The 57,671-nt window shown below is 72.2% G+C and carries 50 protein-coding genes and 1 pseudogene (2 of these 51 running past the window's edge); 28 read left to right on the forward strand and 23 right to left on the reverse strand.

Features of this window, described 5'->3' with window-relative positions; all coding sequences use genetic code 11:
* Together ADK65_RS33780 and ADK65_RS33785 are read left to right on the forward strand one after the other, a co-directional pair.
* Positions 1–38 carry the 3' portion of a hypothetical protein gene (locus ADK65_RS33780; RefSeq protein WP_053674963.1) on the forward strand. It extends 142 nt beyond the left edge of the window, so only the last 38 of its 180 coding nucleotides appear in the window; its start codon lies beyond the left edge, outside the window; its stop codon occupies positions 36–38.
* Positions 35–970 carry a PDR/VanB family oxidoreductase gene (locus ADK65_RS33785; RefSeq protein WP_053674965.1) on the forward strand — a complete coding sequence of 312 codons (936 nt, stop codon included), beginning with the start codon at positions 35–37 and terminating at the stop codon, positions 968–970. The genes ADK65_RS33780 and ADK65_RS33785 overlap by 4 nt, the downstream gene beginning before the upstream one ends.
* A 27-nt stretch (positions 971–997) precedes the next feature.
* Here the strand turns inward: ADK65_RS33785 and ADK65_RS33790 are convergent, their stop codons facing one another.
* The 7 genes and pseudogenes from ADK65_RS33790 to ADK65_RS33820 all read right to left on the reverse strand — a co-directional run bounded on the left by ADK65_RS33790 (position 998) and on the right by ADK65_RS33820 (position 7,264).
* The gene (locus tag ADK65_RS33790) at positions 998–1,669 is read right to left on the reverse strand and encodes a GntR family transcriptional regulator (protein ID WP_053674967.1); all 672 of its coding nucleotides are present in this window, start codon (positions 1,667–1,669) and stop codon (positions 998–1,000) included.
* Positions 1,670–1,706: 37 nt separating this feature from the next.
* Positions 1,707–2,708, reverse strand: coding sequence for a proline racemase family protein (locus ADK65_RS33795; RefSeq protein ID WP_053674969.1), 1,002 nt, complete (start codon positions 2,706–2,708; stop codon positions 1,707–1,709).
* Positions 2,709–2,714: 6 nt separating this feature from the next.
* Positions 2,715–3,605, reverse strand: coding sequence for a dihydrodipicolinate synthase family protein (locus ADK65_RS33800; protein ID WP_053674971.1), 891 nt, complete (start codon positions 3,603–3,605; stop codon positions 2,715–2,717).
* Positions 3,602–4,966: an NAD(P)/FAD-dependent oxidoreductase gene (locus tag ADK65_RS33805; protein WP_053674973.1), complete on the reverse strand. Its 1,365-nt coding sequence runs from the start codon at positions 4,964–4,966 to the stop codon at positions 3,602–3,604. Before ADK65_RS33805 ends, ADK65_RS33800 begins: the two co-directional genes overlap by 4 nt.
* Before the next feature lie 118 nt (positions 4,967–5,084).
* A pseudogene (locus ADK65_RS33810) lies at positions 5,085–5,381 on the reverse strand ((2Fe-2S)-binding protein); the annotation flags it as partial.
* Positions 5,378–6,532 (reverse strand): NAD(P)/FAD-dependent oxidoreductase, encoded by a 1,155-nt coding sequence (locus tag ADK65_RS33815; protein WP_053674976.1) that lies wholly within the window; start codon positions 6,530–6,532, stop codon positions 5,378–5,380. The gene ADK65_RS33815 and the pseudogene ADK65_RS33810, both read right to left, overlap by 4 nt.
* Before the next feature lie 72 nt (positions 6,533–6,604).
* The gene (locus ADK65_RS33820) at positions 6,605–7,264 is read right to left on the reverse strand and encodes a hypothetical protein (protein WP_053674978.1); all 660 of its coding nucleotides are present in this window, start codon (positions 7,262–7,264) and stop codon (positions 6,605–6,607) included.
* A 238-nt stretch (positions 7,265–7,502) separates the two neighbouring features.
* On the opposite strand from ADK65_RS33820, the gene ADK65_RS33825 reads away from it, so the two are divergent.
* From ADK65_RS33825 to ADK65_RS33835, 3 genes are all read left to right on the forward strand, one after another.
* Complete coding sequence (locus tag ADK65_RS33825) at positions 7,503–8,162, forward strand: helix-turn-helix domain-containing protein (protein WP_053674980.1); 660 nt, start codon at positions 7,503–7,505, stop codon at positions 8,160–8,162.
* 32 nt (positions 8,163–8,194) lie between these two features.
* The gene (locus tag ADK65_RS33830; RefSeq protein WP_053674982.1) at positions 8,195–8,725 is read left to right on the forward strand and encodes a hypothetical protein; all 531 of its coding nucleotides are present in this window, start codon (positions 8,195–8,197) and stop codon (positions 8,723–8,725) included.
* A 177-nt stretch (positions 8,726–8,902) separates the two neighbouring features.
* Positions 8,903–9,127 carry a hypothetical protein gene (locus ADK65_RS33835; RefSeq protein ID WP_053674984.1) on the forward strand — a complete coding sequence of 75 codons (225 nt, stop codon included), beginning with the start codon at positions 8,903–8,905 and terminating at the stop codon, positions 9,125–9,127.
* A 38-nt stretch (positions 9,128–9,165) separates the two neighbouring features.
* On the opposite strand, the gene ADK65_RS33840 is transcribed toward ADK65_RS33835, so the two are convergent.
* Entirely contained in the window at positions 9,166–9,825 is a 660-nt protein-coding gene (locus ADK65_RS33840) for a 4'-phosphopantetheinyl transferase family protein (RefSeq protein ID WP_053675192.1), read from the reverse strand.
* Complete coding sequence (locus ADK65_RS33845) at positions 9,822–10,682, reverse strand: metallophosphoesterase family protein (RefSeq protein ID WP_053674986.1); 861 nt, start codon at positions 10,680–10,682, stop codon at positions 9,822–9,824. The genes ADK65_RS33840 and ADK65_RS33845 overlap by 4 nt, the downstream gene beginning before the upstream one ends.
* 258 nt (positions 10,683–10,940) lie before the next feature.
* Here ADK65_RS33845 and ADK65_RS33850 point away from each other — a divergent pair, with 258 nt between their 5' ends.
* A complete protein-coding gene (locus ADK65_RS33850; RefSeq protein ID WP_053674988.1) occupies positions 10,941–12,077 on the forward strand; it encodes an ATP-grasp domain-containing protein in 1,137 nt (378 codons plus the stop codon).
* Between the two features lie 4 nt (positions 12,078–12,081).
* Here the strand turns inward: ADK65_RS33850 and ADK65_RS33855 are convergent, their stop codons facing one another.
* The 4 genes from ADK65_RS33855 to ADK65_RS33870 form a co-directional block, all read right to left on the reverse strand.
* Positions 12,082–12,600 carry a cupin domain-containing protein gene (locus ADK65_RS33855; RefSeq protein ID WP_053674990.1) on the reverse strand — a complete coding sequence of 173 codons (519 nt, stop codon included), beginning with the start codon at positions 12,598–12,600 and terminating at the stop codon, positions 12,082–12,084.
* Positions 12,601–12,816: 216 nt separating this feature from the next.
* Positions 12,817–15,858, reverse strand: coding sequence for an alpha-mannosidase (locus tag ADK65_RS33860; RefSeq protein WP_053674992.1), 3,042 nt, complete (start codon positions 15,856–15,858; stop codon positions 12,817–12,819).
* 57 nt (positions 15,859–15,915) lie between these two features.
* On the reverse strand, positions 15,916–17,256 hold the full coding sequence (locus tag ADK65_RS33865; RefSeq protein ID WP_053674994.1) for a 6-phospho-beta-glucosidase: 1,341 nt from the start codon (positions 17,254–17,256) through the stop codon (positions 15,916–15,918).
* Entirely contained in the window at positions 17,253–18,017 is a 765-nt protein-coding gene (locus ADK65_RS33870; protein ID WP_053675194.1) for a DeoR/GlpR family DNA-binding transcription regulator, read from the reverse strand. Before ADK65_RS33870 ends, ADK65_RS33865 begins: the two co-directional genes overlap by 4 nt.
* Before the next feature lie 149 nt (positions 18,018–18,166).
* Between ADK65_RS33870 and ADK65_RS33875 the strand changes: the two genes are divergently transcribed.
* From ADK65_RS33875 to ADK65_RS33915, 9 genes are all read left to right on the forward strand, one after another.
* Entirely contained in the window at positions 18,167–19,219 is a 1,053-nt protein-coding gene (locus ADK65_RS33875) for a carbohydrate kinase family protein (protein WP_053674996.1), read from the forward strand.
* Between the two features lie 47 nt (positions 19,220–19,266).
* Positions 19,267–20,544: an extracellular solute-binding protein gene (locus tag ADK65_RS33880; protein ID WP_053674998.1), complete on the forward strand. Its 1,278-nt coding sequence runs from the start codon at positions 19,267–19,269 to the stop codon at positions 20,542–20,544.
* 126 nt (positions 20,545–20,670) lie between these two features.
* Positions 20,671–21,555, forward strand: coding sequence for a carbohydrate ABC transporter permease (locus tag ADK65_RS33885; protein WP_053675197.1), 885 nt, complete (start codon positions 20,671–20,673; stop codon positions 21,553–21,555).
* On the forward strand, positions 21,552–22,400 hold the full coding sequence (locus ADK65_RS33890) for a carbohydrate ABC transporter permease (RefSeq protein WP_053675000.1): 849 nt from the start codon (positions 21,552–21,554) through the stop codon (positions 22,398–22,400). Before ADK65_RS33885 ends, ADK65_RS33890 begins: the two co-directional genes overlap by 4 nt.
* 176 nt (positions 22,401–22,576) lie before the next feature.
* Entirely contained in the window at positions 22,577–23,455 is an 879-nt protein-coding gene (locus ADK65_RS33895) for an alkaline phosphatase family protein (RefSeq protein ID WP_053675199.1), read from the forward strand.
* The gene (locus ADK65_RS33900) at positions 23,452–26,385 is read left to right on the forward strand and encodes a glycoside hydrolase family 2 TIM barrel-domain containing protein (RefSeq protein ID WP_053675002.1); all 2,934 of its coding nucleotides are present in this window, start codon (positions 23,452–23,454) and stop codon (positions 26,383–26,385) included. The genes ADK65_RS33895 and ADK65_RS33900 overlap by 4 nt, the downstream gene beginning before the upstream one ends.
* Before the next feature lie 48 nt (positions 26,386–26,433).
* Positions 26,434–28,269, forward strand: a complete 1,836-nt coding sequence (locus tag ADK65_RS33905; protein WP_053675004.1) for a LamG-like jellyroll fold domain-containing protein — start codon at positions 26,434–26,436, stop codon at positions 28,267–28,269.
* Between the two features lie 22 nt (positions 28,270–28,291).
* Complete coding sequence (locus ADK65_RS33910) at positions 28,292–29,974, forward strand: PHP domain-containing protein (RefSeq protein ID WP_053675200.1); 1,683 nt, start codon at positions 28,292–28,294, stop codon at positions 29,972–29,974.
* A 52-nt stretch (positions 29,975–30,026) separates the two neighbouring features.
* A complete protein-coding gene (locus ADK65_RS33915; RefSeq protein WP_053675202.1) occupies positions 30,027–30,854 on the forward strand; it encodes a PaaX family transcriptional regulator C-terminal domain-containing protein in 828 nt (275 codons plus the stop codon).
* Here ADK65_RS33915 and ADK65_RS33920 read toward each other — a convergent pair.
* From ADK65_RS33920 to ADK65_RS33935, 4 genes are read right to left on the reverse strand one after another with little or no spacing between them, the layout of a single operon-like run.
* Positions 30,845–31,300 carry a MaoC family dehydratase gene (locus ADK65_RS33920; protein WP_053675006.1) on the reverse strand — a complete coding sequence of 152 codons (456 nt, stop codon included), beginning with the start codon at positions 31,298–31,300 and terminating at the stop codon, positions 30,845–30,847. The two genes, ADK65_RS33915 and ADK65_RS33920, sit on opposite strands and share 10 nt — an antisense overlap.
* A complete protein-coding gene (locus tag ADK65_RS33925) occupies positions 31,297–32,811 on the reverse strand; it encodes an acyl-CoA synthetase (RefSeq protein ID WP_053675009.1) in 1,515 nt (504 codons plus the stop codon). The genes ADK65_RS33920 and ADK65_RS33925 overlap by 4 nt, the downstream gene beginning before the upstream one ends.
* 10 nt (positions 32,812–32,821) lie before the next feature.
* Positions 32,822–33,697, reverse strand: coding sequence for an amidohydrolase family protein (locus ADK65_RS33930; protein ID WP_053675204.1), 876 nt, complete (start codon positions 33,695–33,697; stop codon positions 32,822–32,824).
* 11 nt (positions 33,698–33,708) lie between these two features.
* Positions 33,709–34,626, reverse strand: a complete 918-nt coding sequence (locus ADK65_RS33935; RefSeq protein WP_053675011.1) for an SDR family NAD(P)-dependent oxidoreductase — start codon at positions 34,624–34,626, stop codon at positions 33,709–33,711.
* 231 nt (positions 34,627–34,857) lie between these two features.
* Here ADK65_RS33935 and ADK65_RS33940 point away from each other — a divergent pair, with 231 nt between their 5' ends.
* From ADK65_RS33940 to ADK65_RS33955, 4 genes are all read left to right on the forward strand, one after another.
* Complete coding sequence (locus tag ADK65_RS33940; protein WP_053675206.1) at positions 34,858–35,283, forward strand: MarR family winged helix-turn-helix transcriptional regulator; 426 nt, start codon at positions 34,858–34,860, stop codon at positions 35,281–35,283.
* An 80-nt stretch (positions 35,284–35,363) separates the two neighbouring features.
* Positions 35,364–36,710 carry an MFS transporter gene (locus tag ADK65_RS33945; RefSeq protein ID WP_107092445.1) on the forward strand — a complete coding sequence of 449 codons (1,347 nt, stop codon included), beginning with the start codon at positions 35,364–35,366 and terminating at the stop codon, positions 36,708–36,710.
* Entirely contained in the window at positions 36,707–38,083 is a 1,377-nt protein-coding gene (locus ADK65_RS33950; RefSeq protein WP_053675015.1) for an alpha/beta hydrolase family protein, read from the forward strand. The genes ADK65_RS33945 and ADK65_RS33950 overlap by 4 nt, the downstream gene beginning before the upstream one ends.
* On the forward strand, positions 38,080–38,823 hold the full coding sequence (locus tag ADK65_RS33955) for an IclR family transcriptional regulator (RefSeq protein ID WP_053675018.1): 744 nt from the start codon (positions 38,080–38,082) through the stop codon (positions 38,821–38,823). Before ADK65_RS33950 ends, ADK65_RS33955 begins: the two co-directional genes overlap by 4 nt.
* A gap of 39 nt (positions 38,824–38,862) precedes the next feature.
* Here ADK65_RS33955 and ADK65_RS33960 read toward each other — a convergent pair whose 3' ends face one another.
* The 4 genes from ADK65_RS33960 to ADK65_RS33975 all read right to left on the reverse strand — a co-directional run bounded on the left by ADK65_RS33960 (position 38,863) and on the right by ADK65_RS33975 (position 42,843).
* The gene (locus ADK65_RS33960; RefSeq protein WP_053675020.1) at positions 38,863–39,714 is read right to left on the reverse strand and encodes an oxygenase MpaB family protein; all 852 of its coding nucleotides are present in this window, start codon (positions 39,712–39,714) and stop codon (positions 38,863–38,865) included.
* 76 nt (positions 39,715–39,790) lie between these two features.
* Positions 39,791–40,672 (reverse strand): SDR family oxidoreductase, encoded by an 882-nt coding sequence (locus ADK65_RS33965; protein ID WP_053675022.1) that lies wholly within the window; start codon positions 40,670–40,672, stop codon positions 39,791–39,793.
* 49 nt (positions 40,673–40,721) lie between these two features.
* Positions 40,722–42,341 carry a phytoene desaturase family protein gene (locus ADK65_RS33970; RefSeq protein ID WP_053675024.1) on the reverse strand — a complete coding sequence of 540 codons (1,620 nt, stop codon included), beginning with the start codon at positions 42,339–42,341 and terminating at the stop codon, positions 40,722–40,724.
* Complete coding sequence (locus ADK65_RS33975; RefSeq protein WP_053675026.1) at positions 42,334–42,843, reverse strand: SRPBCC family protein; 510 nt, start codon at positions 42,841–42,843, stop codon at positions 42,334–42,336. The genes ADK65_RS33970 and ADK65_RS33975 overlap by 8 nt, the downstream gene beginning before the upstream one ends.
* A gap of 249 nt (positions 42,844–43,092) precedes the next feature.
* Between ADK65_RS33975 and ADK65_RS33980 the strand changes: the two genes are divergently transcribed.
* The gene (locus tag ADK65_RS33980; protein ID WP_053675028.1) at positions 43,093–44,487 is read left to right on the forward strand and encodes a glycoside hydrolase family 16 protein; all 1,395 of its coding nucleotides are present in this window, start codon (positions 43,093–43,095) and stop codon (positions 44,485–44,487) included.
* 51 nt (positions 44,488–44,538) lie between these two features.
* Here the strand turns inward: ADK65_RS33980 and ADK65_RS33985 are convergent, their stop codons facing one another.
* Entirely contained in the window at positions 44,539–45,420 is an 882-nt protein-coding gene (locus ADK65_RS33985) for a helix-turn-helix domain-containing protein (protein WP_107092450.1), read from the reverse strand.
* Positions 45,421–45,586: 166 nt separating this feature from the next.
* Between ADK65_RS33985 and tkt the strand changes: the two genes are divergently transcribed.
* From tkt to ADK65_RS34025, 8 genes are read left to right on the forward strand one after another with little or no spacing between them, the layout of a single operon-like run.
* A complete protein-coding gene (gene tkt, locus ADK65_RS33990; protein ID WP_053675032.1) occupies positions 45,587–47,662 on the forward strand; it encodes a transketolase in 2,076 nt (691 codons plus the stop codon).
* 19 nt (positions 47,663–47,681) lie between these two features.
* Entirely contained in the window at positions 47,682–48,827 is a 1,146-nt protein-coding gene (gene tal / locus ADK65_RS33995; RefSeq protein WP_053675208.1) for a transaldolase, read from the forward strand.
* Positions 48,824–50,497: a glucose-6-phosphate dehydrogenase gene (zwf, locus tag ADK65_RS34000; protein WP_053675034.1), complete on the forward strand. Its 1,674-nt coding sequence runs from the start codon at positions 48,824–48,826 to the stop codon at positions 50,495–50,497. Before tal ends, zwf begins: the two co-directional genes overlap by 4 nt.
* Positions 50,494–51,429 (forward strand): glucose-6-phosphate dehydrogenase assembly protein OpcA, encoded by a 936-nt coding sequence (opcA, locus tag ADK65_RS34005; RefSeq protein ID WP_053675036.1) that lies wholly within the window; start codon positions 50,494–50,496, stop codon positions 51,427–51,429. Before zwf ends, opcA begins: the two co-directional genes overlap by 4 nt.
* Positions 51,422–53,074, forward strand: coding sequence for a glucose-6-phosphate isomerase (gene pgi, locus ADK65_RS34010; RefSeq protein ID WP_053675038.1), 1,653 nt, complete (start codon positions 51,422–51,424; stop codon positions 53,072–53,074). Before opcA ends, pgi begins: the two co-directional genes overlap by 8 nt.
* A gap of 1 nt (position 53,075) precedes the next feature.
* Positions 53,076–53,960 (forward strand): phosphogluconate dehydrogenase (NAD(+)-dependent, decarboxylating), encoded by an 885-nt coding sequence (gnd, locus tag ADK65_RS34015; protein WP_053675039.1) that lies wholly within the window; start codon positions 53,076–53,078, stop codon positions 53,958–53,960.
* A gap of 3 nt (positions 53,961–53,963) precedes the next feature.
* Positions 53,964–54,551, forward strand: a complete 588-nt coding sequence (locus ADK65_RS34020) for a histidine phosphatase family protein (protein ID WP_053675041.1) — start codon at positions 53,964–53,966, stop codon at positions 54,549–54,551.
* 58 nt (positions 54,552–54,609) lie between these two features.
* Positions 54,610–56,076: a hypothetical protein gene (locus ADK65_RS34025; RefSeq protein WP_053675043.1), complete on the forward strand. Its 1,467-nt coding sequence runs from the start codon at positions 54,610–54,612 to the stop codon at positions 56,074–56,076.
* Here the strand turns inward: ADK65_RS34025 and ADK65_RS34030 are convergent.
* A protein-coding gene (locus ADK65_RS34030) for a bifunctional sugar phosphate isomerase/epimerase/4-hydroxyphenylpyruvate dioxygenase family protein (RefSeq protein ID WP_053675045.1) crosses the window boundary here: on the reverse strand, positions 56,063–57,671 show its 3' portion. 197 nt of this gene lie beyond the right edge of the window; 1,609 of the gene's 1,806 nt are visible here — the last part of the coding sequence; its start codon lies beyond the right edge, outside the window; its stop codon occupies positions 56,063–56,065. The two genes, ADK65_RS34025 and ADK65_RS34030, sit on opposite strands and share 14 nt — an antisense overlap.

A 57,671-nucleotide genomic window follows, 5' to 3' on the forward strand; every position in this document is an offset into this window, starting at 1 on the left:
GGCACTTGGTCGACGAGCCACGAGGAAACAGTTCATGAGTGTGTACGAGACCGAACTCGTCGTCGAGCGGAAAGAGTTCGTGGCAGAGGGCGTACTCGTCCTCACCCTGCGCCATCCGCTGGGCGAGCCGCTCCCGGCGTGGGAACCGGGCGCCCACGTCGACGTCCTGCCGGCGCCCGGTCTGGAGCGGCAGTACTCGCTGTGCGGCGATCCGGCGGACCGGTCGGCCTGGCGGATCGCGGTGCTGCGCGAGCGCCCCGGGCGGGGCGGCTCGGCCCATGTGCACGAGCAGTTGGGCGAAGGCGGCAAGGTGCGGGTGCGCGGACCCCGGAACAACTTCCGCCTGGAGCCCGCTCCCCGGTACCGCTTCGTCGCGGGAGGCATCGGCATCACACCGATCCTGCCCATGCTCGCGGCGGCCGAGACGGCGGGCGCCGACTGGACGCTGCTGTACGGCGGGCGCACCCGCGACTCCATGGCCTTCACGGAGGAACTCGGCCGCTACGGCGACCGCGTGACGATCGCACCCGAGGACGAGTCGGGTCTGCTGGACCTGCCGTCCGTGCTGGACGACCTGCCCGAGGGCACCCTCGTCTACTGCTGCGGTCCCGGGCCGCTGCTGGACGCGGTCGAGGCCCGGTGCCCTTCCGGGGTGCTGCGCGTCGAGCGGTTCCGGCCGAAGGAGCAGGAGAGCGGCGGCGGCACGGCGTTCGAGGTGGAGCTCGCGCGGAGCGGGCGGACGCTCACCGTCGCGCCGGACGTGTCCGTGCTCGATGCCGTGCGCGCCGCCGGGGTCGAGGTGCTGTACTCCTGCACGGAGGGCACCTGCGGCACATGTGAGACCGATGTCCTCGACGGCGAGCCGGACCACCGGGACTCGGTGCTGACGGACGACGAGCGCGCGGCCGGCGAGACCATGATGATCTGCGTGTCCCGCTGCCGCGGCAAGCGTCTCGTCCTGGACCTGTGAAGGGCCCGCCCTGTCCGTCCGGGCTGTTCAGGGCGCGGCCCACAGACCCCGGACGTGTCCGAGGTGCCGGGCCATCACGGCGCGTACGCACTCCTCGTCGCGGGCGAGCAGGGCGTCCAGGATCTCAAGGTGCTCCTCGGCCGACGCCTCCAGCCGCCCCTGTTCCACGAGCGCCGTCAGGCCGTAGAGGCGGGAGCGGCGTCTGAGGTCGCGTACGACGTCGACGAGATGGCCGTTGCCGGCGAGCGCCAGCAGGCCCAGGTGGAAGCGCAGGTCGGCCTCGACGTAGGCGATGAGGTCGCCGGCTCGTGCGGAGGCGACGATCTCCTGGGCGACCGGGCGCAGCGCCTCCAGGGCCACGGGGTCGGCCGTGCGGGCCAGGTCCGCCGTGGTGGGGATCTCGATCAGCGCCCGGATGTGGGTGTACTCGTCGAGTTGCCGCTCGGAGACGGCGGTGACCCGGAAGCCCTTGTTGGGGACGGTGTCGACCAGGCCCTCCTTGGCCAGGTCGAGCAGGGCCTCGCGCACCGGGGTGGCGGAGACGCCGAAGCGGGCGGCGAGGCCCGGGGCCGAGTAGACCTCCCCGGGCCGCAGTTCACCGGCGATCAGGGCGGCCCGCAGCGCGTCCGCGACCCGCTCCCGGTGACTGGGCTTCCTGCTGCCCAGCACGGGCAGGGCGGGGGTGTGCTGCGGAGCCATGACGGTCGGGGTTCCTCTCGTGTGCGCTTGCGAGGGCCTACAGGACGAACCCCGCCGGGAACGGGTCCTCGGGGTCCAGCAGGTACTGGGCGGTGCCGGTGATCCAGGCGCGGCCGGTGAAGCTGGGCAGCACGGCGGGGCGGCCGGCGACCTCTGCCGTGCCGAGCAGTCTGCCGGTGAAGCGGGTGCCGATGAAGGACTCGTTCACGAACTCGGTGTGCAGCGGGAGTTCGCCGCGGGCGTGCAGCTGGGCCATGCGGGCGCTGGTGCCGGTGCCGCAGGGCGAGCGGTCGAACCAGCCGGGGTGGATGGCCATGGCGTGCCGGGAGTGCCGGGCGGTCGAGCCCGGGGCGGCCAGGTAGACGTGGTGGAGGCCGCGGATGGAGGGGTCCTCCGGGTGGACGGGCGGGTCCTCGGCGTTGACGGCGGCCATGAGGGACAGGCCCGCGGCGAGGATCTCGTCCTTGCGGGACCGGTCGAAGGGCAGGCCGAACCGCTCCAGCGGCAGGATGGCGTAGAAGTTGCCGCCGAACGCGAGGTCGTAGGTCACCGTCCGGCCGTCGGCGAGGGTGGCCTCGCGGTCGAGACCGACGGCGAAGGAGGGGACGTTGCGGAGGGTGACCGCCTTCGCGGCCCCGTCCTCGACCGCCACCTCGGCGACGACCGGGCCCGCCGGAGTGTCGAGCCGGATCGTGGTGACCGGCTCGACGACCTCGACCATGCCGGTCTCGACCAGCACGGTCGCCACCCCGATCGTGCCGTGCCCGCACATCGGCAGATATCCGGAGACCTCGATGTAGACGACGCCCCAGTCGCAGTCGGGCCGGGTCGGCGGCTGCAGGATGGCGCCGCTCATGGCGGAGTGGCCTCGCGGCTCGTTCATCAGCAACTGCTTGACGTCGTCGCGGTGTTCGCGGAACCACAGCCGTCGTTCGTTCATGGTGGCGCCGGGGATGGTTCCGATGCCGCCGGTGATCACGCGGGTCGGCATGCCCTCGGTGTGCGAGTCGACGGCGTGCAGGACGAGTGTGCTGCGCATGGTGCCTCAGCTCAGTCCGGCCGCGACGGCCTTCTCGGTGGCGGCCCGGACGGCCGCCTCCTGTTCGGGCAGCAGTGGTACCCGCGGCGGGCGGCAGGGGCCGCCGTGGCGGCCGACGAGGTCCATGGACAGCTTGATGGCCTGGACGAACTCCACCCGCGAGTCCCAGCGCAGCAGGGGGTGCAGCTGCCGGTACAGGGGCAGGGCGGACTCCAGGTCGCCGCCGACGGCGGCCCGGTACAGCTCGACCGAGGACCGCGGCAGCGCGTTCGGGTAGCCCGCCACCCAGCCCTTGGCGCCGGCGACGGCCAGCTCCAGAAGAACGTCGTCCGCGCCGATCAACAAGTCCAGCTCGGGGGCGAGTTCGGCGATCCGGTAGGCCCGGCGGACATCACCCGAGAACTCCTTCACGCCCTGGATGTGCCCCTCTCCGTGCAGCCGGGCGAGCAGCTCGGGCACGAGGTCGACCTTGGTGTCGATCGGGTTGTTGTAGGCGACGACCGGCAGGCCCGCCCGGGCGACCTCGGCGTAGTGGGCGAGGACGGCGCGCTCGTCGGCGCGATAGGCGTTCGGGGGCAGCAGCATCACCGCGCGGCAGCCGGCCTCGGCGGCCTGCTCGGCCCAGCGGCGGGACTCGGCGGACCCGTAGGCGGCGACGCCGGGCATCACGCGCTCCCCGCCGATCGCGGCGACGGCCGTCTCGACGACCCGGGCCCGCTCCTCGGGCGTGAGCACCTGGTACTCGCCGAGGGAGCCGTTCGGCACGACACCGTCGCAGCCGTTGTCGACCAGCCAGGCGCAGTGCTCGGCGTACCGGTCGTGGTTCACCGAGAGGTCGTCGTTCAGCGGCAGCGCGGTGGCGACGAGGACGCCGCGCCAGGGGCGGGGTTCGGTCATGAGGGTCCCTCCTGGGAGTGTTGCCGGGCGAGGACGCCGAGCGGCACGGGACGGGCGAAGGGGCGTTTGGCCGGGGTGGGTGCGCAGCCGGCGAGCGCGGCGATCGCGGTGCCGCACATCCGGCCCTGGCACCACCCCATCCCGGCCCGGCTGAGCAGCTTCACGGTGCGTTCGTCGCCCGCTCCGAGGTCCAGGGCCTCGCGCACGGACCCCGCGGTGACCTCCTCGCAGCGGCAGATCACGGTGTCGTCGGTGAGCTGCTCGGTCCAGTGCGCGGGTGGCTGGTAGGCGGAGTCCAGGGCGGCGGCGGATCGTCTGAGCTTCGTACGGGCCCTGAGAGCGGCGGGCGCCGGACCGGGCACGGCTCCTCGCAGGCGGGCGGCGGCGGAACAACCGGCGATGTGCCCCTCGGCGAGGGCGAGGGCTGCACCGCCGATGCCGGTGGCCTCGCCGGCCGCCCACACCCCGGGCACGTCCGTGCGCTGCTCGGGGTCCACGGCCACGGTGAGCCCGTCGAGGCGGCAGCCGAGGCCCTGCGCGAGGTCGGTGTGCGGGAGCATGCCGTGGCCGGCGGCGAGGGTGTCGCAGGGCAGGTGCCGCTCGGTGCCGGGCCGGACACGGCCCTCGGTGTCGAGCGCGGCGACCGTGACACCGGTCAGCCGGTCGTCGCCGTGGGCGCGCACGACGGTGTGCCGGGTGAGGACCGGGACGCGGTGGCGCAGCAGCCGGGCGGCGTGTCCGGCGCCCTCGGGGAGCTTGGCGGCAAGGGCGGGGGCGTGGCGGGCGAGGCGCCCCGGGGCGGCCGACTCGACGAGGGCGGCGACCTCGACGCCGGCTGCGGCGAGCCCGGTCGCCACGGGCAGCAGCAGCGGGCCGGTCCCCGCCACCACGGCTCGGCGCCCGGGCACCACCAGCGCGCCCTTGAGCATGGCCTGGGCTCCCCCGGCCGTGACGACACCCGGCAGGGTCCAGCCCGGGAAGGGCAGCATCTGCTCGTAGCCGCCGGTGGCCAGGAGCACGGCGTGGGCGTGTACCTCGGCGGGTTCCTCCTGGTCCGGCCCCAGCAGGGAGTGCACGGTGAAGCGTTCCGGCGTCCGCTCCACGCACCACACGTGATGTTCCGTCAGGACGCGTACGGCACTGGCGGCGAGTCCGTCCCGCAGCCGCTCCCAGGTCCGCCACCGGTGGTGCAGCGCCTCGGGCCGCGCGGCTGCGAGTTCCGCGGCGGGCTGCCGGTAGAACTGCCCGCCGGGTGCCGAGGCGGCGTCGACGAGCGCGACCCGTACGCCGCGCGCGGAGGCGGCCAGGGCGGCGGCGAGCCCGGCCGGTCCGGCACCGATCACGACGAGATCAGTCCGCACGCCACACCTCCGCTGGCCCCGTTTCGTCGGGCGGGCCGATCACCTTCGCGGGGCTCGTGCCGTCCGGCGGGCCGAGCGCGTCCCCTCGGTGGCCCGCCCGGCTCGGCGTATCCCTCACGTCCCCGTGGCCCGTCCCCTCCTGGGTGCCGAGCGCGTCCCCCGGCTGTACCCGCACCAGGCAGGCGCGTTGGTTGGGGTGTCCGTTGACGGTCACCAGGCAGTCGAAGCAGACGCCGATCCCGCAGAAGACCCCGCGTGGGCGGCCCTCGCCGCGCGTGGTGCGCCAGGACGTGACGCCCGCGGCCCACAGCACGGCGGCGGCCGTCTGCCCGGGCAGGGCCCTGAGCGGACGTCCGTCGAAGGTGACCGTGAAGGCGGGGCCCGGCCCGGCCCCCGCCACCTGTAGTGGGTTCACTCGGCCTCCTCGGTGAAGCGGTCGGGCCGGAACGGTCCGAGATCCAGGTCTGGCGTCCGCCCGGTCAGCACCTGGGCGATCAACTGCCCGGTGCCGGTGGCGAGTCCGATGCCCGCACCCTCGTGCCCGCAGGCGTGGAAGAGCCCGGGCGCCCTCGGGTCGGGGCCGATCGCGGGCAGATGGTCCGGCAGATACGGCCGGAAGCCGGAATAGGTGCGCATCGCCCGGACTTCGGCCAGGAAGGGGAAGAGCCCGGTCGCCCCGGCCGCCAGCGCACGCAGGGCGGGGAGCGACAACGACCGGTCGAAGCCCACCCGTTCACGACTGGCGCCGATGAGAACCGGTCCGGCCCGGGTGCCCTCGACCACGGGGGAGGTCTGCAGTGCCGCCGAGTCGCTGGCGACGTCGGCCACGTAGTCGGCGGCGTACACCTTGTGCCGGATGCGGGGCGGCAGTGGCTCGGTGACCAGGACGAACCCCCGTCGGGGCAACACGGGCAGGGACACTCCCGCGCGAGCCGCCACCTCGCCGCCCCAGGTTCCGGCCGCGTTGACGACCGCGGGAGCGTGGACGTCACCCCGGTCGGTCCGCACGCCGCGCACCGCACCGCCCGGGCCACGCAGGACTCCGGTCACCTCCCGGCCGGTGAGCACCCGGGCCTTCGAGGCGCGCAGCAGGTGCGCCGCCGCGAGGGCGGGCATCACCTGGGCGTCCTGCGGGTAGTGCACGCCGCCCGCGAGGCCAGGGGTCAGGTACGGCTCCAGGTCGGTGAGCCGGTCGGACGGCACCGGGACGGCCGCCACCCCGGCCGCACGCTGCTCCGCCGCAAGTTTCTCCAGCCCGGCCAGGGCCCGGTCCGTGCCGGCGACGACGACACCGCCCTTGGCCTCGTACTCGACGGCCCCGCCCAGCCCCTCCTGCGCCAGGTCCGCCCACAACCGGGCGGACAGCAGCGCCAGCTCGAGCTCGGGCCCGGGTTCCTTGTCCGAGACCAGGAGGTTCCCCTCCCCGGCTCCGGTCGTGCCGCCGGCCACCGGGCCCCGGTCCACCACGACGGCCTCCAGGCCCGCGCGGGCCGCGTACAGGGCGGCGGCGGCGCCGACCGCTCCGGCTCCGACCACCACGACATCGCAGGTCAGCGACTCGCTCACGCCAGTACTATGTCACACACCACACGCTCCGGGAAGGGTGCCGACGCGACACGCGGGCGGGCACCCGGTGGGTCAATCGGCCGCGGGGACGACCCTCAGGTGGGAGGCGGTACGGCGGGTGCGGCGCTCCCGGGACGCGGAGCGGCGGGCCTCGCGCAGGACGAACGTGACCCGGGCACAGCCCAGTTCTTCGAGCGTCCTGGACGTCTCGACGACGACCCGGCACTCCGTGGCGCCCCGGTGCGGGTCCGGGTGCAGCAGCGGCCGTACCGCACCGTCCTGCTCGACGGCGCTCTCCCCGACCGCGCGGATCCAGTGCGGCAGGCCGTGCCGGTAGGCGGCCTCCATGATCGGGTCCTGGGCGATGTCACGGCGGATGGCCTGCAGGCCGTGGTCGGGGCCGTGGCTCTCCACGGTCCGCGCGAAGTGCGCGAGCATCGGCAGGCACCAGCTCGCCTCGTGCTCGCCGAGCACCGCGGGGGCGTCGGGGTGGAAGAGGACGAACCTGAGGAAGTTGTCGTCCGGCATCGCGGTCGGGTGCGGGCCGACCTCACGGAAAAGTGACCGGAAGGCGCCGTTGGTCAGCACCACGTCCCAGCAGTGGTCGACGACGAGCGAGGGGAAGGCGACACCCTCCAGGAGCTCGGCGTAGCCCTCCAGGTAGGCCCGGGCCTCGGGAGTCTCGGGGAGGGGCCGCGGTGCCGGCCGCTGCCCTCCTGCCTGATATGCCATCGGGAGGTCACCCCTCTTGCCTGTGCGGCCTTGACGCGGCGCCCCGATCCTGCTGCCCCGAGCTGAGGCGTGTCAACTATCGTGGCATTCCATGTCTGTTGACGGCTGAAATTGGCCACAGTTGTGGCGAGACCTGGATGTGAGTTCGAACCACCGGCTACGCTCCGGGAAGTTCACGCCGGGGTAGGTCACGGCATCCACTTGTGAGAAGCCTGTGAGATACGTAGGAGATCTGTCGGTGACGGGTGGCTTCGTCGAAGGTCCGGGCGTCACGCCGACGGCCGTGCTGCCGGCCGTCGTCTCCCGTGTCGGCGCGCTCGCCGACCGGCTCGGCGTGCCGCACGCCGAGGTCTTCGACACCGGCCGGCTGTCCGTCGCCTCCGGTGTCCCGGAGCCGGTGGTGAAGTCCCTGCTGTGCGGCAGGCCCGCGGGCGAGCCCGATGTGCAGGCCCGGTTCCTGCAGCGGCTGGACCTGCTGCGCCGGACCCGGCTCAAGCCCAACGGCCGCAAGTACACCCAGCAGGAGATCGCCGACGGCGCCGGCATGTCCCGCCAGCAGGCCGGTGCCCTCATCAACGGCGACCGCCGGCCGACGATGGAGCACTGCGACGCCCTCCAGCGGTTCTTCCGGGTGCACGCCGGGTTCCTGACGGCCGAGGACCCCGAGGCACTCGTCAGCGCCCTCCAGCACACCGAGCAGGATCTGCTGCAGAAGCTCGCCGACCGTGAGCGGCAGGCGGCCGCCGCGCAGGACGACCCGCTGGAGCGGCTGCTGCAGGACCACGGCGTGCGCGGCATCGCCTGGCGTGCCGCGCAACTGCCCACCGACCAGCACCGCGACAAGGTCGCGGAGTGGCTGGACATGCTCCTGGAGAGCGTCAAGCGGCCCGAGTCGTGACCGTGGGGAGAACTGTGGGCATCGGTAAGGAAATGCGTCGTCTGTGCGGCGAGCTGATCGCGGAGCTGACCCTCCCGGCGCCGGCTCCGCCCGAGGAGCTGTACGCCGCCCTGTGCGACGGCATGAGCAGACGCCGCGGCCGCCCCGTGCGCTTTCGCACGGCCGCGTTCCCGCCCGGCACCGCCAGCGGGCTCTGGCTGGACATGGCCGAGCAGGACCTGGTCGTCATCGAGGAACGCACCGCCCCCGATCACCAGTTGGTGATCCTGGGCCATGAGCTGTGGCACATGAAGGCGGGGCACTGCTCCCACCACGTGGAGGGCGCGGCCGTCGCCGCCAGGCTGCTCGAGAACGGGGCCGACCTCCAGGCGACCGTGCTGAAGGTCGCCGCGCGCACCCGTTTCGACCTCGACGACGAGCGGGACGCCGAGAGCTTCGGACTGCTGCTCGCCAGCAAATGCCGTGCGTGGCTGGCCGGTTCCTCCTCGCGGGGGCCGGTGCAGCGGGACCATCTGGCGGGGCGGATCGAGGCGTCGCTGGGATACCGCGGACCGCAGGGCTGACGGGCCGCACCGCGCGGCGCTGTGCTGCGGACCCCCTCCGCCGAGCGGGCGAACCGGAGGGCGGCGGGGCCGGATTGTCAGTGGTGGGCGGCAAGCTGGAGGTGCGCCACCACTGTGCGGGGCGTACGCGCCGCGAGGGCGCGGGACCGACGACGCCGACACGGGGAGAGCCGACCGATGCCCACCGCCGTTCTGACCGATCGTGAACGCACCGCCGTCCAGGCCTATCTGCGGCTGCTGCACACCGTCCGGGCCGCTTTCGACGTGGAGGGCGGGCCGCCGCTCGTCCCGCCCGCGGTGCTCGCCGAGGCGGAGCAGGCCCTGGAGCGGGCCGGACTGACCGGCAACGAGGAGGCGTTCTTCCGGCTCCTGGAGAACTGGTGTCCGGAGCCCGGCCCCTGAGACCAGGAGTGCCAACGGGCGGGTGCCGGGAAGCGGGGTCAGGCGTGCGGTACGGCGATCGCCGTCGCGATCAGGCCCCCTCTCGCCGTCCAGCGGCCGTCGAAATGGCCGAGGCGGCGGTCACCCACCCATGGCCCCGGGACGAGCAGCTCCGCGCGGAAGGTGCCGTCGGCGGCGAGCTCGATGTCGGCCTCCATGAAGTCCAGCCACTTCCGGGTGAGGGGGAACCACGCCTTGAAGACGGACTCCTTCGCGCTGAACAGCAGCCGGTCGAAGTGCACGTCGGGGCGTTCGGCCGCGAGCCGTCGCAGCCGGCCTGCCTCGGCCGGCAGGGAGACGGACGCCAGGACACCTTCGGGCAGCGGGGCGTGGACCTCGGCGTCGATACCGAGCGAGGCCAGGTCGGTGACACGGACCAGTGCGGCGGCGCAGTAGCCCTCGCAGTGGGTCATGCTGCCGGTCAGTCCCGCCGGCCAGCCGGGGGCGCCGCGTTCCCCGGGCAGGATCGGCTGCGGCTCGACTCCGAGCTTCTCCATGGCCCTGCGGGCGCAGGAGCGCACGACGGCGAACTCCCTGCGGCGCTTGTGGACCGCCCGGGTCAGGACGGCCGCCTCCTCGGGGTACAGCGGGGTGTCCGCGCCCTCGTACCCGTACGCCTCCACACCGACCGCCGTCTCCGGCAGCAGTTCCCCGATCACTGCCGGCCGCCCGTCCCCGGCAGGATCCGCCGCAGCCGTCCCGGCGGCCGGGACCGCTTGCGCCACTCGCGTGGATAGCCCACCGACACCTCCTCGAAGCGCACGCCCTCGTGGAAGGTGGTGCGGGGGATGTGCAGATGGCCGTAGACCATCGTGTGCACGCGGAATCTGCGGTGCCAGTCCGCGGTCAGGTCCGTACCGCACCACATGGCGAACTCGGGGTACCACAGCACGTCCATCGGATGCCGGTGGAGCGGATAGTGGTTGACCGGGATCACCGGCAGGTCGCCGGGCAGTTCGGCGAGTCGGCGCTCGGTCTCGGCGACCCGGGCCCGGCACCACGCCTCCCTGCTCGGGTACGGGTCGGGATGCAGCAGGTGCTCGTCGGTGCACACGATCCCGGTGCCCTGCGCGTACTCCAGGCCCTGCTCCTTGGTGGTGCAGCCGGCGGGCAGGAACGAGTAGTCGTACAGCAGGAACAGCGGGGCGACGGCAACCGGCCCGCCGGGGCCCTCCCAGACGGGGTAGGGGTCCTCCGGTGTCGTCACGCCGAGTTCTCGGCACATCTCGACCAGGTGCTCGTACCGGGCGAGGCCGCGCAGCGTGACGGCGTCACCCGGGTGGGTCCACAGTTCGTGGTTGCCGGGCACCCAGACGACCTTGTGGAAGCGGTCCGCGAGCGTCTTCAGGGTCCAGCGGATGTCCGCCACGGTCTCCGCGACGTCCCCGGCGAGGAGCAGCCAGTCGTCGTCCGTCCCGGGCCGCATGTCCTCGACCAGGGCCCGGTTCTCCGGGTAGCCGATGTGCAGATCGCTGATGGCCAGCAGTTGTGCGGCGCCACCTGGCCTCGACGTCACCTCTCGCCCCTCTGTAGCGCACCCCGGAGGTCACCAAGAGATCACATTCACGCGGCCGGGACAAGAGCGGCCCGAGGGCCCCGGCGGGAGAATTCCTTCACACGCGCGTTGCACGGGAGGGTCCGTCGAAGCCGTATGATCTGGCCCAACACCACCGCTACGAACTTCCCTTCCACAGGGGCGGTTTGGTGTCCCTCCCTTCTTCTGCCCGGGCACGGGCTGCTCAGCCCTGCCCGCGAACCGTGAAAGGCGGCCTGCATGGTCTCTCGCGTACGCGTCTGGCTCAACCGCACGTACGCGGAGAACGTGTTCTTCATGGATCAGCTGCGGAGGAATCCCGGCGACCGGGCGGTCGAGATCCACGCCACGCACGGCGACCCCGACTCGCCGGTGCTGGCGGCCGCCGACACCGCCGAGCTGGAGCCCGTGAACCTCTCCCCCGGCGGGTACGTCGAGTACGCGCTGGACCAGTGCGCACGGCGGGGCATCGACGTGTTCGTGCCCCGGCTGCACCAGTCGGCGATCGTGGCGCACCGCGCCGAGTTCGAGGCGGCGGGCACGGCGCTGCTGGCGCCGCCGCCCGAGGCCGTGGCCGTCTTCCACGACAAAGTGATCGCCTACGAGGCGGTCCGGTCGATCGGGGTGCCGGTGCCGCCGTGGTACCGGGTCCGTTCGGAGGACGAACTCGTCGCGGCGGTCGAGGAGTTGGAGGCGGGTGGGCACAAGGCCTGCTTCAAGCCCGCCTCCGGGGCCGGCGGCGTCGGCTTCCGCGTGATCACGCGTACGCCCTTCTCGCTGATGCATCTGAACGGGTTCCCCAGCCCGTACGTGCCGCTCGATCTGGTGCTGGAGGCGCTGCGGCAGGGCGAGGAGCCGGTGGACTGGCTGGTGATGCCGCGCCTGGAGCAGCCCGAGGTGTCGGTCGACTGCCTGACCGGCCCCGACAGCCGGGTCCGGATGGCGGTGGGCCGCACCAAGAACGGCCGCCGCCGTGGCTTCACCCTGCACGAGCAGTGGCTGGACCCGGCCCGTCGCATCGCCGAGGGCTTCGGGCTGCACTACCTGTCCAACATCCAGTTCCGGATGTTCGGCGACCAGCCGGTGCTCATGGACGTCAACACGCGCCCGGCCGGCGGACTGCACCAGCTGTCCCAGTGCGGTGTCAACGCCCCGTGGGCCGCCGTGCAGCTGGCACTCGGCGAGGACCCGGGCGAGATGGTCCCGCCGTTCCTGGGCCAGGACTACACGGTCGTGTCGGGGCCGCGTCCGCTGCGGCCGGTGTCGCTGCCGCAGCAGCGGGCCGAGTCGGCGGAACCGCTCCCCGCGGTACCCGCGCCCGCCGCGGCCGAGCAGACCGGCTCCGTCGGGGCGGCGGCTCAGGCGCTGCCCCTCTGAGGCATCAGACCCTGGCCGCCAGTGCCTCGCGCCAGACGGGGCTGTCGACGTAGTGGTTGTCGAAGCGTTCCGAGGAGTCCTTGATCTCCTGCGGGTCGGCCTCGCCGCGCATCACCCGGCCCAGGAGCCGCAGGTAGTCGAAGCGTCCCGCGCCCGGGGTGAAGACGAACAGCACGTCGGCCGTCGCGCCGGGCGCGGCGGCGAAGGCGTGCGGGGTGTGCGGCGGCACCAGCAGGAAGTCGCCGGCCTCCAGGACGGTGATCTCCTCGCCCACCAGCACCTGGAGCGCACCGTCGATGACGTAGAACATCTCGGACGCCTCGGTGTGCAGGTGGGCGGGGGCGCCGATGGCACCTTCGGCGAACGTCGACCGGTAGCTGGTGAGCCGCCCGCCGGTGTTCCCGGAGTCCGCGAGCAGGGTCATCACGCTGCTGGGGTCGCGCGTCGTCTCGGCGTCGGCGGCGCGGGTGAGGACCGGTGCGAAGCCGCCGCTGTGTTCCGTTTCGTTCTGTGTCGTCGTCATGACAATGACCCTACGGAGCCGGGCGACCCACTGCAGGGGGCATTCATGTGTCGGATTCGTGGGTCAATTCGACGCCGTCGGCGAAGCGACCCGCACCGTCGCGCGGGTCGCTCGAACGGCTGGTGGCCGACGTCGCCCCTCCGGCACCGGCCGAACACCGGGGGCGGAGGGGCCCGCCCTGTCCTGCCGCGACGTTGGTTCGCCGCGGCCATGAGGTCAGCCCCTCCGCAGGCGCAGGGTGAGGATCTGGAAGGGCCGCAGCGCGAGGGCGACGGCCCCGTCGGTGAGCTCGGCGTCCTCCAGCGGGCGCTCGAGCAGGTCGGTGACCTGGGCGCCGGCGAGCGGGAATCCGGTGCGCAGGGTGCCGGTGGCGCGGCCGCCGCGGGACTCGTAGAGCCGGACGACGACATCGCCGGAGGCGTCGTCGGCGAGCTTGACGGCTTCCACGGTCACGCCCTCGCCCTCGGCGGAGACCACCGGTGCGGGGGCGCCGGCCGCGTCGGCCACCCGCAGCGGCAGGTTGAGGGCGTAGCCCTCGGCGACGGCGTCGTCGATGGTCGCGCCGGGCAGCAGCGCGTAGGTGAGGCGGTGGGGGCCCTGGTCGGCCTCGGGGTCCGGGATGCGCGGGGCGCGGACCAGGCTGAGGCCGACGGTCGTCGTGGTGCCGCCGTCCTCCCGGACCGTGCGGGACACGTCATGGCCGTACGTCGAGTCGTTGATGACGGCGACGCCGTAGCCCGGCTCGCCGAGATGCACCCAGCGATGGCCGGAGACCTCGAAGCGGGCCGCCTCCCAGGTGGTGTTGGTGTGGGTCGGGCGCTGGATGTGGCCGAACTGGATCTCGGCGGAGGAGTGAGAGGCGCGGATGTCGACCGGGAAGGCCGCCTTGAGGATCTTCTCGGTCTCGTGCCAGTCGATGTCCGTCTCGATGTCGATGCGGGCGCTTCCCGCGCGCACCGTGATCGTCTGGGTGATCGTGGAGCCCTTGCCGAAGGACCGCTCGACACGGATGGCGCCGATCAGCGGGTCCTGCTCGACGACGGTGACGGACGACGCGTCGAGGAGGTCGGTGTAGCGGTTCTTGTAGTGCTTGTCGATGTCCCAGGCGTCCCAGCAGTTGGGCAGGTCCGTGTGCAGGCGCAGCAGGTTGCCCGGCCCGGCGAGGACCTCGCGGCCGGCGCGCAGGTCGCGGACGGAGGACAGGGTGCCGTCCTCGGCGACCTCCACCCGGACCAGGCCGTTGTCGAGGACCCGGCCGTCGACCGTCACCGGCTGCGGGGGCGCGCAGTCGGCGAGGGGCGCGGAGCCGTTCGCGGGCACCTGCACGTACACCGGTGCGCCGCCGGCCGTGCGGACCACTTCGGCGCGGCCGTAGGGGCTGGTGTTGAAGACGCGGGTCTCGCCGGCGCCCAGTGCGGACACCGCTTCGGCGGTCAGCGCGTGCAGCTCCCGCGCGACGCGGGCGTACTCGGCCTCGGCCTCGCGGTGCACCCAGGCGATGGAGGAGCCGGGCAGGATGTCGTGGAACTGGTGCAGCAGCACCGTCTTCCAGAGCCGGTCCAGCTTCTCGTACGGGTAGGAGTAGGCGGGCGCGTTCAGGGCGGCCGTGGTCGCCCACAGTTCGGCCTCGCGCAGGAGGTGCTCGGAGCGGCGGTTGCCCTGCTTGGTACGGGCCTGGGAGGTGTAGGTGGCGCGGTGCAGCTCCAGGTAGAGCTCGCCTACCCACACGGGTGCGTCCGGGTACTCCTCACGGGCCTTGGCGAAGAACTCGTCGGGGTGCTCGACGACGACCTTCGCGGAACCCTCCAGGTCCGCCAGCCGGCGGGCTCGTTCCATGATCTCGCGGGTGGGACCGCCACCGCCGTCGCCCCAGCCGAAGGGGGCCAGGGAGCGGGAGGCGCCGCCCTTCTCCGCGTAGTTGCGGACCGCGCGGGACATCTCCACGCCGCTGAAGCGTGCGTTGTAGGTGTCGACCGGAGGGAAGTGGGTGAAGATCCGGGTGCCGTCGATGCCCTCCCACCAGAAGGTGTGGTGGGGGAAGGTGTTGGTCTGGTTCCAGGAGATCTTCTGGGTGAGGAACCACTCGTTGCCGGCGAGCTTGGCGAGCTGCGGGTAGGCCGCGTTGTAGCCGAAGGAGTCCGGCAGCCAGACGCCCTTGGTCTCGATGCCGAAGTGCTCGATGAAGAACCGCTTGCCGTGCACGAACTGGCGGGCGACCGCCTCGCCGCCGGGCAGGTTGCCGTCGGACTCGACCCACATGCCGCCGACCGGCGCCCACTGGCCGTTCTTGACGGACTCCTGGATGCGGGCCCAGACCTTGGGATAGTGGTCGCGCACCCACTCGTACTGCTGGGCCTGGGAACAGGCGAAGATGAAGTCGTCGTACTCGTCGGCGAGTGAGGTGACGTTCGAGAAGGTGCGGGACGTCTTGCGCTTGGTCTCGCGGATCGGCCACAGCCAGGCCGAGTCGATGTGCGCGTGGCCGACGCCGGAGATCGTGTGCGCGCTGGCGTGCGCGGGCTTGGAGAGCGCCGGCTTCAGCGCCTCGCGCACCGCGGCGGCCGAGCCGGAGACGTCGTCCAGGTCGAGGAGGTCCATCGCCCGGTCGAGGGCGTGTGCGATCTCGTGCCGGCGCGGGTCGTGCTCGCCGAGCTCCAGCATCAGCTCGCGCAGCACCTGCACGTCGAGGTCGAGGTGCCAGACCTCCTCGTCGAGGATCGCGATGTCGGCGCTGCGGAAGGTGTACAGGGGCTTGTCGCCCGCGGTCAGCTTGTCGCCGAGCCAGGTGATCCGGGAGAAGTCGTCCGCGAGGATGTCCGGGTTGGAGGCGGCTTCGACCAGGTAGTCGACCGTCTCGCCGCCCTGCGCGGGGTTGGCGATCGCCACATACTGGTTGAGCGGGTTGACGGCCTTCAGGGGGGTGCCGTCGGTGAGGTGGACGAGGGCCTCGGCCTGGTTGCCGGGCCAGTCGCCGACGAAGCCGAGGTCGATGACGGCCTCGACGCGCTTTCCGGCCCACTCGGCGGGCACCTGTCCGCGCATGCGGAACCAGGTGGTGCCCCAGGGCGGGCCCCACGGGGTGCCCATCGCGAACGGCTCGTAGGAGGCGGCGGCGGCCTCCTCGAACGGGACCGGCTCCCCCGGGGCCTGCCAGGCCTCCACCTCGAAGGGGACGGTGGCCGCGTAGACGGCGGACTTGATGCGCTGGTCGTGAAGGCGCTGCACGCGCTCCTCGATGCGGCGGCTTTCGTCGTGCATGGGGTGTCTCCAGGAAGCGGGGGAAGAGCGGCAGGGAAAGCGCTTACCTCTCAGTGCTCACCCAAGGTACGCCAGCCCGGGGTGGACCTCGGTATAGCCCTCCACCAGCCTGCGGGCCACATTGACGGAGTCGACGAGCGGGTGCAGGGCGAAGGCCTTGACGGCACTCGCGCGCGAGCCGGACTCGGCGGCGGCCAGCACCTCGCGCTCGACGGCCTTGACGGCGCAGACCAGGCCCGTGGCGTGGCCGGGCAGCGGGTCCACGGTGACGGGGTGGGCGCCGTTGGCGTCGACGAGGCAGGGCACCTCGATGACGGCCTCCGTATCCAGGACCGACAGCGTGCGCCGGTTGCGGACGTTGAGGATCAGGGTGGTGCGCTCGTCCCGGGCGATCGCCCGCATCAGCGCGAGGGCCACCTTCTCGTAGCCGCCGGACAGGTCGTCCTCGTCGCGTTCGCCTGCTCCCGCGGTCTCGCGGTTCTCGGCCATGTACGTGGCCTCGCGCTCGGCGCGGGTGCGGTCCCAGACCGTGAGCGCGGGGGCGTCCGGGTTGGTCATCTCGGCGTAGAAGCGGGCCTGCTGGTCGTGCAGGAAGGCACCGCGGGTCTTCTCGGCCTGCTGGTAGGCGCGGACGGCCTCGCGGTTGAAGTAGTAGTAGTGCAGGTATTCGTTGGGGATCGCGCCCAGGGAGCGCAGCCAGTCGGCGCCGAAGAGCTTGCCCTCCTCGAACGAGCCGAGCAGGTCGGGGTCGGCGAGCAGGCGCGGCAGCTCGTCCCGGCCGGCGACGCGCAGGCCGCGCACCCAGCCGAGGTGGTTGAGGCCGACGTAGTCGATCCACGCCTCCGCCGGATTCTTGACGCCGAGCACCCGGGCGATGCGGCGGCCGAGACCGACCGGGGAGTCGCAGATGCCGATGACGCGGTCGCCGAGGTGGCGGGACATGGCTTCGGTGACCAGTCCGGCCGGGTTGGTGAAGTTGATGACCCAGGCGTCGGGCGCGAGGCGGGCCACCCGCCGGGCGATGTCGACGGCGACCGGGACCGTGCGCAGGCCGTAGGCGATGCCGCCCGCGCCCACGGTCTCCTGCCCCAGCACCCCCTCGGCCAGGGCCACGCGTTCGTCGTCGGCGCGTCCCTCCAGGCCGCCGACACGGATCGCTGAGAACACGAAGTCGGCGCCCCGCAGGGCCTCGTCGAGGTCGGTGGTGGCGCTGACCTCGGGTGCGTCGGGGACCCCGGCCGCCTGTTCGGCGAGGACACGTGCCACCGCCGACAGCCGTCCGGCGTCCAGATCGTGCAGGACGACGTGGGTCACCCGGCCCTCGGCGTGGTCCTGGAGGAGGGCCCCGTACACCAGCGGCACACGGAAACCTCCGCCGCCCAGAATCGTCAGCTTCACGCTTGCACCTTTCCCGCCACGACCACCTCGACGCCCGCCTCCTGGAAGGAGGTCAGCGTCGCCGCGTCGACCGGCTCGTTCGTCACCACCGCGTCCAGGTCCTCGGGACCGCAGACCTTCGCCATCCCGTTCCCGGGGAACTTCGCCGCGTCGGCGAGCAGCACCACCTTCTCGCCGGCCTTGATCATGGCGCGCTTGACCGGCACCTCCACGACCGTCGTGTCCATGACCTGCCCGCCGGGCCGCACCCCGCTCGTGCCGAGGAAGAGCCAGTCGGCGTGCAGCTGGCGCAGGTTGTCCTCGGTGAGGAAGCCGACCAGGGAGCGGTACTCGCGGCGGACCATGCCGCCCAGCAGGACCAGCTCGATGCCCTCGTCGTCGGCGAGCTCCTCGTAGACCACCAGATTGCTGGTGATCACGGTGAGCCGCCGGCCGTGCAGCTGCCGGGCCAGCCGGTAGGCCGTCGTCCCGATGTCCAGCAGCACCGACTGACCGTCCCTGATCATCGCGGCGGCGCGTTCGGCTATGGCGTCCTTCTCGGTGACGCGCACCTCGGCGACCTCGGCGAAGGGCTGGTCGCCCTCCTCCACGACGGCGCCGCCGTGCACGCGGGTGAGCAGTCCGTCTTCTTCCAGTTTGACCAGGTCACGCCGGATTGTGGCAGGGCTCACGCCCAGCTGCTCCGAGAGGTCGGTCACGGCCGCGGGCCCGCCGGCACGCAGGGCCCGCAGGATGAGTTGGTGTCGTCGTTCAGCCAGCACGGCGTGCACATTACTCGTCATCTCCAATCATCGCCATGCTTATTTCTGCTCGGGTATTGACCAATCTCGCCGAGCGGCGCACGATTCCGGTCACCGAAATGAAGAGTTTTGACGATCTCCGTCGAAACCGTGAGCGAGAGGACGCATCCGTGGACGACGACCGGCCCGATGTGCTGCTGACCGGGCTGCTCTTCTACGACCTCGTCCTCACGGGGCTCGGCAGGCCGCCCACACCGGGCGAGGAGATCTGGACCGGGGGCATGGGCTGCGGCCCGGGCGGCATCGCGAACCTCGCCGTGGCCGCCTCCCGGTTCGGCCTGCGCACCCATCTGGCCACGGTGTTCGGCGACGACTTCTACGGCGAGCACTGCCGGGACGTCCTGTGCGGCCAGGAAGGCGTCGACCTCTCCCTCTCGCGCACGGCGGACGGCTGGCCGACCCCGGTCACCGTCTCCGTCGCCTACGGCCAGGACCGGGCCCTGCTCACCCACGGTCAGGAGCCGCCGTACTCGCAGGACGTGCTGATGGGCGACCCGCCCGACGCGCGGACCGCCCTGGTGCACCTCGAAGCCCGGCCTCGCGAGTGGCTCGCCAAGGCCGCCGCCAACGGCACGCGGATCTACGCCGACGTCGGCTGGGACCCCACCCAGGAGTGGTCGAGGGCCCTCCTGGACCAGCTGGCCCTGTGCCACGCCTTCCTCCCCAACGAGACCGAGGCGATGGCCTACACCCGCACCGACAGCGCGTTGGCCGCGCTCGGCACGCTCACGGAGCTGGTGCCGGTCGCCGTGGTGACCCGGGGCGGGGACGGCGCCATCGCCGTCGACCAGATCACCGGCGAGTACGCCGAGGTCCCGGCCCTGGACACCGAGGTCCTGGACGCGACGGGGGCCGGCGACGTCTTCGGCGCGAGCTTCGTCGCGGCGTCCCTCGGCGGCTGGCCGCTGACGGAGCGGCTGCGGTTCGCGGTGCTAGCGGCCGGGCTGTCCGTCCGGCACCACGGCGGCGCCCTCGCGGCGCCCGGCTGGTACGGCGTCGCCCACTGGTACCGGTCCCTGAGCGACCCGGAACTGCGCCGCGACTACGGCTTCCTGGCCGACCGCCTCCCGGCCGATCCCGGGCCGCCCGTGCAGCACGCCCCCGTCACCCCGCCCGCCCCTCACACCCCCGTCGGTCCGCGCGCCTGTGAAGGGCCGAACTGACCCGCACACCCCTCCGGCACGTCGAACAGGAACAACAGGAGTGACCCGTGGACCTTTCTCGTAGAGGCTTCCTCCAGGCAGCCGCGCTCACCGCGGCCGCCTCCGGTCTGACCGTCGCCTGCGGCGGCGGCTCCGGCTCGGCCGGCAACAAGAACGGCAAGAACCTCACCTTGTGGTACTGGGGAGGCGCGCTCAGCGACAAGGTGGTCGCCGAGGCGAAGACGCACTTCAGCGGCCAGGTGAAGCTGACCGCCGCCTCCATAGGCGGCGACTTCAAGCAGAAGCTGACCACCACCCTGGCGGCGGGCGCCTCCGTGCCCGACATCACCGGCATCAAGGGCGAGGACATGGCGTCCTTCCTGCCCAACGCGGGCCGCTTCCTGGATCTGAACGACCTGGGCTTCAAGAAGATCGCGTCCCAGTACCTGGACTGGAAGACCAAGCTCGCCCGGACCGAGGACGGCAAGCAGATCGGGTTCCCGATCGACATCGGCCCGACCGCCCTCTTCTACCGTGCGGACCTGTTCGACAAGGCCGGGCTGCCCACCGACCCCGACAAGGTCGCCGCCCGGGCCGGCACCTGGGACGACTACTTCGCCCTCGGCACCGAGCTGCGCAGGAAGGTGCCGGGCACGTACCTGGTCAACAACATCGGCTCGGTCTTCACCATGGCTGTCGGGCAGGGCACCGAGCGGTTCATCGACAAGGACAACCACTTCATCGGCGACCAGGACCACATCCGCAAGGCCTGGGCCACCGCTGTGCGTCCCTACACCCTCGGGCTCGACGCCAAGATCAACGACAACACGTGGAACGCCGCGATCGGCAAGACCCTGACCACCGAACTCGGTGCCGCCTGGCACGCCCTGGACATCGAGCAGGCGGCCCCGAAGACCAAGGGCAAGTGGCGGGTCTGCGCGATGCCCGGTGGACCGGCCAACCAGGGCGGCTCCTACCTGGCGCTGCCCCGGCAGTGCCGCAACCCCGAAGAGGCGTTCAAGATCATCAGCTGGATCCTCAGTCCGGAGAACGACGCCCGGGGCTTCACCGACGCCGCCATCTTCCCCGCCGCGCCGGCGGCCTACTCCATGCCGGCGATGACGGGCGGTGACCCGTTCTTCGGCGGGCAGAAGATCATCGAGGTCTTCGGCCCGGCCGCCAAGGCCATCCCGGCCGCCTACGAGGCACCCGCCGACGCCGCCGTCATGGCGCCTTTCATGACCGAGCTGTCCAGCATCGAGGCCAAGGGCAAGAAGCCCGACGACGCCTGGAAGGACGCGGTCGCCCAGGCCAGGCAGATCGCCCGGCGGCAGGGGGTGAGCTGAGCGATGGCGTCACCTCCGGTCACCGGTTCCGCCGCGGTGCCCCGGCATCACGGCGGGCCCGGCCCGGCCCGCTTCCGCCCGCGGCGCACGCCGCCCGCGGACACCGTGCGGCCAGGGCGTCGCCGGGTGCTGTCGCACTGGCGGCAGTACCTGGCGATCTCGCCCTTCTTCCTGATCTTCGGCGTCTTCTCGTTCTTCCCTGTCTTCTACTCGCTCTACCTCGCCTTCCAGCGCTGGGACGGCCTGGGCACCGTGCAGTTCGTGGGCCTGCAGCAGTTCCGGTTCCTCTGGGACGACCCGGTCTTCTGGCTGTCGATCCGCAACACCCTGGTGATCTGGGTGCTGTCCACCGTCCCCACCCTGTTCGGCGCCCTGGTGCTGGCGACGCTGCTGCATTCGGTGCGCCGGTTCAAGGGCTTCTACCGCATCGCCCTGTACATACCGAACGTCACCTCGATCGTCGCCGTGTCGATCTTCTTCGGGGCGGTGTTCAGCAACAACTTCGGCCTGGTCAACGCGATCCTCGGCACGGTCGGCATCCCACCCGTTCCGTGGCTGAGCAACCCGTGGCTGATCAAGCTGGTCATCGCGCTGCTGATGACCTGGATGTGGACCGGCTACAACATGATCATCTACCTGGCGGGGCTCCAGGCCATCCCCACCCAGATCTACGAGGCGGCCAGGCTCGACGGGGCGGGACCGATCCGCACGTTCTTCCAGATCACCATGCCGATCATGCGGCCCATCATCCTGTTCACCGTCGTCATCTCGACCATCAACGGCCTGCAGAGCTTCAGCGAACCCCAGGTCCTCTTCGGCAGCAACGCCGCCAACCCCAACCTCGGCGGTCCCGGCCAGGCCGGCCTGACCACGCTCCTCTACTTCTACCAGTCGGCCTTCGTCAACAACGACTACGGCTACGGCGCGGCCATCGTGTGGGCCTTCTTCGTACTGATCATGGTGCTGGTCGTCGTCAACTGGCGGGTCGTCCAGCGCGGGAGGAAGTCATGACCGCAGTGGTCCCGAGGCGGTCCCGGCGCCCGAAGGGGCTGACCGCGCACCTCGTCCTGGTCCTGGCCGTCCTGGTCTCGGTCTTCCCGTTCGTGTGGACGATCGTCATGGCGACGAACACCACCGAGGACATCTACAAGAGCCCTCCGAAGCTGACATTCGGCTCCCACCTGCTGGAGAACGTCCGGCACGTGCTCGACACCATCGACTTCTTCGGGTCGATGCTGAACACGCTCGTCGTCGCCTGCGTCACGACCGTCCTGGTCCTGTTCGTGGACTCCCTTGCGGCGTTCGCCTTCGCCAAGTTCGACTTCCCCGGCCGCAAGACGCTGTTCGCCCTGCTGGTGGGGTTCATGATGCTGCCGCTCCAGCTGGCCGTCCTGCCGCAGTTCATCCTCATGTCCGACATCGGCTGGGTCGGCACCCTCAAGGCCCTGGTCCTGCCCGCCCTCGCCAACGCCTTCGGCATCTTCTGGCTGCGCCAGTACATCGGGAACGGCGTGCCGGACGAGCTGCTCGACGCCGCGCGCATCGACGGAGCGGGATTCTTCCGCCAGTACTGGAACATCGTGCTGCCGATGATCAGGCCCGCACTGTCCTTCCTCGCCATCTACGCCTTCGTCGGCGCCTGGAACGACTACATCTGGCCGCTGGTCGTGCTCAACGACCCCAGCCACCTCACCCTCCAGGTGGCACTGGCCCAGCTCCACGTCGGCCACACCACCGACTACAGCATGGTCATGGCCGGCGTCCTCATGGCGTCCGTGCCCCTGGTCGTCGTCTTCACGCTCTTCGCCCGCGGCTTCATCGCGGGGGCGACGGAGGGGGCGGTGCAGGGCAGCTGAACGCCCCGAAGGCGGGCGCCCCGTAAGGGGCGCGGGGAACTGCGCGACCAGCCGGAACGGGCGCGCAGCCGGAAACCGGCCGCCGGTCCCGAGCTCTCCTGGCAGCCATTCAAGAGAGGCACCCAGTGACGGACGTCAACACCGAGGCCCGACGCCCCAAGGTCCTCGTCGTCGGCATGGACGGCCTGCGCTACGACCGCCTGACCCGGTCCCCCGCCGGGGCACCCGTGCTGCACCGCCTGATGGCCACGGGTGCCCACGGCACGAGCCTGCTGCCCTACGGCCGGGCGGACGACGAGCCCTCGGCCGGCACTGCCTACACCGACTCCGGGCCCGGCTGGTCGAGCATCCTCACTGGGGTGTGGCCCGAGCGCCACGGAGTCACCGGCAACGATTTCAAGGGCGCCGCCTACACCCGCTACCCCGACTTCCTCACCCGCGCCGCCACCGCCCGGCCCGGTCTGCGCACGGTGGCCGCCGTGTCCTGGCCGGCCCTGGTCCGCCGCGGCACCCTCGGCCGGGCCATCGGCCGGCGGGTGCGGTACAACGGCGAATCCAGGGGCTACGAGACCGCGGACCGCCGCGTCGCCCGCACCGCCCTGCGCTGGCTCGGCAAGGGCGACCCGGACGTGATGTTCGTGTACTTCGGCGCCACCGACGAGGCCGGCCACGCCACCGGGCCCCTCTCCCCCGCCTACGACCGGGCCCTCCTCGCCCAGGACACCCACCTCGGGCACCTGCTGGACGCGATCGGGGCCCGGGCGGCGGATCCCCGACGCGCCCCGGAGCGCTGGACCGTGCTGATCACCACCGACCACGGCCACCTCGACTCCGGCGGCCACGGCGGCGACTCCCGTGCCGAACGGGAGGTCTTCGTCATCCTCGCCGAGCGGGGAGCCGGCGAAGGCCCCGGAGGCACCCGGCTCGACACACCCCGCCTCGTCGACGTCGCCCCCACCGTCCTGGACCGTCTCGGCATCCCCGCCGACCCCGCCTGGGGCCTGCAGGGCCGCGTCCTGCCCCGCCCCACCGCACCGACTCCGGAATGGCCATGACCGACGAACGTCCCGATCCCGTGATCGCTCTGCGTCCCTGGGAAGCGCCCGAGGTGACCTCCTGGGGCCGGCTGCCGATGAACGCCGTCGACCGGCGCCCCGGAGCCGTCACCCTCGACGGCGACTGGCGCTTCCAACTGCTGCCCGCGCCCGACGCCCCGCCCGGGGAGGTCTGGTCGTCGTCGTACGTCCCCGGTGTCTGGACCATGCAGGGCACGGACGATCTCCCGCGGTACCTGAACGTCCGTATGCCGTTCGCCGCCTTCCCGCCGCAGGTGCCCGCCGCCAACCCGACCGGGGTGTACGAGCGTTCCGTGGACGTGCCGGCCACATGGTCCGGGCGGCGGATCGTGCTCCAGGTCGGGGCCGCCGAGAGCGTGCTGCTGGTGCACGTGGACGGGCGGCCCGTCGGTGTCTCCAAGGACTCGCACCTGGCCGCCGAGTTCGACCTGACGGGCCTGGTGCGACCCGGGGAGCGGGCCATCCTGCGGCTGACCGTCGTGAAGTGGTCGGACGCCTCGCACATCGAGGACCAGGACCAGTGGTGGCACGGCGGGATCACCCGCTCGGTGCTGCTGTACGCCACCGAGCCGCTGCATCTCGCGGACGTGACCGTGCGGGCCCGGCGGGACGGCGACCTGCTGGTGGACTGCCGGGTGCGGGACGCGGGCGGGGCGCTGCCCGAGGGCTGGTACGTCAGCGGGGAGCTGGAGAGGCACCTGCTGACGCAGGACGCGGAGTTCGACCGCGCCAACGCCGAGGACGGACGGGTCTCCGGCTTCCTGGGGGAGGCACGGCTGCGGGCCGCCGTACCGGACGTGCGCACCTGGACGGCCGAGACGCCCGAGCTGTACGGCCTGACCGTCCGCCTGCACCGCGCCGACGGCACGGTCGCCGACACCTCCCGGCACCGGATCGGCTTCCGCGACGTCGAGATCGCCGGACGGGACCTGCTGGTCAACGGCGAGCGGGTGTTCATCCGGGGCGTCAACCGGCACGACTTCCACCCGCTGACCGGGCGGACGGTGACGTACGACGACATGCGGGCGGACCTCGTCCTGCTGAAACGGTTCGGCTTCAACGCGATCCGCACCGCGCACTACCCGAACGACCCGGCCCTGTACGACCTGGCCGACGAGCTCGGGTTCTACGTCGTCGACGAGGCGGACCTCGAGTCCCACGACCACGCCCACGAGATCGCCGACGATCCGCGCTACCTGAGCGCCTTCGTGGACCGCGTCTCACGGATGGTGCTGCGGGACAAGAACCACCCGTCCGTCATCATCTGGTCGCTCGGCAACGAGTCCGACTACGGGGCGAACCACGACGCGGCGGCGGGCTGGGTGCGGCGCCACGACCCGACCCGGCCGGTGCAGTACGAAGGCGCGGCCAAGCGCGGCTGGGCCGATCCGGACCTGGCCTCCGACATCGCCTGCCCGATGTACGCGCCGCTGCAGGAGTGCATCGCGCACGCCATGTCGGGCACGCAGACCAAGCCGCTCATCCAGTGCGAGTACTCGCACGCCATGGGCAACAGCAACGGCACGCTCGCGGACCATTGGGAGGCCATCGAGACCACCCCGGGTCTTCAGGGCGGATTCATCTGGGAGTTCTGGGACCACGGCATCCTCCAGCGTGTGAACGACGGCAGACCGGCCGGGCGTGGGGGCGCCGGGCTGTACGACAACGGTGTCGCCGCGCCCGGGCATCGCTGGGCGTACGGCGGCGACTTCGGTGAGACCGACCACGACGGCGCCTTCATCGCCGATGGCATCGTCTTTCCCGACCGCACGCCCAAGCCCGTGATGTCCGAGCACCGGGAGATCGCCGCGCCGGTGCGGATCGAGTCCCACGGCCACGAGGGCGTGGTCCTGGGCAACCACCAGCACTTCCGGGGCCTGGACTGGCTGTCCGGCGAGTGGGAGCTGTCCCTGGCCGACGGCACGACCCTGACGGCTCCGGCGGAGCTGCCCGAGCTGCGGCCCGGCGAGACGGCCGCCGTACCGCTGCCGTTCGAGCTGCCCGGGAACGGCGGCGAGGCCTGGCTGACGCTGCGGGTCTCGACGGCCCGGGACGAGGCATGGGCACCGCGCGGCACGGTCGTGTGCCTGCCGCAGGTGCGGTTGCGGGCGGCGCTCCCGGTCCGGCCCACCCGCGTCCCGGACCGTTCGGTGGAGGTCGACGAGGACGGGCTGCTGGTCCATCCGCTGCTGACGGCCGCTCCCACGCTGTCGCTGTGGCGGGCTCCGACGGACAACGACGAGCTGGGCGGCATGGCGGCCCGCTGGCGGGACTGGGGGCTGGACGCGCCCGCCCGCGAGGTGGTCTCCGTGCGGCGGACTTCGGGCCGGGTCGCCGTGGTGTCCGACTACCACTGCGCGGGCGGGACGGTCCGGCACGAGCAGGTGGTGACCGCGGTGGAGGACGGTCTGCTCGTCGACGAGTGCGCCGAACTGCCCGAGGCGCTGTACGACGTGGCCCGGGTGGGGACCGTGTTCGAGACGGCCGCCGGGCCGAACGTCCTGGAGTGGTTCGGGAAGGGCCCCTGGGAGTCGTATCCGGACCGGGCCGCGGGCGCACCGGTCGGCCACCACCGCGTGCCGGTGGACGAGTTGTTCACGCCGTATCTGCGGCCCCAGGAGAGCGGCGGGCGGCACGGTGTGCGCCGGTTCACCCTGTCCGCGCCGGACGCCACCGGCCTCGCGGTGCGGCTGGACCGGGCCCGTCAGGTCTCCGTGACCCGGCATCGCGCAGCCGACCTGGCCGCCGTCGCGCACCACGACGAACTGGTGCCGCGGGCCGGGTGCGTGGTGCACATCGACGCGGCCCACCGCGGACTGGGCACGGCCTCGTGCGGGCCCGACACCTTCGCCTCCCACCTCGTCCCGTCCGGTGTCCACCGCTGGAGCTGGACACTGCGCGTCCTCTGAGTTCTCTTCCTCCCTCTCAGTCACCGACTGCCACCCCATGGAGCCCCCATGTGCGTTTCGCATGACCACGACCCGGGCGAAGCGCCCCAGGCCGGTGCCGGAAGACGCGGTTTCCTCCGCGCCACCGCGCTGCTCGGCGCGACGGCCGCCGCGGTGACCGCGCTGCCGGGCGGCACCGCGCAGGCGGCGCCCGCGAGCCGGCGTCCCGACCCGCGCAGCCGCCGCTTCACGCTCGCGGTGATGCCGGACACGCAGTACCTCTTCGACGGTCCGAGCATCGACAGGGCTCCGGTGGAGGCGTCACTGCGCTATCTGCTGGAGCACGGCGGCCAGGAGAACATCGTCTTCCTCTCCCACCTCGGCGACCTCACGCAGAACGGCGCGAAGGAGGAGTTCGCGGCGATCGGTGAGGCGTTCCGGGTGCTGGACCGGCAGGGTGTCGACTACAGCGTCCTGGCCGGCAACCACGACGTGAAGTCGTCGACGACCGACCAGCGCGGCGCGACACCGTACCTGGACGCCTTCGGGCCGCAGCGGTTCGAGGGAAAGCCGACGTTCGGCGGCGCCTCGCCGGACGGCTACAACACCTGGCACCGGTTCCAGGCGGGCGGCCGTCGGTGGCTGGTGCTCGCGCTGGACTGGCGGCTGTCGCCGCAGGGGTACGCGTGGGCGAAGGACGTCCTGGCGAAGCACCCGAGGACACCGGTGATCCTCACGACCCACGAACTGGTCGTCGCGGACGACACGTTGTCGGACTACGGGCAACAGCTCTGGGACCGGCTGATCGAGGACCACGACCAGATCTTCCTCGCCCTCGGCGGGCACTACTGGCCCGCCGGGCGCGCGACGCGGAAGAACGCGGCCGGGCACGACGTCCATCTGCACCTGACGAACTACCAGAACCGCTACTTCGGCGGTGCGGCGATGATCCGTCTCTACCGGTTCGACCTGGACCGCGGCGTCATCGACGTGGAGACGCTCTCGCCGTGGATCCTGGGCCGGGCCGCGAAGGGGCTCAACGAGCTGGAGCGGCAGGAGATGGAGCTGAGCGGCGACGCCGACCGGTTCTCCGTCGAGATCGACTTCGAGGAGCGCTTCTCCGGCTTCGCGCCCGTGCCCGCCCGTCCGGCGCGACCCGTCTCGAAGATGCTGCTGCCGGGCACGGTGGCGTACTGGCGTTTCGAGAAGCCCGTCGACGGCACGGCCGGCACGGTCCGCGACCTGTCCGGCCGGGGCAACGACCTCTCCCTCGTCACGGTGGGCGGCGGCACGCTCGGCTGGTCGGCCGACCACCACCCCGACCAGCCGGGCCACGGCAGCCTGGAGTTCCGGGGTTTCAAGTCCCCGCTGAGGGGCGCCTACCTGCGCACGGTCGACGGCGCCCCGCTGAACAAGGCCACCTTCACGGACGGTTACACCATCGAGGCGTTCTACCGGCTGCCCGCCGACTGGGACCCGGACCACAACGCCTGGTCGGGCCTGGTCTCCCGCACGGGCACGGGCGGCGCCGCAGGGAAGAGCGCCGACGACCCGGACGAGCCGCTGGCCACGCTGTCGCTGTCCAACGACCGTGAGCCGCAGTGGGCGATGCGCCCGCTCAACCAGCAGGGCATCGCCACCAACTGGGGCCAGGAGACACCGCTGGAGACCTGGTGGCACTTGGCCGTCGTCAACGACGGCAGGCACACCACGCTGTACGTCGAGGGCTGTCCGGTGGTCCGCAACCCCAAGGCGTCCGCGGCCGGCATCACCTCCGTCGGGCTCCCGTGGCTGCTGGGCGGCTACGAGTACGCCGGGAAGATCGACCAGATCCTCCACGGCCGGCTCGGCGACGTCCGGATCGTCGCCCGGGCGCTCCCCGTCACCTCCTTCATGAACCACTGAGATGCCGAAGGGCTGGTCGATCATGACCGAGCAACAGCTGCCCGCCTGGGCCGATCCGTCCGTCTCCCCCGCCGCCCTGGATCCGCAGGGCGTGTCCCGCCGCGGGCTGCTGCGCCGCGCGGGCCTGTTCGGCGCCGCGTTCGCCCTCGGTTCGGTGGCGACCGGCCGGACCCCGGCCTTCGCCGCCGGTGACGGCGGCCCGCTGGGCGGCGAGGACCCGCGCCTCGCCTACCTCGTCGGTGACCACCACATCCACTCCGTCTACAGCCACGACGCCAAGTACACCTTCTCCCAGCTGGCCGCGAAGAGCGCGGAGTACGGCCTGGACTGGATGGTGTTCACCGAGCACTCCAACTTCGGGCACGCCGACTTCGGGGCCGCGATGGAGCACCGGGAGATCCTGAGGGCGCGGGCGGAGAACCCGCGTCAGCTGATCTTCCAGGGCCTGGAGTGGTACATCCCGGCCGCCGAGCACTGCACGGTGTTCACCGCGCCCGGCCCGCACGAGGTCGACGTGCTGACCCGCTTCGAGAGCGCCTACGACGGCAAGCTCCTCGCCTACGACAAGGGCGGCCCCGCCGACGCCGACACCGCCCGCAACGAGGCGCACGCCCTGAAGGGCCTCAAGTGGCTGGCCGAGCAGCGCCGTTCGGGCTACGTCGACGACGTGCTGGTGCTCGCCAACCATCCCATGCGCCTCGGCATCGACTCCCCGCACGAACTGCGCAACTGGCGGGACGCGGCGCCCGGGATCGTGATCGGCATGGAGGGCGCGCCCGGCGCCCAGGGCGCGGCCATCCCCGGCTGGCGGGGTGCCACCTCGATCCGCGGCGAGTACGAGAACAAGCCGTCCGTCCAGTCCTGGCCCGGCTATCCCGCGGACGCCTACCTCACCTACGGCGGTTTCGACTGGGCGACCGCGACCGTCGGCGGTCTGTGGGACTCGCTGCTCGCCGAGGGCCGGCTGTTCTCGGTCACCACCAACTCCGACGCCCACCGGATCGTCTTCGACACCTGGAAGAACGGCGACTGGCCGGCCGGTCAGAACTTCGACAACACCGGGAAGCTGCCCGACCCGGTGAACACCGGCACCCCGCAGCCGGGCAGCGACTTCTGGCCCGGCCAGTTCAGCCGTACGCACGTGGGCGTGACCCGGTACGGCTACCGCGCGGTGATGGCGGGGATGCGCGCGGGCCGGGTCTGGCTGGACCACGGGCATCTGCTCGACGGGCTCGACGTCCGCCTGAAGCGGGACCGGGACCGAGGCCGGGGCGTGACGCTCGGCGGCCGGCTGCGGGTGCGCAAGGGCGAGCGGCTCACTCTGAGCGTCACGGTGACGACCGCATCCCGGCCCAACCCGCGGGGGATCCTGCCCGAGTTGGCGCATGTGGACGTCATCCGCGGCGCGGTGCGCGGGCCGGTCCCCGATCGCGACACCTGGCAGGCCCCGGACACGCGGGTCGTCCGGACGGAGGACGTCTCCGGCCGCAAGGGCACCTTCACCCTGCGCATACCGCTGACCGCAGGGGAGGAGTCCTTCTACGTCCGGCTGCGCGGCAGCGACGGCAAGCGCAACGGCCCCGGCTGCCTCGGCGCGTCGGTCGACCCGCACGGGCCGGTCCCGCACGCGCCGGGGGACGGTGATCCGTGGGCGGACACCTGGTTCTACGCGAACCCTGTGTTCGTGGACGTCGAAGGGTCCTGACCGGGCGTACCAGCAGGTCACCGACGGATGGAGCGGAGGTACGGTGGGCCGCGTGACCGGTGAAGAGTCGCTGCGGCCCCAGTCCCTGATGCTGACGTTCCTGGGCGATCAGGTGCTCGGGCGTGACGTGTGCGTGTATTCGGGCAGCGTCATCGACGTGTTCGCCCGGGCCGGCATCGGCGAGCAGGCGACGCGTTCCACGCTGAGCCGCATGGCCGGCCGTGACCTGCTGCGCCGGCAGCGTGAGGGCCGCCGGATGTACTTCGGGCTGACCGAGCGCTCGGAGGCGGTGCTGCGCGACGGCGCGCAGCGGATCTGGCAGGCGGGTGCCGTCAACCGGCAGTGGGACGGCACCTGGACGCTGCTCGGTTTCTCCCTGCCGGAGTCCTGGCAGCGCCAGCGGCACGACCTGCGCTCCCGGCTGGCCTGGAGCGGCTTCGGCCCGCTCTTCAACGGCCTGTGGATCGCCCCCGGTGAGGTCGACGTGTCGGCGCTGGTGGCCGAGCTCGGCCTGTCCGCGCACGTGAAGGTCTTCCGGGCGCACGCGGACGCCGGCATGGACATCGGCCGGATGATCGAGGAGACGTGGGAGCTGTCCGACCTGGCCGGACGCTACGCGGGGTTCACGCGGCGCTGGCAGGCGTGGGAGGACGACCTGCCGGACGCCGACGACGCCCTCGTGCTGCGGCTGCGGCTGCAGACGGAGTGGCTTCAGATCGTCCGGCGCGACCCACGGCTGCCCGTGGGGCACCTGCCGGACGACTGGCCGGCCGAACAGGCCGAGAAGACGTTCCGGACCGTGCACGAGCGGCTTTCACCGCTCGTGCGCGACGCCTCGGAGCGCTTTCTGGACCTGGTGCCCGCGCGGCCTCAGGCGTAGAACCGCGACAGGCTCTGGAGCACCGCGGCGGGCTTGGTGCCGCCCTCGATCTCGATGGCGCCCTCGACGGTGATCTGCACCCCGCCCGGCACCTCCTGGACCTCGGCGAGCTTCGCCGCCAGGCGGATGCGGGAGCCGACCTTGACCGGTGACGGGAAACGCACCTTGTCGAGGCCGTAGTTGACCTTCGTCGTCACTCCCTGGACGTCCAGCAGTTCGGTGAACAGGGGGATGAAGAGGGACAGCGTGAGGTAGCCGTGCGCGATGGGCGCGCCGAAGGGACCGTCCTTGGCGCGCTCGGGGTCCACGTGGATCCACTGGTGGTCGCCCGTGGCGTCGGCGAAGGTGTCGATGCGCTCCTGCGTCACCTCGATCCACTCGCTGGTGCCGAGGTCGCCGCCGGCGAGCTTCTTGAGTTCGTCGAGACCGTTGACGGTGATGCTCATGCGGATCCTTCACTCTGGCCGTAACGCGTACGGACACGGGACTTGAGGAGTTTCCCGGAGGCGGTGCGCGGGAGTTCGTCCGCGAGGACCACCGACTTGGGGATCTTGTACTTGGCGAGGCGGCCAGCGAGCGAGGCGAGCACCTCGTCGGGGTCGAGGGAGGCGCCCTCGCGGGGCACGACGACCGCGCGCGGCACCTCGCCCCACTTGTCGTCCGGCACCCCGATCACCGCGCAGTCGGCGATGTCCGGGTGCGCGAGGAGCCGGTCCTCGATCTCGGCGGGGTAGACGTTCTCGCCGCCCGAGATGATCATGTCTTTGATGCGGTCGACGATGTGGACGTAGCCGTCCTCGTCGACCTGTGCCGCGTCGCCGCTGCGGAACCAGCCGTCCGCGAAGGAGGCGGCGGTCTCCTCGGGCAGCCCCCAGTAGCCGGGCATGACGTGCGGGCCGCGCACCACGACCTCCCCGACCTCTCCGACATCGGCCGGTGCCAGGTCCGGCCGGACGACGCGGACGTCGCTGAAGAAGTGCGGCACACCCGCCGACCCCGCCTTGCTCACGGCGTGCTCGGCGTCCAGGAACAGCGTGCCGGGGGCGGCCTCGGTCATGCCGTAGCCCTGGAGGAAGGTCAGGCCGCGCTCCTGGTAGGCGGCGATCAGCGGGGTGGTGACCGGGGAGCCGCCGCAGGTGAGGATGCGCAGCGAGGACAGGTCCGCGTCGGGCCATCGGGGGTGGCGGGCCATCTGGTCGAACATCGTGGGCACGCCGAACATGAAGGTGATCCGGTGGCGTTCGACGAGGTCGAAGGTGGCGTCGGGGTCGAAGGCCTCGACCAGGACGCAGGTGCCGCCCTTCAGCAGGACCGGCAGGGTCAGCATGTTCAGGCCCGCCGTGTGGAAGAGCGGGGCGGAGACCAGGGCGCGTTCGTCGGCGATCAGGTCGGTGTCGACGAGGACGTTGACGGCGTTCCAGATGAGGTTGCCGTGGGTGAGCATGGCGCCCTTGGGGCGGCCGGTCGTGCCGGAGGTGTACATGATGACGCAGGTGTCGTCGGCACCGACGGGTTCGTCGATCGGCTCCCCGGGCGCCTCGGTGACGGCGGCCTCGTACTCCGCGCCCACCTCCAGGTAGAGGCGTACGTCCGTGCTGCCCGGCAGGCCCGCGACGAGCCCGGCGTGGGAGGGGCCGTAGATCAGGGCCCGGGCGCCGGAGTCGGCGAGCTGGTAGGCGATCTCCGGTCCGGCGAGGCGGATGTTGAGCGGGACGAAGACCGCGCCCAGCGTGCCGGCCGCGAAGAGGGTCTCCAGGTAGGAGGGGTGGTTCGGGCCGAGGTAGGCGATGCGGTCGCCGCGGCGGACGCCCCGGGCGCGCAGGGCGTGGGCCAGCCGGGTGGTGCGGGCGTGGAGGGTGCCGTAGGTAGTGGCGGACCCCTCGTGGATCAGGGCGGTGCGGTGCGGGGTCTTGCGGGCCCGGCGTGCGGGCCACGACCCCAGTCCCTCGTTGCGCATCTGCGGCCCCTTACGGCTTCGTCAGCCCGAGCAGGCGGGCGGCGTTCTCCTTGAGGATCTTCGGCCGGACCTCGTCCCTGATCGTCAGCTTGCCGAAGTCGGCGAGCCAGCGGTCGGGGGTGAGGACGGGGAAGTCGGAGCCGAAGAGCACCTTGTCCTTCAGCAGGGTGTTCGCGTACTGCACGAGCTGCGGCGGGAAGTACTTCGGCGACCAGCCGGACAGGTCGATGTGCACGCCCGGCTTGTGGGTGGCGACCGCCAGGGCCTCGTCCTGCCAGGGGAAGGACGGGTGCGCCAGGATGATCTTCAGGTGCGGGAAGTCGGCCGCCACGTCGTCCACGTGCAGGGGGTTGGAGTACTTCAGCCGGATGCCGCCCCCGCCGGGGACCCCGGCGCCGATGCCCGTCTGGCCGGTGTGGAAGAGGGCGATCGCGCCGGTCTCCTCGATCACCTCGTACAGGCCGTACGCCACCGCCCGGTCGTTGGGGAAGAAGCCCTGGATGCTGGGGTGGAACTTGAAGCCCTTCACCCCGTACTCCTCGACCAGACGGCGGGCCTGTCTGACGCCCGCCTTGCCGCGGAAGGGGTCGACGGAGGCGAAGGGGATGAGCACGTCGGAGTTCGCGGCGGCCGCCTCGGCGACCTCCTCGTTCGGAACGGGCGCGGTGCCGGTCGCGGACTCGGCGTCGACCGTGAAGATCACGGCGGCCATCTTCCGCTCGCGGTAGTACGCGGCGGTCTCCTGAAGGGTCGGCTTCCGCTTGCCCTCGACCTTGAAGTAGGCGGAGGAGGCGTCGTGCAGGTCGTCGTCCAGGGAGGAGTGGCCCTTGGAGGACACCTCCGCGTGGGTGTGGACGTCGATCGCGACCAGGTCGTCGACGTTCATCGAGCGGTCCATCACGCCTCCGGGAACTTCGGCGCCGGGATACCGACCGTCTGGAGCTCGGCCCCGACCGACGTCGGGAAGGCGTCGGCCAGGGTGTCCGGGCTCCAGCCGCCGTCGGCGTACGCCGCCTTGATCTCCTGCGGATGGGACCAGAGTGCCACCTTGTCGCCGCCGATGCCGATGGCCTGGCCGGTGATGCCCCGGGCGGCCTCGGAGGCGAGGAAGGGGACGAGGGCGGCGCAGTCCTCGGGGGTGCCGAAGCCCTCGCCCTTGCGCAGGAAGTCCGGCAGGGGTTCGCCGCTCTTCATGGCCTCGATGTACGGGGCGAAGGCCGGGATGGTCTCGGTCATCGCGGTGGCGGCGACCGGCACGATCGCGTTGACCGTGATGTTCGCCCGGCCCAGCTCCATCGACCAGGTGCGGGCCATCGCGGCGATGCCGGCCTTGGCGGCGGCGTAGTTCGTCTGGCCGAAGTTGCCGCGCTGCCCGGCCGGGGAGCCGACCAGGATCAGCGAGCCGCCCTCGCCCTGCTCGCGCATCCGCACGGCGGCGGCGCGGGCGCAGGTGAAGGTGCCCTTGAGATGGGTGGTGATCACCGCGTCGAAGTCCTCGTCGGTCATCTTCCACAGCACCTTGTCGCGCAGGATGCCCGCGTTGGTGACGAGGACGTCGAGCCGGCCGAACTCCTCGACCGCGCGGTTCACCAGCCGCTCGGCGGCTTCGGAAGTGCCGACGGGGACGACTTCGGCGACGGCCTTGCCGCCCGCTTCCCCGAGGGACCTCACGGCCGCCTCGGCCACCGCCTCGTCGACGTCGTTGACGACCACGGACGCACCGTGGGCGGCCAGGGCGTGGGCGTAGGCGAGGCCGAGGCCGCGGCCGCTGCCGGTGACGACGGCGACCTTGCCGGAGAGATCGATGCTGGGCACGGGTGGGTCCCTTCACACGGGTTCGACTGGGCATCACACGGGTTCGACCGGGCGTCGCACGGGTTCGACTGCGAGATCGAAGCTAAGAGCAATAATTGTTGACGTCAATAGTTGTTCCTCACCCATGGGTGCGGGATGCTGGAAACAGCAGGAAGCAGCACCGAGCCCAGGGAGCCCGCCATCGCACGCCAGAACACCCCCCCGAAGCCCATCGACGCCCACGAGCCGTGGATGCGCGGACTGCACGCCGACACCGGCTACCTGCTGTACCGCCTGGGGCTGCGCTCGGGACAGCTCTTCAACGCCCGCCTCCAGGAATCCGGCGTCCGCCTGCGCCACTACGCGGTGCTGCGCTTCCTGGCCACCACCGACGGCGCCCTGCAGCGCGAGCTGAGCACGCGGCTCGGCTACGACCCGAGCGCGATCGTCGGCCTGGTCGACGACCTGGAGAAGCTGGGCCTGGCCGAGCGCCACCCCTCCCCCGACGACCGCCGCAGCCGGATCGTCGTGCTGTCCGACAGGGGCCGCGACTTCCTCCGCGACACCGACGAGGACGGCCTGCGCGTGACCGGTGAACTACTCGGCCCGCTGGACCCGGCCGAGCGGGAGACCCTGCACGCACTGCTGCTGCGGATCGCGGAGGACGGCCTGAACTGATGTTGTGCAAATGATTGACGGCTGCACGATGGATGCATAACTTCACGGACCAACCGCGCCCCGTCCCCAGGGAGCCCACCGTGCAGCCAACTCCGTCCACACCCCAACCCTCTCCCGATTCCCGGCAGTTGCGCCGGGTCGCCGTGTCCGGCCTGCTCGGCACGACCGTCGAGTTCTACGACTTCCTCGTCTACGGCACCGTCGCCGCGCTCGTCTTCGGCGAACTGTTCTTCCCGCGGGCCGACCCGGCCGTCGGCACCGTCGCGGCGTTCGGCACCTTCGCCGCGGGCTATCTCGCGCGGCCGCTGGGCGGCATCGTCTTCGGGCACTTCGGCGACCGGATCGGCCGCAAGTCGATGATGCTGCTGACCATGGTCCTGATGGGGTCCGGCAGCTTCCTCATCGGCCTGCTGCCGACGTACGACGCCATCGGCGTCTGGGCGCCGGTGCTGCTGGTCGCCCTGCGCGTGGTGCAGGGCATCGCGATCGGCGGCGAGTGGGGCGGCGCGATGCTGATGGTCGTCGAACACGCCGAGCACGCCCGCGGATCCCGGCGCGGCCTGTGGTCCAGCTTCACCCAGCTCGGCGCCCCTCTCGGATCCGTGCTGTCGGCCGGGGTGGTCACGCTCGTCGCCACCCTGCCGGACGACGACTTCCGTTCATGGGGCTGGCGGGTGCCGTTCCTGCTGAGCATCGTGCTGCTGGGCGTCGGCCTGTTCGTACGTCTGAAGGTCGCCGAGAGCCCGCTGTTCGCGCAGGTCAGGAGGGAGCCGGTGGACCGGCCCCCGATCGTGGAGGTGCTGCGCCGCCCGAAGCCCGTGCTGCTGGCCGCCTGCGTGGGCATCGGCGCGTTCACCGCCCAGTCGCTGCTGACCAGCTTCATGATCTCCTACGCCGTCGACCAGGGGTACACCCGGCCGCAGGTGCTGACCGCGGTGACCGTCGCCTCCTGCGTGGCGCTCGTCGTCCTGCCCGCCGCCTCCGCCCTGTCGGACCGGGTGGGGCGCCGGCCCGTCGTCCTGGCCGGTGCCGTCGGCTCGGCGGCGCTCGCGTTCCCGGTGCTGGCCCTGGTCGACTCCGGCTCGCCCGGCCTGCTGATCCTCGCCCTGGCGCTCGGCCACGGCGTCGCCCAGTCGACGATGTACGGCCCTCTGGGCGCCCTGCTCACCGAGATGTTCGGCACCCGCGTCCGCTACACGGGCGCGTCCCTCGGCTACCAGGGGGCGACCCTGATCGGCGCCGGGTTCTCCCCGCTGATCGCGGGCAGCCTGCTGGCCTCCTTCGGCGGTGGCAGCACCCCGGTGTCGCTGCTGCTGTGCGCCGGCGCGGCCGTCACCGCGGTCACCGTGTGGCGACTGCGCGAGACGCACACGGACGCCCTGGACTCCCCCGCCGCCACCCCCGCCCTGGAAGGAACCCCGCGTTGAGGATCCGCATCGCCCTGCTGACGACCACCGCCTGCTTCTCCCTGGCGGCGACCGCCCTGCCCGCGCAGGCCGCCACCGCCGACACCCACCTGGAGGGCCGTCTCCCGTCCGGCGCCGCGTACGTGATGGACGTCCCCACGTCCTGGAACGGCACGGTCCTGCTCTACAGCCACGGCTACACCCCGGCCGGAGCTCCCAACCCGGCCCAGAACGCCCCCCGTTCCGCCTCCCGCGACACGTTGCTGGCCCAGGGGTACGCCCTGATCGGCTCCTCGTACGCGACGAACGGCTGGGCGATCACCGAGGCGGTGCCCGACCAGCTCGCCACGCTGGACCTCTTCACCCGGAAGTTCGGCACGGCCCGGCGGACGCTCGCCTGGGGCACCTCCTACGGCGGATTCGTCACCAGCATGCTCGCCGAGCGGCACGGGGACCGGTTCGACGGATCGCTGTCGATGTGCGGGCTGGTGCAGGGCGGAATCGCCAACTGGAACAGCACCCTGGACCCGGTGTTCGCGCTGCGCACCCTGCTCGCCGCGGACTCCGGTGTGCGGCTCGCGGGCTTCGCCGACCAGGCCGAGGCGGTCGCCGCCGGCAAGGCACTCACCTCCAAGGTCGACGAGGCCCAGCAGACGCCCGGGGGCCGGGCCCGGATCGCCCTGGCCGCCGCCCTGCACAACATCCCCGGCCACAACGACGCCTCACAGACCGAACCGGGCCCCGGCGACTGGAAGACCGCGCAGTCCAACCAGTACGCCGCCGTCCGGGGTCTGCTCCAGCGGCCCGCGTTCGCCTGGCGGCAGGAGGCCGAGAGCCGGGCGGGCGGCAACCCGTCCTGGAACACGGGCGTCGACTACTCCTCCATGCTCGCCCGGTCCCCGCTGTACAAAGAGGTGACGGAGCTCTACAAGGAGGCGGGACTGTCCTTGCGCACGGACCTCACGGCCCTGAACCGGGCACCCCGGGTCTCCGCCGACCCGTCGGCGGTGCGGTGGATGCGGCACACCAGCGTGCTCTCCGGCCGCCTCACCGACCCCCAGCTGACCATCCACACCACCGGTGACGCCCTGATCCCGGTGCAGTCGCAGAGCGCCTACCGGCGGGCCGCCACCGCGTCGGGCGCCGCCGGGCTCCTGCGCCAGGCCTACGTGGACGCGCCCGGCCACTGCACCTTCGGCCCGGGCGAGACACTGGCCGCCCTGCACACCCTGGAGCACCGCTTGGACACCGGCCGCTGGGACGCCTCCCCGGGCGCCCTCAACTCCCGTGCGAAGGCGGAGGATCCGACGACCGGCCCCCGCTACCTCCCGTACCGTCCGAGCACCTACCCCCGCCCCTACGACCTCGCTCACCCGGGAGACGCCCGGCCATGACCGCCCCCACCGCGCCCGACCGGCTGCTGTCCGTGCTCGCCGCCTTCGACCACGATCATCCGGCGCTGTGCCTGACGGACATCAGCCGGCGGGCCGGGCTGAGCCTGACCACCGCGCACCGGCTGGTGGGCGCGCTCACCGAATGGGGTGCCCTGGAGCGGGACGAGTCCGGCATCTACCACGTGGGACTGCGGTTGTGGGAGCTCGCCGCGCTGGCCCCGCGCGGCCTCGCGCTGCGGCAGATCGCGCTGCCGTACCTGGAGGACCTGTACGAGGCGACGCACGAGAACGTGCAGCTGGCCGTGCGGGACGGACGGGACGTGGTCTACATCGAGTGGCTGTCGGGACGGTCGGCGGTGGGTGTGCACATCCGCGTCGGCGCCCGCTGGCCGCTGCACGCCACGGGGGTCGGCCTCGCCCTGCTGGCCCACGGGGACCCGGTGTTCCGCAAGGAGTACTGCGCGGGCGATCTCGCCTCCTTCACCCCGTACACGATCACCGAGCCGGAGCTGCTGCGGCGGGTCCTCGCCGAGGTGCGCAGGTCGGGCATGGCGGTGAGCGACCGTCAGGTCACCGAGGACGCCCTGTCGGTGGCTGCTCCGGTGCGCGGCGCCGACGGCAGCGTGACCGCCGCCGTGTCGGTCGTGGTGCCCCACGCCGACGCCCAGATACCGGTCCTCGGCCCGGCGGTGCGGATGGCGGCGCGGGGGATCTCGCGGGCGCTGGGGTGGCAGCCCTGAGCGGCGTCGGGGGTCGACCGGCCGCGAAGGCTTCGCGGTTCAGGCTTCCCGGGCCGGGGTCATGGCCCAGCGGATGGTCCGGGTCAGGGCCAGGCCGGCGGGGCGTACGGCGAGGTCCTCGACGACCGGCACCCGGGGCAGCCACAGCATGCCGCGTGCCCAGGGCGGCAGCAGGGTGACGGCGTTCGCGGCCAGCCCGCCGTAGAAGGGCCGGACGGCCAGGGGCAGGGGAGGCTGCAACAGCAGGAAGCGGGCGGCCGCCCGGGCCTCGGGCGTGGCCCGCAGTTCGGGCCGGTAGGCCGTCAGGCGCTCGGCCAGTTCGGTGCGGTTTCGCGGCGGGTCGACCGCTCCCAGCGCCTCGGCGACGCGCGCGGTGTCGGCCACGTAGGCGTCATAACCCGCGGCGTCCAGCGGCCGGGCCCCGTAGCGTTCGTGCGCGCGCAGGAAACTGTCCGTCTCGGCGGCGTGCACCCAGCCGAGCAGGTGGGGGTCGGCCGCGTGGTACGGCACGCCCTCGGCCGTCGTGCCCCGGATCCGTTCGTGGATGCCGCGTACGTGGTCGACCGCCTGCCGGGCGTCCGCGGCGGTGCCGTACGTCGTGACGGCGAGGAAGGTGCTGGTCCGCTGCAACCGCCCCCACGGGTCGCCCCGGAAGCCGGAGTGGCCGGCGACGGCCGCCATCGCGAGGGGGTGCAGCGACTGCAGGAGCAGCGCGGTCAGCCCACCGATGAACATCGAGGCGTCGCCGTGGACCGCGCGGATCGGCCGGTCCGGCCCGAACCAGCGCGGGCCGGGCGTGTGGTGGATACGGGCGCGCGTCGTGGGCCCGCCCGGCCCCGCGACGCGGCGGAACAGGGCCTGGCCCAGCTGTTCTCGGACTCCGGTCAGCACGGTCGGCCTCCCTTCTCCTGCTGACCAGTGTCCGGCATGACCGCACCCCTCCGGGCCCGGCGCCGGGCAATCTCTGTCAGTTCCGCTCCCCGGCCGCCGCGCGGTCGGCCAGGCCGCCGGCGCCGAGCGGGCCGGTGTAGCGGACCGGGCCCGAAGCCTCCAGACGGGGCAGTGCGCGGCGCGCCACCCGCAGGACCACCGGGGGCATGGCGGGGCGTATCGGCTGGGCCAGTCGCAGCCAGGGCGGGGCGTAGACGGCCGTTCGCCGCCGCTCCATGCCTCCGGCCAGGCGGGCGGCGACGACCTCCACCGGGTACACGCGGCGGGCCGGCGGGGGCATGTGCAGGCGCAGCTCCCGCAGGACCGCGTACCGGTCGGCGTCGCGGATCATGTCGGTGTCCGTCCAGTTGAGGTAGGCGATGCCGACCCCGACCCCGCGGTGCGCCACCTCCGCCCGCAAGGAGTGCGCGAAGGCCTCGACCCCCGCCTTGGAGGCGCAGTAGGCGCTCATCAGCGGGGCGGCGCCGATCGACGCCAGGGAGGCGACCTGGAGGAAGTAGCCCGCCGTGTCGAGCAGGTCCGGCAGGAACGCCCGGGCGGTGTGGGCGCTGCCGGTGAGGTTGACGTCGATCACGCGGCGCCAGGCCTCCGGGTCGGAGGCCAGCAGTGAGCCGCCCTCGGCGATGCCGGCGTTCGCCACCACGGCCGAGGGACGGCCGAAGCGGGCCCGCACGGCCTGCGCCGCGTCCTGCAGCGCGGCCAGGTCGGTGACATCCGCTTCCAGGGCGAGGGCCGGGCCCGGCAGTGAGGCGGCCACCGCGTCCAGGGCGGTCTTCTCGTGGCCGACGAGCGCCACCCGTGCGCCGCGCCGGGCGACTTCGCGGGCCAGTGCCGCGCCCACGCCGCGGGCGGCGCCGGTGACGACGATGGTGCGCTCGGCGAGCGGACTGCTGCGCATGGGCTGTCCTTCCTCGCGGCGCCGGTCCCCTCCCCCCGAAGGGGCGGGGTCAGCGCTTGGCTCCGGTGCGGTCGCGGCGGGCCAGGAGCCGCTGGGCGCCGGCCAGGCCGGGGGGCCGGTTGCGGCGCAGGGCGGCCCGGGCGGCGTTGGCTCCGGGCGCTCCGTGTACCCCGCCGCCCGGGTGGGCTCCGGAGGAGGCGAGGTACAGACCCGGCACCGGGGTCTCCGGGCGGCCGGTGCCGGGCAGCGGCCGGAAGACGAGCTGCTGGTGCATGGCGGTGGTGCCCCCGTTGATGGCGCCGCCCGCGAGATTGCCGTCGAGCGCCTCCAGGGTCGGGGGCGCCAGAATGCGGCGGCCGCGGATCAGCGAGCGGAAGCCGGGCGCGAAGCGTTCCACCTGGCGTTCGACGCGGTCGGCCATGAGCTCCTGGTCCTTGGTGCCCCAGCGGCCGGTGATGCCCTCGTCGGCGGCGTCGGCGCGGATCTCGTGGGGGATGTGGGTGTAGGCCCAGGCCGATTCGGTGCCCCGCGGGGAACGGGAGGCGTCGGAGGTGGTCATCTGGCCGAAGATCACGAACGGCCGGTCGGGGACCTCCCGCATGGCGATCTGCGCGGCGAACCGGGTCAGCTCGTCCATGCCGTCGGCCAGGTGGACGGTACCGGCCCGGGAGGCCTGCTCGGCCTGCCAGGGCACCGGGCCGTCGAGCGCCCAGTCCACCTTGAACGTGGCGAAGTCCCACTGGAAGCGCCGCAGGTCGTCGAGGACCTGCGCGGGCAGGTGAGCGGGGTCGAGGAGCTCGCCGTACAGGGCGGGCACCGAGACGTCCGCCAGCACCGCCCGGCGGGCCCGTACCGCGTCCCCGGCCGCCGTGCGCACGCCGACGGCCCGCCCGCCGCGGACGACGACCTGCTCCACGCGCTGCCCGCAGCGCACCCGGCCGCCCAGGGTCTCCAGGCGGTGCACCAGGGCCGAGGTGAGCGCGCCGGAGCCGCCGGCCGGGACCGGGAAGCCGTAGGTCTGGCCCAGCATGGTCATCAGCCAGCCGAAGCCGCCGCTGCCCGCCGACTCGGGGGCGAGGTCGGCGTGCAGGGCGTTGCCGGCCAGCAGCAGGCGCCCGCCCTGGCCGCGGAACTCCTCCTCGCCCAGTCGGCGCACCGGCAGCACCAGGGAGCGGGCCATGCGCAGTCCGCCCGCGCCCCGCAGCCGCCAGGCGAGCCGCGCCGAGGCCCGGACGGGCGGGAACGGGGTGAACAGGGCGTCCAGGAGGCCGGGGCGCACGCCCTGCCAGACGTCGTGCAGCCGTCGCCAGGAGGCTCCGTCGCCCGGCGCGAAGGCGTCGAGGGACGCGGCGGTGGCGTCGACGTTCCGGTCCAGGACGGCACAGCCGCCGTCGGTGAGGGGGTGGGCCAGCACGCTGGGCGCGTGGCTCCAGCGCAGTCCGTGCTCCTCCAGGCGCAGCCCGGCCAGGACGGGCGATGCCGCGGCGAGGGGGTAGAAGGAACTGAACAAATCGTTGACGAAGGCGGGGTCGACACCCCGGTCGTGGCGCACGGCGCCGCCCGGCTCGGGCTGCTCCTCCAGTACCTCGACGTGCCACCCGGCGTCCGCGAGGACGTTGGCGGCGACCAGGCCGTTGGGGCCGGCGCCGATCACCACGGCGTCAGGCATGTCGGGCTCCGCCCGCGTCGCGCCCCACCGTCACCTGGCCGAGCCCGCGGCGGGTGCCGCCCGGGACCTGCGCCTCCGCCTCGCACAGCCTGGCCAGCCGGGCGAGCATCGCGCGGTGGCGCAGCTGGATCAGCGCCTCGAAGCCGACGTTGTGCAACCGGCCACCCGCGCCGCGCAGCGGATGCTCGTCCACGATCACCAGGCAGTGCTCGCCCCAGGGCCGCAGCTCGATGGCGATACGCGCGGTGCCGAGCGCGCCGGCGTGGGCCTCCAGCTCCAGCCGGGTGCCTTCGTCGCAGTAGCGGACGGTCGTCTCGTTCTCGAGCCGCACCGGGCCGAGCCGGACCTCGTAGCGGATCGCCGCTCCGGTGCGTGGCCACTGTCCGCGCACGGGGTGGGAATCGGAGGTGCCCACCACCCACTCGGCGTAGCGGTCGCCGTCGGCGAGGACGTCCCACACGGCGCCCGGGCCGACTCGGATCAGGTGATGGCGAACGGCCACGGATGCCTCCTGCTGCCTCGACCGGTAGTCCGTCGCCCCCCGAGTGCCCCGGAACCCCCTGTTCAACAGCGCGGGGCCCGGCAGGGCCGGACCGGGGCGGTCCCGTTCAAGGAGTGCACTCACGCACCGCCCCGCACCAATCCCGGCTTTACCTCTTGACGCCCCGGAGCGCGGGGAGCACATTGACGGCACTTTGAGAGCGCTCTCAGGCTCGTTCTCACCCGTCTCCCATCCGAGAGGCATCCCCACATGAGCGACACCACCGGCACCTCCCCCAGACGGGGTCCGCTGCGGCGGGCGTTCGTCGCCGTGGTCGGCACCCTCGGGATCGCGGCGGCCGCCACCACGGTCGCCACCCCGTCCGCGAACGCCTCCGCGCCACCGCCCCCCTCGGGCTGGACGCAGCTGTTCGTGGACGACTTCGACGGCGCCGCCGGCTCCGGTGTCAACACCTCCGACTGGCGGTACGCGACCGGCAAGGGCTACCCGGGCGGCCCCGCGAACTGGGGCACCGGCGAGATCGAGACGATGACGAACAGCACGGACAACGTCGCGCTCGACGGCAACGGCAACCTGCGCATCACGCCCCGGCGGGACGCCGCCGGCAACTGGACCTCCGGCCGGATCGAGACCAACCGCACCGACTTCCGGCCCCCGGCGGGAGGCAAACTCCGTGTCGAGTCGCGTATCCAGGTGCCGAACGTCACCGGAGCGGCCGCCAAGGGGTACTGGCCGGCGTTCTGGATGCTGGGCGGCCCCTACCGCGGCAACTACTGGAACTGGCCGGCGATCGGCGAGCTCGACATCATGGAGAACACCCAGGGCATGAACACGGTGTTCGCCACAATGCACTGCGGCACCTCCCCGGGCGGCCCCTGCAACGAGACCAGCGGCATCGGCGGCTCGACCACCTGCCAGGGCACGTCCTGTCAGGCCGGCTTCCACACGTACCGGATGGAGTGGGACCGCTCGACGAGCGTCGAGGAGATCCGCTTCTCCCTCGACGGCGTCAACTACCACACGGTGCGCGCCGATCAGGTCGACGCGACGACCTGGAAGAACGCCACCGACCACGGCTTCTTCGTCATCCTGAACGTCGCGATGGGCGGCGGCTTCCCCGACGCGTTCGGCGGCGGCCCGGACGCCGGGACGCAGCCGGGTCACGCGATGGTCGTCGACTACGTTCAGGTGCTGTCGTCCGGCGGCGGCACCACGCCTCCCCCCACCGGTGACCGCGACGCCTACGGCACCATCCAGGCCGAGTCCTACGACGGCCAGTCCGGCGTGATCACCGAGACCACGTCCGACTCGGGCGGCGGCCGGAACGTCGGCGCACTGGCGAACGGCGACTGGCTGCACTTCAAGGGCGTCGACTTCGGCTCCTCCGCGGCCCGGCAGTTCAGCGCCCGGGTCGCGAGCGGAGCGGCGGGCGGCGTCAGCGGGCTGGTCGAGGTGCGGCTGGACAGCCGGAACAACGCGCCCGTCGGGAGCTTCGCGGTCGGCAACACCGGGGGCTGGCAGTCGTGGCGGACCGTTCCCGCCAACATCAGCGCCGTGACGGGCACGCACGACGTGTATCTGACCTTCACCAGCGGCCAGCCGGCCGACTTCGTGAACGTCAACTGGTTCGCCTTCGGGCACTGATGAGCCGTGCGACGGGGCTTCGCGCGTGCGCGGAGCCCCGTTTCGCCGTTCTCAGCGCAACTCCGCGCGAAACGCCGCCGGGGTCTGGTCCGTGTGCTGGTGGAAGAACTTGGAGAAGTTCGCGGCGTCGGGGAAGCCGACCGCCACGCCGACCCGGCCGATCGGCAGATCGGTGTGGGCGAGGAGCCGTTTGGCCTCCAGCACCACGCGCTTGTCGATGAAGGCCTTGGGTGTCTCCCCGGTCGCGGCGCGCACGGCACGGACCAGGGTGCGCCGGGAGTAGCCGAGCGCGTCGGCGTAGGCGCTGACGCTGTGATTGATGGCGAAGTCCCGTTCCACGGCGTCCCGGAAGAGGGTGAACGTCGAGTCGGACCGCTGCCGCCGCGCCTCGGGCGAACTGGCCGCGAGGTGGGCGAGCCGCAGCAGGAACGCCGTCAGCGTGTGGCGCAGGACGGCGGTGTGCAGGCTCGGCGGGAGCGTGGCCGTGTCCTCGTACTCGCGCCGCAGCTGCGTCAGCGCGGCGTGCAGGGCGGCGAGTTGGGCGGGGTCCGGGCGCAGCAGTGGCGGCAGGTCGTAGCGGTAGAGGCCGGTGGCCTCGACGGTCGAGCGGGGCAGGAAGCCGGGCTGCATGGTCAGTACGGTTCCGCGGTACTCGCTGGTGGGCGAGAAGCGGTGGACCTGCCCCGGGCGGATCCACAGCAGGTCACCGGCAGCGGCCTCGTGCTCGGTGAAGTCGACCATGTGCCGGACCGGGCCCGCGCCGAAGAGCAGGACGATGTGGAAGTCGATGCGGTGCACGCGCTCCAGCGGCACGCCGGACGGCCAGGTCTCGCCCATCGGGGCGACCTGCATGCCGACGCCGCCGACACTGAGCTCGACCGGGAAGGGGAACGTATCGATCCCGTCGCCGCCTTGGATGGTCCTGTCCGCAATGTCCACCAAGTACCCCTCGTCCCGCCCCATGCGCATGCCCTGTTGCCGCCGGGTGTCCCACTTTCACCACAGGCTGGCACACGGCGACCTTCCGGCATAAAAGTCAGACTTTTAATTTTGAACGCGTCAGACCAGCAACCACGCACCGATCGAGGACTTCTTGAAGATGAGCACGCAGACTGCGGACAGCTTCGAATGGACCGAACTCGACCGGCGTGCCGTCGACACCGCCCGACTGCTGGCGGCGGATGCCGTCCAGCGGGTCGGCAACGGCCACCCCGGCACGGCGATGAGCTTGGCGCCTGCCGCCTACACGATCTTTCAGAAGGTGATGCGGCACGACCCCGCCGATCCCGAGTGGACCGGCCGTGACCGCTTCGTCCTCTCCCCCGGCCACACCTCGCTGACCCTCTACACCCAGCTCTACCTCGCGGGCTACGAACTGGAGCTGGACGACCTGAAGGCGTTCCGCACGCACGGCTCCAAGACGCCTGGTCACCCCGAGTACGGGCACACAGCCGGCGTGGAGACCACCACCGGCCCGCTGGGCCAGGGCGTCGCGAACGCGGTCGGCATGGCGATGGCCGCCCGCTACGAGCGGGGCCTGTTCGACCCGGAGGCCCCCGAGGGCGAGTCCCTCTTCGACCACACCATCTGGGCGATCGTCTCCGACGGCGACCTCCAGGAGGGCGTCTCCGCCGAGGCCTCCTCGCTCGCCGGCCACCAGAAGCTGGGCAACCTGGTCTTCCTCTACGACGACAACCACATCTCCATCGAGGGCGACACCGCCACCGCCTTCTCCGAGGACGTGCTGAAGCGCTACGAGGCCTACGGCTGGCACGTGCAGCGGATCGAGCCGCGGGAGGACGGCGACGTCGACGTGCACGCGCTGTACGCGGCGCTGCGGGCTGCCCGGGCCGAGACGCGGCGCCCGTCGATCATCGCGATGCGCACGATCATCGCCTGGCCCGCCCCTAACGCGCGCGACACCGAGGCCGCCCACGGCTCCGCGCTCGGCGAGGAGGAGGTCGCGGCCACCAAGCGCCTCCTCGGCTTCGATCCGGAGCGGTCGTTCGAGGTGGCCGACGAGGTGCTGGCGCACACCCGCAAGGCCCTGGACCGGGGCGCCGAGGCGCACACCGCCTGGGACAAGCGGATCGCCGCCTGGCGGAGCGAGAACCCGCAGCGGGCGGCCACCTTCGACCGCGTCAGCAAGGGCGAGCTGCCCGAGGGCTGGGAGGACGCCCTGCCGGTGTTCGAGCCGGGCAAGGCCGTCGCCACCCGCGCCGCCTCCGGCAAGGTCCTGCAGGCCCTCGGCCCGGTCGTCCCCGAGCTGTGGGGCGGCTCGGCGGACCTGGCCGGCTCCAACAACACCACCATCGACAAGACCAGCTCGTTCCTCCCGGCGGGCAACCCGCTGCCGGAGGCCGACCCCTACGGCCGCACCGTGCACTTCGGCATCCGCGAGTTCTCCATGGCCGCGGAGATGAACGGCATCGCCCTGCACGGCAACACCCGCGTCTACGGCGGCACCTTCCTGGTCTTCTCCGACTACATGCGCAATGCCGTGCGGATGTCGGCCCTGATGCAGCTTCCGGTGACGTACGTGTGGACGCACGACTCCATCGGCCTCGGTGAGGACGGCCCGACCCACCAGCCGGTGGAGCACCTGGCCGCGCTGCGGGCCATCCCGGGCCTGAACGTCGTACGCCCCGCCGACGCCAACGAGACCGCGGTCGTCTGGGCCGAGATCCTCAAGCGGCACGGCACCGCCCCCGCCCCGCACGGCCTCGCGCTCACCCGCCAGGGCGTGCCCACCTACGAGCCGGACCCGGACGCGGCACGCGGAGGTTACGTGCGGTTCGAGGCGGAGGGCGGCACGCCCCAGGTGATCCTCATCGCCACTGGCTCCGAGGTGCATGTCGCCGCCGGCGCGCGCGAACTTCTCCAGGCCGCCGGCGTGCCCACCCGTGTGGTGTCGATGCCGTCCGTGGAGTGGTTCGAGGAGCAGCCCCGCTCCTACCGCGACAGCGTCCTGCCGCCGTCCGTCAGGGCCCGGGTCTCCGTCGAGGCCGGGATCGGCCTGACCTGGCACCGATTCGTCTCAGACGCCGGGCGCATCGTCTCCCTGGAGCACTTCGGTGCCTCCGCCGACGCCAAGACCCTCTTCGCCGAGTACGGCTTCACCCCCGAGAACGTCGTCGCCGCCGCGCGGGAATCCCTTGCCGCCGCCCGCGGCTGAACCGACCGTCCGAAAGAAGATGATCACTGTGTCCGAAGCGACCGCGCACGCGGGAGCACTCAAGCGTCTGTCCGACGAGGGCGTGTCGATCTGGCTCGACGACCTGTCGCGCCGGCGGATCGAGTCCGGCGGCCTGGCCGAACTCGTCGCCACGAGGAATGTCGTCGGCGTCACCACCAACCCGTCCATCTTCCAGGCCGCCATCGGCTCCGGCGCCGGCTACGAGGAGCAGCTCGCCGACCTGGCGGTACGCGGCGTGACGGTCGACGAGGCCGTCCGGATGATGACGACCGCCGACGTCCGGGCCGCCGCCGACGTCCTGCGCCCGGTGTACGACGCCACCGGGGGCCGGGACGGCCGGGTCTCCATCGAGGTCGACCCGCGCCTCGCCCACGACACCCGGGCGACCGTCGCCGAGGCCCGGCAGCTGGCCTGGCTGGTGGACCGCCCCAACGTGATGATCAAGATCCCGGCGACGCGGGCGGGCCTGCCCGCGATCATGGAAGTCGTCGGGGCGGGTATCAGTGTCAACGTGACGCTGATCTTCTCGCTGGAGCGGTACCGCGAGGTGATGGACGCCTATCTGGCGGGGCTGGAGAAGGCGCAGGCGGCAGGCCTGGACCTCTCCGCGATTCACTCGGTCGCCTCGTTCTTCGTCTCCCGTGTGGACGCCGAGATCGACAAGCGGCTGACGCTGCTGGGCACCCCGGAGGCCCTCGACCTGAAGGGCCGGGCCGCCCTGGCCAACGCGCGGCTCGCCTACGAGGCGTACGAGCAGGTCTTCGCCGGGGCGCGCTGGCAGGCGCTGGGCGGGGCCCGCGCGAACCGGCAGCGCCCCCTTTGGGCCTCCACCGGTGTGAAGGACCCTGCCTACAAGGACACCCTGTACGTGGACGAGCTGGTCGCCCCCGGCACGGTCAACACCATGCCGGAGGCCACGCTGAACGCCGTCGCCGACCACGGCGACGTCCAGGGCGACACCGTCTCCGGCGGTTACGCCCAGGCTCGTGCGGACCTGGCGGCCGTCGAACGGCTGGGCATTGCATACGACGAGGTGGTGCGGCAACTGGAGGACGAGGGAGTGGCCAAGTTCGAGGTGGCCTGGCAGGAGCTGCTGGACGCGGTCACCAAGTCCTTGAACAGCGAGGGAGTTGACGCCGAATGAGCGAGGGCATCGAGGGCATCCCCCAGACGGCCGAGCAGGAGACCAAGGGGACCAAGGAGGAGAAGGAGGCCCTGGCCGCGCAGGAGGCGGCGGGGGTCGAACAGAGCGGGGTGAGCGGTCGCGCCCCCCGTACGGAGCACGCCGACATCCACTTCGAGAACCCCCTGCGCGACGCACGCGACCGCCGTCTGCCCAAGATCGCGGGACCGTCCGGCCTCGTCATCTTCGGCGTCACCGGCGACCTGTCCCGCAAGAAGCTGATGCCGGCGGTGTACGACCTGGCCAACCGGGGTCTGCTGCCGCCGGGCTTCTCCCTGGTGGGCTTCGCCCGCCGGGACTGGGAGGACCAGGACTTCGCGCAGGTCGTGCACGACGCGGTCCGCGAGCACGCCCGGACCCCGTTCCGCGAGGAGGTCTGGCAGCAGCTCGCCGAGGGCATGCGGTTCATCCCCGGCGACTTCGACGACGACACGGCGTTCAAGCAGCTGCGCTCCGCGGTCGAGGAGCTGGACGCCTCCCGGGGCACCAGCGGCAACTACGCCTTCTACCTGTCGGTGCCGCCGAAGTTCTTCCCCAAGGTCGTCCAGCAGCTGAAGAAGCACAAGCTGGCGAGCGCCCCCGAGGGTTCCTGGCGGCGCGCGGTCATCGAGAAGCCGTTCGGGCACGACCTGACGTCGGCCGAGGAGCTCAACCGCATCGTGCACGACGTGTTCGATCCGGAGCAGGTCTTCCGCATCGACCACTACCTCGGCAAGGAGACCGTCCAGAACCTCCTGGCGCTGCGCTTCGCCAACCAGATGTTCGAGCCGATCTGGAACCGGTCGTACGTCGACCACGTGCAGATCACGATGGCGGAGGACATCGGCATCGGTGGCCGGGCCGGGTACTACGACGGCATCGGCGCCGCCCGGGACGTCATTCAGAACCACCTGCTCCAGCTCATGGCGCTCACCGCGATGGAGGAACCGGCCGCCTTCGACGCCCCCTCGCTGCTCACCGAGAAGCTGAAGGTCCTCAAGGCCGTGCGGCTTCCGCAGGACCTCGGGGCGAACACCGTGCGCGGGCAGTACGCGGCAGCCTGGCAGGGCGGCGCGAAGGTGCGCGGCTATCTGGAGGAGGACGGCATCGACCCCTCCTCCACGACCGACACCTACGCCGCGATCAGGCTCCAGGTGGACAACCGCCGCTGGGCCGGCGTCCCCTTCTACCTGCGTACCGGCAAGCGCCTCGGCCGCCGGGTGACGGAGATCGCGGTGGTCTTCCAGCGGGCCCCGCACTCCCCCTTCGACTCCACCGCCACCGAGGAGCTCGGCTCCAACGCGATCGTCATCCGCGTCCAGCCGGACGAGGGCATGACGGTCCGCTTCGGCTCGAAGGTGCCCGGGACGTCGATGGAGATCCGGGACGTCACGATGGACTTCGCCTACGGCGAGTCCTTCACCGAATCGAGCCCCGAGGCGTACGAACGGCTGATCCTTGACGTGCTCCTGGGCGACGCCAACCTGTTCCCCCGTCACCAGGAAGTGGAAGAGTCCTGGAAGATCCTCGACCCGATCGAGCAGTACTGGGCCACGCACGGCAGGCCCGCGCAGTACGCCTCGGGCAGCTGGGGACCCGAGGAAGCCGACGAGATGCTCGCACGAGACGGACGGAGCTGGCGCAGGCCATGAAGATCGACCTGACCGACACCACGGCAAGCAAGATCAACAAGGCGCTGGTGCAGGGCCGCCGCGCCATCGGCACGCCCGCCGTGGGCATGGTCCTGACGATGGTGATCGTCACGGACGAGGAGAACGCCTACGACGCGATCAAGGCGGCCGAGGAGGCCTCGCACGAGCACCCCTCGCGCACCCTGGTCGTCATCAAGCGGCACGCCCGCACCCCCCGCGACCGCCAGTCCTCCCGGCTGGACGCCGAGGTCCGGGTGGGCGCCGACGCGGGCACCGGGGAGACGGTGATCCTCCGGACCTACGGCGAGGTGTCCGAGCACGCCGACTCGGTGGTGCTGCCGCTGCTGCTGCCGGACGCGCCGGTGGTGGTGTGGTGGCCGGTGGACGCCCCCGAAGTGCCCTCGAAGGACCCGCTCGGCGCGCTGGCCCAGCGGCGGATCACCGACCTGTACGCCGTCGAGAACCCGCTGGAGACGCTCCAGGCCCGGGTCCGCGCCTACGCGCCCGGTGACACCGACCTGGCCTGGACCCGGCTGACGCCCTGGCGTTCGATGCTGGCCGCTGCCCTGGACCAGGCCCGGGCGCGGATCGTCTCGGCGGCGGTGGAGGCCGAGGCGGAGAACCCGGCCGCCGAGCTGCTGGCCCGCTGGCTGGAGGCGCGGCTGCACGTACGGGTGGACCGCGTGGTCACCGCCGGGCCGGTCGTGACCGCCGTGCGCCTGGGCACCGAGCACGGCGAGATCGTCATCGACCGCCCCGAGGGGCCGCTGGCCACGCTGACCCTGCCGGGCCAGCCCTCGCGCACCCTCGCGCTGAAGGTCCGCGCGACCTCCGAGCTGATCGCCGAGGAGCTGCGGCGCCTCGACGCGGACGAGATGTACGCCATCGCCCTGAACGGCGAGGCGACCGAGGAGACCCCTGCTCATGTCTGACTCCCCCCTGCTCACACGGCGGCCCGAGTGGACCGCACTGGAGGACCACCGCAGGGACGCCCTGCCGCAGCCGGACCTGCGCGAGCTGTTCGACACGGACCCGGGGCGCGCCGAGCGCATGGTCGTCCGGGTGGGCGACCTGCGGATCGACTACTCCAAGCACCTGGTCACCGACGAGACACTGGCCCTGCTGCAGGAGCTGGCCGCGGCCACCGACGTGTTCGGGCTGCGGGACGCCATGTTCCGCGGAGAGAAGATCAACACCACCGAGAACCGGGCCGTGCTGCACACCGCGCTGCGCGCCCCGCGGGACGCCGTGATCGAGGTCGACGGCGAGAACGTCGTCCCGGCCGTGCACGCCGTGCTCGACAAGATGGCCGCCTTCGCTGACCGGGTGCGCTCCGGGGAGTGGACCGGCCACACCGGCAGGCGCATCCGCAACGTCGTCAACATCGGCATCGGCGGCTCCGACCTCGGCCCGGCGATGGCCTACGAGGCGCTGCGTCCGTTCACCGACCGGGATCTGACGTTCCGCTTCGTGTCGAACGTGGACGGCTCGGACCTGCACGAGGCGGTGCGCGACCTGGACCCGGCGGAGACGCTGTTCATCGTCGCGTCCAAGACGTTCACCACGATCGAGACGATCACCAACGCCACCTCCGCGCGTTCCTGGCTGCTGAAGGGCCTGGGCGGCGACGAGAAGGCGGTGGCGAAGCACTTCGTCGCGCTGTCGACCAACGCGGAGAAGGTCGCCGGCTTCGGCATCGACGTCGACAACATGTTCGAGTTCTGGGACTGGGTCGGCGGCCGCTACTCGTACGACTCCGCGATCGGCCTGTCCCTGATGATCGCGATCGGCCCGGACCGCTTCCGGGAGATGCTCGACGGCTTCCGCATCGTCGACGAGCACTTCCGCAACGCCCCCGCCGAGGCCAACGCCCCGCTCCTGCTGGGCCTGCTGGGCATCTGGTACGGCAACTTCCACGACGCCCAGTCGCACGCCGTCCTGCCCTACAGCCACTACCTGTCGAAGTTCACCGCCTACCTCCAGCAGCTCGACATGGAGTCCAACGGCAAGTCGGTCGACCGCGACGGCAACCCGGTGGAGTGGCAGACCGGGCCGGTGGTGTGGGGCACGCCCGGCACCAACGGGCAGCACGCCTACTACCAGTTGATCCACCAGGGCACCAAGCTCATCCCCGCCGACCTGATCGGCTTCGCCCGGCCCGTCGCCGAGTTGAGCGACGAGCTGAAGGCGCAGCACGACCTGCTGATGGCCAACCTGTTCGCGCAGGGGCAGGCTCTCGCCTTCGGCAAGACCGCCGAGGAGGTGCGCGCGGAGGGCGTGCCCGAGGAGCAGGTGCCGCACCGCACCTTCCGGGGCAACCACCCCACCACGACGATCCTGGCCACCGAACTGACCCCGTCGGTCCTCGGCCAGCTGATCGCCCTCTATGAGCACAAGGTGTTCGTGCAGGGCGCCGTGTGGAACATCGACTCCTTCGACCAGTGGGGCGTCGAACTCGGCAAGGTGCTCGCCAAGCGCGTCGAGCCCGCCCTGACCGAGGGCGCCGACGTCCCCGGTCTCGACCCGTCCACGGCCGCCCTGGTGGCCGCCTACCGCAAACTTCGGGAAGTGAACTGACATGCAGATCGGTCTTGTGGGTCTCGGCAAGATGGGCGGCAACATGCGCGAGCGCCTGCGCAACGCCGGCCACACCGTCATCGGTTACGACACCGATCCCGAGAAGTCGGACGCGAGCAGCCTGGCCGACCTCGTCAACCAGCTGGAAGCGCCTCGCACGGTCTGGGTCATGGTCCCGGCCGGCGAGCCCACCCAGCACGTCATCGACCAGCTCGCGGGCCTGCTGAAGCCCTACGACACGGTGGTCGACGGCGGCAACTCCCGCTGGACGGACGACGAGAAGCACGCCGAGGAGCTGGCCAAGCGCGGCATCGGCTTCGTCGACGCGGGCGTCTCCGGCGGCGTGTGGGGCCTGAAGAACGGCTACGCCCTGATGGTCGGCGGAGAGAAGGAGACCGTCGACCGGCTGCTGCCGATCTTCGAGGCGCTCAAGCCGGAGGGCCCGTACGGCTACGTCCACGCGGGCAAAGTCGGGGCCGGGCACTTCGCCAAGATGGTCCACAACGGCATCGAGTACGCGATGATGCAGGCCTACGCCGAGGGCTGGGAGCTGCTGGAGGCCGTGGACTCGGTGGACAACGTCCGTGAGGTGTTCCGCTCCTGGCAGCAGGGCACCGTCATCCGCTCCTGGCTGCTCGATCTGGCGGTCGACGCGCTGGACGAGGACGAGCACCTGGAGGAACTGCGGGGTTACGCCCAGGACTCCGGTGAGGGACGCTGGACGGTGGAGGCCGCGATCGACAACTCCGTGCCGCTGCCCGCGATCACCGCCTCCCTCTTCTCCCGGTTCGCCTCCCGGCAGGACGACTCGCCGCAGATGAAGATGATCGCGGCGCTGCGCAACCAGTTCGGCGGCCACGCCGTCGAGTCCGCGAAGAAGGCGTAGGACGTGGGTGATCTGCTGCTGGTCCGCCACGGCGAGACGGAGTGGAGCCGGAGCGGACAGCACACCAGCTTCACCGACCTGCCCCTCACCCCGCACGGTGAGGAGCAGGCCGCCTCGCTCGCCCCGCTCCTCGCGGACCGCTCCTTCGCGCTGGTCCTCACCAGCCCGCTCGGCCGCGCGGTGCGCACCGCCGAGCTCGCGGGCCTGACCGGGACCGTGCGGGACGCGGACCTGCACGAGTGGCACTACGGCGCCTACGAGGGCGTCACCACCGAGGAGATCCACCGCACCCGCCCCGACTGGGACCTGTGGACCGACGGGGGCCCGCCCGGCCCCGACGGCGAGCCTGGCGAGTCCCCCGAGGAGGTCGGTGAACGGGCCGACCGGGTGCTGGCCCGGGCGGAGAAGTCACTGCCCGACGGGGACGTGATGCTGGTGGCGCACGGCCACTTCCTCCGTGTACTGACGGCCCGCCGGCTGGGCCTGTCCCCGGCGGAGGGACGGCTGTTCCGGCTGGAGACCGGGACGGTGTGCCGGCTGTCGGCCGAGCACGGCCGGCCGGTGATCGCGGAGTGGAACACCCGGGCGTAACGAGCCCCGGCCGGAGGTGAGTTGACACCTCCGGCCGGGCACGTCAGAGTCCCGGCTGATGGAGATCGACGACATGACGCCCGCCGAGGAGCGGGTGTGGCGCGCCTTCCCGCGGGGGCAGGACGTGGACTTCCGGGAGTCGGCGGACGAGGACCCGGCCCAGGGCGCGGACTGGGGACCCGAACGGACCGTACGGGCGGCCGTGGTGCGGGCACTGCTGCTGAGCGCGCCGCAGGAGGAGGGGGAGACCGCCGCCCTCCGGCTGGCCGGCGCGCGGATCACCGGGGTGCTGAACCTCCAGTACGCCGGCATCGACCACGCCGTGCGTCTCAGCGACTGCTTCTTCGAGGACGTACCCGTGCTGTACGCGGCGCGGCCGCGCCAGCTGAACCTGCGCGGCTCGGTCCTGCCCGGCCTGGACGCCGCCACCCTGCGCGTGGACGGTGTGCTGCGCATGTCGGACTGCCGGTTCGGCGGGCCCGTGCGGCTCGGCGGTGCGCAGATCTCGGGCGCGCTGTTCCTGGACGGGGCCGACATCGGCGAACCGCCGGCCGGTCAGCCGGCACTCCAGCTCAACCATGTGACCATCGGGGACGGTCTGTCGGCGCCGAGGCTGCGCACGCACGGCGAGATACGGCTGTCGGGCGCGACCGTGGCCGGCACGATCGACCTCAACGGGGCGCGCCTGAAAGCCGGTGCCGGCGCGGTCGCCCTCGACGCGGAGACCCTCACGGTGGAGGGCGACGTCAGGATGCGCGAGGCGGACGTGCTGGGCTGGATCGGCCTGCGTGGCGCCCGCATAGCGGGCCGTCTCGACCTGTCGCACGCACGCCTGGCCAATCCGGGGGACGCGGCGCTGCGGGCCAGCAGCTGCACCGTCGGCGAACTCTGGCTGCGTGGGGGGTCTCGGGTGGAGGGCACCCTCAACCTCCGCCGCGCCCAGATGGACGTGCTGTTCCTGGAGCCGGAGGTGGTTCCCGACGAGGTCCTGCTCAACAGCCTCGTCTACACCTCCCTCACCCCGCACGAGCCGGCCGAGCGACGGCTGACGATGCTGGAACGGGACGGCGAGGGGTACGTCCCGCACGCCTACGAGCAGTTGACCGCCGCCTACCGCAGGATCGGCGACGACCCCGCCGCCCGCCTCGTCCAGCTCGCCAAACAGCGCCGCAGGCGCGCCACCCTGCCCTGGTACGGCAGGCTGTGGGGTCATGTGCAGGACGCCACCGTCGGCTACGGCTTCCGCCCCCTGCGGGCCGCGGGCTGGCTGGTGTCGTTGCTGACGGCGGGCTCACTCGTCTACGCGCTGCACCATCCGGCGCCGCTGAAGCCGGGCGAGGCACCGCCGTTCAACCCGGTCTTCTACACCCTCGACCTGCTGCTTCCGGTCATCTCCTTCGGGCAGGAGGCCGCCTTCGCCCCCACCGGCGGCTACCAGTGGCTCTCCTACTCCCTCGTGCTCATGGGCTGGATCCTCGCCACCACCGTCGTCACCGGCATCACCCGGACCGTCAGCCGCCAGTGAGGGCCCGCGCCGTGTGCTGCGCGGCGAGCCGCACCGGGGCGTTGGCGGCGCCGTAGCCCCGGTAGCCGCCGCCGGCACCGTCACGCTGGACCAGTTCGAAGAAGACGCGTCCGACGGTGCGGGTGTAGCAGTGGCGGAAGACGCCGTGGGCGTCGCGGTCGTAGAGGATGCCGAGCTCACGGTAGGTCTCCAGCTCACCGTCGGCGAACTCGAAGCGGGCGGCGAGGTCGTCGAAGTAGTTCGCGGGCACCGGTAGCAGGCTGCCGCCCGCCTCCCGGAACCGGCGGGCCGCGGCGACCACGTCGTCGGTGGCCAGGGCGATGTGCTGGGCGTGGACGGTGTCGTCGGTGGGCGCGGCGCCGACGGTGAGGGCGATCCGCACGCTGCCGTCGGAATTGGTGACGGCACGGCTGCGCATCAGCCCGTAGGGGTCGGCGACGTCCACGCTCTCCTGGGCGTGCAGGCCGAGCACGCCCCGGTGGAAGAGGGCCGCCTCGTCGAAGTGGTGCCAGGGCTGAGTGAGGGCGAGGTGGTCGATGCCCCGGATGCCGACCGGTGCCGGGGACAGGCCGGTGTTCTCGAAGTCGGCCCGCCAGTCGGGCAGTTCGGGGCGGCCGGTGGCACAGAAGAACAGTTCCGTGCCGTCGGGGGCGGCCACCGCGTCCAGCGGGGCGTCCTGCGGCGCGCGGCGTCGCGGCAGTACGGGCGCGAGCAGGGCCTCGGCGCGCCCAGCGGCTCCGGCAGGGTCCGGTGACTCCAGCCCGATCGCGGCGAGCCGGGTGCCGTCGCGGCGGACGGCGGTGCCGGTGTTGACCAAGATCCGGGCCTCGCCCTGCTCCCACAAGGCGACGGGCTTGCCGCGATGGCGGGCTGTGCGGGTGAAGCCCAGGGCGCCGAGCAGGGCGGCGAGGGGTTCGGCGTCGGGTGTGACCAGCTCGGCGAAGGCGACGCCGGTGGGAACGACGGGGTCGGGCAGGGGTGCCCTGCCCACCGTCTCCTGGAGGACCAGCAGGGAGCGCCGGGCGTCGACGGCGGTCGGTCCGGCCTCGGCCTGGCGGAAGACGTCGTTGAAGACCTCCAGGGAGAGCGGGCCGTCGTAGCCGGTGGCCAGCACCTGCCGCACCAGCCCCGCCACGTCGAAGCCGCCCTGGCCGGGGAAACAGCGGTAGTGGCGGCTCCACTGCAGGACGTCCATGGCGAGCAGCGGGGCGTCGGCGAGCTGGAGGAAGAAGATCTTCTCGCCGGGGATGTCCGCGATGCCCTTGGGGTCCGAGCCGCGCGAGAGGATGTGGAAGCTGTCCAGGCAGGTGCCGAGCGCGGGGTGACCGGCCGTCTCGACGATGCGCCAGGCGTGGTCGTACGTACTGACGTGCCGCCCCCAGGCGAGCGCCTCGTAGGCGACCCGGATGCCGGACTCCGCCGCCAGGTCGGCGAGCCGGCTCAGCTGCTCCGCGGCGAGGGCGTCGTCGTCCACCGCCTGCGGGGAGACGCTGGAGCAGACGAGGACCGTGTCGGCGCCGAGCCGGCGCATCAGCTCGAACTTGTGCCGGGCCCGCCGCAGGTTCCGGGCGAACTCCGCCTCGGGGACGGCCTCG

The sequence above is a fragment of the Streptomyces sp. NRRL B-1140 genome, assembly GCF_001280065.1.
Classification (GTDB): domain Bacteria; phylum Actinomycetota; class Actinomycetes; order Streptomycetales; family Streptomycetaceae; genus Streptomyces.

Coding starts and splice junctions, on each gene's coding strand:
- ADK65_RS33785 (WP_053674965.1), top strand. CDS start 35: ATGAGTGTGTACGAGACCGAACTCGTCGTCGAGCGGAAAGAGTTCGTG.
- ADK65_RS33790 (WP_053674967.1), bottom strand. CDS start 1,669: ATGGCTCCGCAGCACACCCCCGCCCTGCCCGTGCTGGGCAGCAGGAAG.
- ADK65_RS33795 (WP_053674969.1), bottom strand. CDS start 2,708: ATGCGCAGCACACTCGTCCTGCACGCCGTCGACTCGCACACCGAGGGC.
- ADK65_RS33800 (WP_053674971.1), bottom strand. CDS start 3,605: ATGACCGAACCCCGCCCCTGGCGCGGCGTCCTCGTCGCCACCGCGCTG.
- ADK65_RS33820 (WP_053674978.1), bottom strand. CDS start 7,264: ATGGCATATCAGGCAGGAGGGCAGCGGCCGGCACCGCGGCCCCTCCCC.
- ADK65_RS33830 (WP_053674982.1), top strand. CDS start 8,195: ATGCGTCGTCTGTGCGGCGAGCTGATCGCGGAGCTGACCCTCCCGGCG.
- ADK65_RS33835 (WP_053674984.1), top strand. CDS start 8,903: ATGCCCACCGCCGTTCTGACCGATCGTGAACGCACCGCCGTCCAGGCC.
- ADK65_RS33850 (WP_053674988.1), top strand. CDS start 10,941: ATGGTCTCTCGCGTACGCGTCTGGCTCAACCGCACGTACGCGGAGAAC.
- ADK65_RS33855 (WP_053674990.1), bottom strand. CDS start 12,600: ATGACGACGACACAGAACGAAACGGAACACAGCGGCGGCTTCGCACCG.
- ADK65_RS33860 (WP_053674992.1), bottom strand. CDS start 15,858: ATGCACGACGAAAGCCGCCGCATCGAGGAGCGCGTGCAGCGCCTTCAC.
- ADK65_RS33890 (WP_053675000.1), top strand. CDS start 21,552: ATGACCGCAGTGGTCCCGAGGCGGTCCCGGCGCCCGAAGGGGCTGACC.
- ADK65_RS33895 (WP_053675199.1), top strand. CDS start 22,577: ATGGACGGCCTGCGCTACGACCGCCTGACCCGGTCCCCCGCCGGGGCA.
- ADK65_RS33900 (WP_053675002.1), top strand. CDS start 23,452: ATGACCGACGAACGTCCCGATCCCGTGATCGCTCTGCGTCCCTGGGAA.
- ADK65_RS33905 (WP_053675004.1), top strand. CDS start 26,434: ATGTGCGTTTCGCATGACCACGACCCGGGCGAAGCGCCCCAGGCCGGT.
- ADK65_RS33910 (WP_053675200.1), top strand. CDS start 28,292: ATGACCGAGCAACAGCTGCCCGCCTGGGCCGATCCGTCCGTCTCCCCC.
- ADK65_RS33920 (WP_053675006.1), bottom strand. CDS start 31,300: ATGAGCATCACCGTCAACGGTCTCGACGAACTCAAGAAGCTCGCCGGC.
- ADK65_RS33925 (WP_053675009.1), bottom strand. CDS start 32,811: ATGCGCAACGAGGGACTGGGGTCGTGGCCCGCACGCCGGGCCCGCAAG.
- ADK65_RS33930 (WP_053675204.1), bottom strand. CDS start 33,697: ATGAACGTCGACGACCTGGTCGCGATCGACGTCCACACCCACGCGGAG.
- ADK65_RS33940 (WP_053675206.1), top strand. CDS start 34,858: ATGCGCGGACTGCACGCCGACACCGGCTACCTGCTGTACCGCCTGGGG.
- ADK65_RS33955 (WP_053675018.1), top strand. CDS start 38,080: ATGACCGCCCCCACCGCGCCCGACCGGCTGCTGTCCGTGCTCGCCGCC.
- ADK65_RS33965 (WP_053675022.1), bottom strand. CDS start 40,672: ATGCGCAGCAGTCCGCTCGCCGAGCGCACCATCGTCGTCACCGGCGCC.
- ADK65_RS33970 (WP_053675024.1), bottom strand. CDS start 42,341: ATGCCTGACGCCGTGGTGATCGGCGCCGGCCCCAACGGCCTGGTCGCC.
- ADK65_RS33980 (WP_053675028.1), top strand. CDS start 43,093: ATGAGCGACACCACCGGCACCTCCCCCAGACGGGGTCCGCTGCGGCGG.
- tkt (WP_053675032.1), top strand. CDS start 45,587: ATGAGCACGCAGACTGCGGACAGCTTCGAATGGACCGAACTCGACCGG.
- tal (WP_053675208.1), top strand. CDS start 47,682: ATGATCACTGTGTCCGAAGCGACCGCGCACGCGGGAGCACTCAAGCGT.
- zwf (WP_053675034.1), top strand. CDS start 48,824: ATGAGCGAGGGCATCGAGGGCATCCCCCAGACGGCCGAGCAGGAGACC.
- opcA (WP_053675036.1), top strand. CDS start 50,494: ATGAAGATCGACCTGACCGACACCACGGCAAGCAAGATCAACAAGGCG.
- pgi (WP_053675038.1), top strand. CDS start 51,422: ATGTCTGACTCCCCCCTGCTCACACGGCGGCCCGAGTGGACCGCACTG.
- gnd (WP_053675039.1), top strand. CDS start 53,076: ATGCAGATCGGTCTTGTGGGTCTCGGCAAGATGGGCGGCAACATGCGC.
- ADK65_RS34025 (WP_053675043.1), top strand. CDS start 54,610: ATGGAGATCGACGACATGACGCCCGCCGAGGAGCGGGTGTGGCGCGCC.